This window comes from Shewanella algidipiscicola, from assembly GCF_003605125.1.
Lineage (GTDB): Bacteria > Pseudomonadota > Gammaproteobacteria > Enterobacterales > Shewanellaceae > Shewanella > Shewanella algidipiscicola.
Genome location: NZ_QPQT01000007.1, coordinates 57,672 through 115,342 on the forward strand (window position 1 = coordinate 57,672; position 57,671 = coordinate 115,342).

53 protein-coding genes (1 of these 53 only partly in view) are annotated in these 57,671 nt (G+C 48.7%); 26 read left to right on the forward strand and 27 right to left on the reverse strand.

All coding sequences use genetic code 11. From position 1 onward, the window contains the following. Together DVO77_RS08935 and DVO77_RS08940 are read right to left on the reverse strand one after the other, a co-directional pair. Nucleotides 1–567, reverse strand: partial view of a hypothetical protein gene (locus tag DVO77_RS08935; RefSeq protein ID WP_119978087.1) — the 5' portion only. Its footprint begins 519 nt before the window's first position; the window shows 567 of its 1,086 coding nt (coding positions 1–567); it begins with the start codon at nucleotides 565–567; its stop codon lies beyond the left edge, outside the window. A 130-nt stretch (nucleotides 568–697) separates the two neighbouring features. Further along, nucleotides 698–1,141, reverse strand: a complete 444-nt coding sequence (locus tag DVO77_RS08940; protein ID WP_119978088.1) for a hypothetical protein — start codon at nucleotides 1,139–1,141, stop codon at nucleotides 698–700. A 444-nt stretch (nucleotides 1,142–1,585) separates the two neighbouring features. On the opposite strand from DVO77_RS08940, the gene DVO77_RS08945 reads away from it, so the two are divergent. Further along, nucleotides 1,586–2,140 (forward strand): hypothetical protein, encoded by a 555-nt coding sequence (locus DVO77_RS08945; protein WP_119978089.1) that lies wholly within the window; start codon nucleotides 1,586–1,588, stop codon nucleotides 2,138–2,140. A 108-nt stretch (nucleotides 2,141–2,248) separates the two neighbouring features. Here the strand turns inward: DVO77_RS08945 and hemB are convergent, their stop codons facing one another. From hemB to DVO77_RS09005, 12 genes are all read right to left on the reverse strand, one after another. Next, the gene (gene hemB / locus DVO77_RS08950) at nucleotides 2,249–3,265 is read right to left on the reverse strand and encodes a porphobilinogen synthase (protein ID WP_110457047.1); all 1,017 of its coding nucleotides are present in this window, start codon (nucleotides 3,263–3,265) and stop codon (nucleotides 2,249–2,251) included. A gap of 94 nt (nucleotides 3,266–3,359) precedes the next feature. Further along, the gene (locus DVO77_RS08955) at nucleotides 3,360–5,231 is read right to left on the reverse strand and encodes a sensor domain-containing diguanylate cyclase (protein WP_211328793.1); all 1,872 of its coding nucleotides are present in this window, start codon (nucleotides 5,229–5,231) and stop codon (nucleotides 3,360–3,362) included. Next, nucleotides 5,218–6,027, reverse strand: coding sequence for a TatD family hydrolase (locus tag DVO77_RS08960; protein WP_119978090.1), 810 nt, complete (start codon nucleotides 6,025–6,027; stop codon nucleotides 5,218–5,220). Before DVO77_RS08960 ends, DVO77_RS08955 begins: the two co-directional genes overlap by 14 nt. Next, nucleotides 6,027–6,557, reverse strand: a complete 531-nt coding sequence (locus DVO77_RS08965) for a type VI secretion system-associated protein TagO (protein ID WP_119978091.1) — start codon at nucleotides 6,555–6,557, stop codon at nucleotides 6,027–6,029. The genes DVO77_RS08960 and DVO77_RS08965 overlap by 1 nt, the downstream gene beginning before the upstream one ends. Before the next feature lie 112 nt (nucleotides 6,558–6,669). After that, the gene (gene tatC / locus DVO77_RS08970) at nucleotides 6,670–7,419 is read right to left on the reverse strand and encodes a twin-arginine translocase subunit TatC (RefSeq protein WP_119978092.1); all 750 of its coding nucleotides are present in this window, start codon (nucleotides 7,417–7,419) and stop codon (nucleotides 6,670–6,672) included. Nucleotides 7,420–7,422: 3 nt separating this feature from the next. Next, a complete protein-coding gene (tatB, locus tag DVO77_RS08975; protein ID WP_110457051.1) occupies nucleotides 7,423–7,821 on the reverse strand; it encodes a Sec-independent protein translocase protein TatB in 399 nt (132 codons plus the stop codon). Between the two features lie 6 nt (nucleotides 7,822–7,827). Beyond that, a complete protein-coding gene (tatA, locus tag DVO77_RS08980) occupies nucleotides 7,828–8,076 on the reverse strand; it encodes a Sec-independent protein translocase subunit TatA (protein ID WP_110457052.1) in 249 nt (82 codons plus the stop codon). A gap of 72 nt (nucleotides 8,077–8,148) precedes the next feature. Further along, a complete protein-coding gene (gene ubiB / locus DVO77_RS08985) occupies nucleotides 8,149–9,798 on the reverse strand; it encodes a ubiquinone biosynthesis regulatory protein kinase UbiB (protein WP_119978093.1) in 1,650 nt (549 codons plus the stop codon). Further along, nucleotides 9,795–10,418: a ubiquinone biosynthesis accessory factor UbiJ gene (locus tag DVO77_RS08990; RefSeq protein WP_119978094.1), complete on the reverse strand. Its 624-nt coding sequence runs from the start codon at nucleotides 10,416–10,418 to the stop codon at nucleotides 9,795–9,797. The genes ubiB and DVO77_RS08990 overlap by 4 nt, the downstream gene beginning before the upstream one ends. 35 nt (nucleotides 10,419–10,453) lie before the next feature. Further along, complete coding sequence (gene ubiE / locus DVO77_RS08995; RefSeq protein WP_119978095.1) at nucleotides 10,454–11,209, reverse strand: bifunctional demethylmenaquinone methyltransferase/2-methoxy-6-polyprenyl-1,4-benzoquinol methylase UbiE; 756 nt, start codon at nucleotides 11,207–11,209, stop codon at nucleotides 10,454–10,456. 203 nt (nucleotides 11,210–11,412) lie between these two features. Further along, entirely contained in the window at nucleotides 11,413–12,456 is a 1,044-nt protein-coding gene (locus tag DVO77_RS09000; protein WP_119978228.1) for a formimidoylglutamase, read from the reverse strand. A gap of 119 nt (nucleotides 12,457–12,575) precedes the next feature. Beyond that, a complete protein-coding gene (locus DVO77_RS09005) occupies nucleotides 12,576–13,193 on the reverse strand; it encodes a response regulator transcription factor (RefSeq protein ID WP_119978096.1) in 618 nt (205 codons plus the stop codon). A gap of 169 nt (nucleotides 13,194–13,362) precedes the next feature. Between DVO77_RS09005 and DVO77_RS09010 the strand changes: the two genes are divergently transcribed. The 4 genes from DVO77_RS09010 (at nucleotide 13,363) to nrfD (ending at nucleotide 19,317) form a co-directional block, all read left to right on the forward strand. Continuing rightward, nucleotides 13,363–15,174 (forward strand): sensor histidine kinase, encoded by a 1,812-nt coding sequence (locus tag DVO77_RS09010; RefSeq protein ID WP_249038139.1) that lies wholly within the window; start codon nucleotides 13,363–13,365, stop codon nucleotides 15,172–15,174. A 337-nt stretch (nucleotides 15,175–15,511) separates the two neighbouring features. Continuing rightward, nucleotides 15,512–17,788 carry a thiosulfate reductase PhsA gene (gene phsA, locus DVO77_RS09015; protein ID WP_162924170.1) on the forward strand — a complete coding sequence of 759 codons (2,277 nt, stop codon included), beginning with the start codon at nucleotides 15,512–15,514 and terminating at the stop codon, nucleotides 17,786–17,788. Nucleotides 17,789–17,800: 12 nt separating this feature from the next. Beyond that, nucleotides 17,801–18,373: a 4Fe-4S dicluster domain-containing protein gene (locus DVO77_RS09020; protein WP_110457057.1), complete on the forward strand. Its 573-nt coding sequence runs from the start codon at nucleotides 17,801–17,803 to the stop codon at nucleotides 18,371–18,373. Further along, complete coding sequence (gene nrfD, locus DVO77_RS09025; protein WP_119978097.1) at nucleotides 18,370–19,317, forward strand: NrfD/PsrC family molybdoenzyme membrane anchor subunit; 948 nt, start codon at nucleotides 18,370–18,372, stop codon at nucleotides 19,315–19,317. Before DVO77_RS09020 ends, nrfD begins: the two co-directional genes overlap by 4 nt. Nucleotides 19,318–19,597: 280 nt before the next feature. Here the strand turns inward: nrfD and rraA are convergent, their stop codons facing one another. Further along, complete coding sequence (gene rraA / locus DVO77_RS09030; RefSeq protein WP_110457059.1) at nucleotides 19,598–20,083, reverse strand: ribonuclease E activity regulator RraA; 486 nt, start codon at nucleotides 20,081–20,083, stop codon at nucleotides 19,598–19,600. Nucleotides 20,084–20,418: 335 nt separating this feature from the next. Between rraA and DVO77_RS09035 the strand changes: the two genes are divergently transcribed. Further along, nucleotides 20,419–20,673: a YgjV family protein gene (locus DVO77_RS09035; RefSeq protein ID WP_119978098.1), complete on the forward strand. Its 255-nt coding sequence runs from the start codon at nucleotides 20,419–20,421 to the stop codon at nucleotides 20,671–20,673. A 386-nt stretch (nucleotides 20,674–21,059) separates the two neighbouring features. After that, complete coding sequence (locus DVO77_RS09040; protein WP_119978099.1) at nucleotides 21,060–24,242, forward strand: HD domain-containing phosphohydrolase; 3,183 nt, start codon at nucleotides 21,060–21,062, stop codon at nucleotides 24,240–24,242. 75 nt (nucleotides 24,243–24,317) lie between these two features. On the opposite strand, the gene accC is transcribed toward DVO77_RS09040, so the two are convergent. From accC to nikR, 5 genes are all read right to left on the reverse strand, one after another. Beyond that, the gene (gene accC, locus DVO77_RS09045; RefSeq protein ID WP_119978100.1) at nucleotides 24,318–25,688 is read right to left on the reverse strand and encodes an acetyl-CoA carboxylase biotin carboxylase subunit; all 1,371 of its coding nucleotides are present in this window, start codon (nucleotides 25,686–25,688) and stop codon (nucleotides 24,318–24,320) included. An 8-nt stretch (nucleotides 25,689–25,696) separates the two neighbouring features. After that, complete coding sequence (gene accB, locus DVO77_RS09050) at nucleotides 25,697–26,140, reverse strand: acetyl-CoA carboxylase biotin carboxyl carrier protein (RefSeq protein WP_119978101.1); 444 nt, start codon at nucleotides 26,138–26,140, stop codon at nucleotides 25,697–25,699. Between the two features lie 18 nt (nucleotides 26,141–26,158). Further along, nucleotides 26,159–26,605: a type II 3-dehydroquinate dehydratase gene (aroQ, locus tag DVO77_RS09055; RefSeq protein ID WP_110457064.1), complete on the reverse strand. Its 447-nt coding sequence runs from the start codon at nucleotides 26,603–26,605 to the stop codon at nucleotides 26,159–26,161. 344 nt (nucleotides 26,606–26,949) lie between these two features. Continuing rightward, nucleotides 26,950–28,866, reverse strand: a complete 1,917-nt coding sequence (locus DVO77_RS09060; protein ID WP_119978102.1) for a TonB-dependent receptor plug domain-containing protein — start codon at nucleotides 28,864–28,866, stop codon at nucleotides 26,950–26,952. 380 nt (nucleotides 28,867–29,246) lie between these two features. Further along, complete coding sequence (nikR, locus tag DVO77_RS09065) at nucleotides 29,247–29,657, reverse strand: nickel-responsive transcriptional regulator NikR (protein WP_119978103.1); 411 nt, start codon at nucleotides 29,655–29,657, stop codon at nucleotides 29,247–29,249. A 182-nt stretch (nucleotides 29,658–29,839) separates the two neighbouring features. Between nikR and DVO77_RS09070 the strand changes: the two genes are divergently transcribed. From DVO77_RS09070 to DVO77_RS09090, 5 genes are read left to right on the forward strand one after another with little or no spacing between them, the layout of a single operon-like run. After that, nucleotides 29,840–31,390, forward strand: a complete 1,551-nt coding sequence (locus tag DVO77_RS09070; protein ID WP_119978231.1) for an ABC transporter substrate-binding protein — start codon at nucleotides 29,840–29,842, stop codon at nucleotides 31,388–31,390. Beyond that, nucleotides 31,378–32,367 (forward strand): ABC transporter permease, encoded by a 990-nt coding sequence (locus DVO77_RS09075; protein ID WP_249038140.1) that lies wholly within the window; start codon nucleotides 31,378–31,380, stop codon nucleotides 32,365–32,367. Before DVO77_RS09070 ends, DVO77_RS09075 begins: the two co-directional genes overlap by 13 nt. Continuing rightward, on the forward strand, nucleotides 32,360–33,190 hold the full coding sequence (locus DVO77_RS09080; RefSeq protein WP_110457067.1) for an ABC transporter permease: 831 nt from the start codon (nucleotides 32,360–32,362) through the stop codon (nucleotides 33,188–33,190). Before DVO77_RS09075 ends, DVO77_RS09080 begins: the two co-directional genes overlap by 8 nt. Then, nucleotides 33,184–33,894, forward strand: coding sequence for an ATP-binding cassette domain-containing protein (locus DVO77_RS09085; RefSeq protein ID WP_119978104.1), 711 nt, complete (start codon nucleotides 33,184–33,186; stop codon nucleotides 33,892–33,894). The genes DVO77_RS09080 and DVO77_RS09085 overlap by 7 nt, the downstream gene beginning before the upstream one ends. Beyond that, nucleotides 33,878–34,462: an ATP-binding cassette domain-containing protein gene (locus DVO77_RS09090; RefSeq protein ID WP_249038141.1), complete on the forward strand. Its 585-nt coding sequence runs from the start codon at nucleotides 33,878–33,880 to the stop codon at nucleotides 34,460–34,462. The genes DVO77_RS09085 and DVO77_RS09090 overlap by 17 nt, the downstream gene beginning before the upstream one ends. A gap of 26 nt (nucleotides 34,463–34,488) precedes the next feature. On the opposite strand, the gene arfB is transcribed toward DVO77_RS09090, so the two are convergent. Then, on the reverse strand, nucleotides 34,489–34,905 hold the full coding sequence (gene arfB, locus DVO77_RS09095; protein ID WP_110457070.1) for an alternative ribosome rescue aminoacyl-tRNA hydrolase ArfB: 417 nt from the start codon (nucleotides 34,903–34,905) through the stop codon (nucleotides 34,489–34,491). Nucleotides 34,906–35,008: 103 nt separating this feature from the next. On the opposite strand from arfB, the gene DVO77_RS09100 reads away from it, so the two are divergent. The 7 genes from DVO77_RS09100 (at nucleotide 35,009) to DVO77_RS09130 (ending at nucleotide 43,347) form a co-directional block, all read left to right on the forward strand. Next, nucleotides 35,009–35,386: a SpoIIAA family protein gene (locus DVO77_RS09100; RefSeq protein WP_110457071.1), complete on the forward strand. Its 378-nt coding sequence runs from the start codon at nucleotides 35,009–35,011 to the stop codon at nucleotides 35,384–35,386. A gap of 86 nt (nucleotides 35,387–35,472) precedes the next feature. After that, nucleotides 35,473–35,649, forward strand: coding sequence for a DUF3012 domain-containing protein (locus tag DVO77_RS09105; RefSeq protein ID WP_119978233.1), 177 nt, complete (start codon nucleotides 35,473–35,475; stop codon nucleotides 35,647–35,649). Nucleotides 35,650–35,839: 190 nt separating this feature from the next. Continuing rightward, nucleotides 35,840–36,235 carry a hypothetical protein gene (locus tag DVO77_RS09110; RefSeq protein WP_373317387.1) on the forward strand — a complete coding sequence of 132 codons (396 nt, stop codon included), beginning with the start codon at nucleotides 35,840–35,842 and terminating at the stop codon, nucleotides 36,233–36,235. Nucleotides 36,236–36,453: 218 nt separating this feature from the next. Further along, a complete protein-coding gene (locus tag DVO77_RS09115; RefSeq protein ID WP_119978106.1) occupies nucleotides 36,454–37,758 on the forward strand; it encodes a TolC family protein in 1,305 nt (434 codons plus the stop codon). Nucleotides 37,759–37,775: 17 nt separating this feature from the next. After that, complete coding sequence (locus DVO77_RS09120) at nucleotides 37,776–39,035, forward strand: efflux RND transporter periplasmic adaptor subunit (RefSeq protein ID WP_119978107.1); 1,260 nt, start codon at nucleotides 37,776–37,778, stop codon at nucleotides 39,033–39,035. Between the two features lie 12 nt (nucleotides 39,036–39,047). Beyond that, on the forward strand, nucleotides 39,048–42,272 hold the full coding sequence (locus DVO77_RS09125) for an efflux RND transporter permease subunit (RefSeq protein ID WP_119978108.1): 3,225 nt from the start codon (nucleotides 39,048–39,050) through the stop codon (nucleotides 42,270–42,272). A gap of 157 nt (nucleotides 42,273–42,429) precedes the next feature. Then, entirely contained in the window at nucleotides 42,430–43,347 is a 918-nt protein-coding gene (locus tag DVO77_RS09130; protein WP_249038142.1) for an aspartyl protease family protein, read from the forward strand. Between the two features lie 90 nt (nucleotides 43,348–43,437). Here the strand turns inward: DVO77_RS09130 and DVO77_RS09135 are convergent, their stop codons facing one another. Next, the gene (locus DVO77_RS09135; RefSeq protein WP_119978109.1) at nucleotides 43,438–43,899 is read right to left on the reverse strand and encodes a NanQ anomerase/TabA/YiaL family protein; all 462 of its coding nucleotides are present in this window, start codon (nucleotides 43,897–43,899) and stop codon (nucleotides 43,438–43,440) included. Between the two features lie 51 nt (nucleotides 43,900–43,950). Beyond that, nucleotides 43,951–45,102 carry a DUF3080 family protein gene (locus DVO77_RS09140; protein WP_119978110.1) on the reverse strand — a complete coding sequence of 384 codons (1,152 nt, stop codon included), beginning with the start codon at nucleotides 45,100–45,102 and terminating at the stop codon, nucleotides 43,951–43,953. Between the two features lie 242 nt (nucleotides 45,103–45,344). Between DVO77_RS09140 and DVO77_RS09145 the strand changes: the two genes are divergently transcribed. From DVO77_RS09145 to DVO77_RS09155, 3 genes are all read left to right on the forward strand, one after another. Beyond that, the gene (locus DVO77_RS09145) at nucleotides 45,345–46,400 is read left to right on the forward strand and encodes a patatin-like phospholipase family protein (protein WP_119978235.1); all 1,056 of its coding nucleotides are present in this window, start codon (nucleotides 45,345–45,347) and stop codon (nucleotides 46,398–46,400) included. Between the two features lie 220 nt (nucleotides 46,401–46,620). After that, nucleotides 46,621–47,205, forward strand: a complete 585-nt coding sequence (locus tag DVO77_RS09150; RefSeq protein ID WP_119978111.1) for an LON peptidase substrate-binding domain-containing protein — start codon at nucleotides 46,621–46,623, stop codon at nucleotides 47,203–47,205. A 78-nt stretch (nucleotides 47,206–47,283) separates the two neighbouring features. Then, a complete protein-coding gene (locus DVO77_RS09155) occupies nucleotides 47,284–48,213 on the forward strand; it encodes a pseudouridine synthase (RefSeq protein WP_119978112.1) in 930 nt (309 codons plus the stop codon). Nucleotides 48,214–48,255: 42 nt separating this feature from the next. Here DVO77_RS09155 and DVO77_RS09160 read toward each other — a convergent pair whose 3' ends face one another. Beyond that, the gene (locus tag DVO77_RS09160; protein ID WP_162924172.1) at nucleotides 48,256–50,136 is read right to left on the reverse strand and encodes an alkaline phosphatase D family protein; all 1,881 of its coding nucleotides are present in this window, start codon (nucleotides 50,134–50,136) and stop codon (nucleotides 48,256–48,258) included. Nucleotides 50,137–50,264: 128 nt separating this feature from the next. Further along, nucleotides 50,265–50,912: an MliC family protein gene (locus DVO77_RS09165; protein WP_119978113.1), complete on the reverse strand. Its 648-nt coding sequence runs from the start codon at nucleotides 50,910–50,912 to the stop codon at nucleotides 50,265–50,267. 449 nt (nucleotides 50,913–51,361) lie between these two features. Between DVO77_RS09165 and yegS the strand changes: the two genes are divergently transcribed. The 3 genes from yegS (at nucleotide 51,362) to DVO77_RS09185 (ending at nucleotide 54,239) form a co-directional block, all read left to right on the forward strand. Beyond that, nucleotides 51,362–52,270: a lipid kinase YegS gene (gene yegS, locus DVO77_RS09175; protein ID WP_119978114.1), complete on the forward strand. Its 909-nt coding sequence runs from the start codon at nucleotides 51,362–51,364 to the stop codon at nucleotides 52,268–52,270. 197 nt (nucleotides 52,271–52,467) lie between these two features. Beyond that, nucleotides 52,468–53,712 (forward strand): sensor histidine kinase, encoded by a 1,245-nt coding sequence (locus tag DVO77_RS09180; protein ID WP_373317386.1) that lies wholly within the window; start codon nucleotides 52,468–52,470, stop codon nucleotides 53,710–53,712. Beyond that, complete coding sequence (locus tag DVO77_RS09185) at nucleotides 53,709–54,239, forward strand: response regulator transcription factor (RefSeq protein ID WP_119978115.1); 531 nt, start codon at nucleotides 53,709–53,711, stop codon at nucleotides 54,237–54,239. Before DVO77_RS09180 ends, DVO77_RS09185 begins: the two co-directional genes overlap by 4 nt. A 238-nt stretch (nucleotides 54,240–54,477) precedes the next feature. Here DVO77_RS09185 and DVO77_RS09190 read toward each other — a convergent pair whose 3' ends face one another. Then, complete coding sequence (locus DVO77_RS09190; RefSeq protein ID WP_249038143.1) at nucleotides 54,478–56,532, reverse strand: TonB-dependent receptor; 2,055 nt, start codon at nucleotides 56,530–56,532, stop codon at nucleotides 54,478–54,480. 608 nt (nucleotides 56,533–57,140) lie between these two features. On the opposite strand from DVO77_RS09190, the gene DVO77_RS19015 reads away from it, so the two are divergent. Beyond that, a complete protein-coding gene (locus DVO77_RS19015; RefSeq protein ID WP_162599178.1) occupies nucleotides 57,141–57,284 on the forward strand; it encodes a hypothetical protein in 144 nt (47 codons plus the stop codon). 156 nt (nucleotides 57,285–57,440) lie between these two features. Here DVO77_RS19015 and DVO77_RS09195 read toward each other — a convergent pair whose 3' ends face one another. Beyond that, nucleotides 57,441–57,650, reverse strand: coding sequence for a TOBE domain-containing protein (locus DVO77_RS09195; protein WP_110457083.1), 210 nt, complete (start codon nucleotides 57,648–57,650; stop codon nucleotides 57,441–57,443). Between the last annotated feature and the right edge of the window lie 21 nt (nucleotides 57,651–57,671).

Sequence of the window (57,671 nt, forward strand, 5' to 3'; positions counted from 1 at the left end):
ATGATGACGAGAGAAATAAGCTATGGCGTAATACCAGCTGGCAGGCTCGGTCGCTAGCATGTATCCCAAGGTGAGTTTCTTATCATCTTGGACTTGCGGCTTATCTACAGGCTTGTTCGTTGTAAGCGATGCTTGAGGCTGATTTGTGCCATATTGGCTTATCACAGTGAGTCTCGGATCGCCTTTGGCCGATCTCGCTTGCCACAGTCCCCTCGCAATACTCACGATTAGATACAGTTCAATCGCGAGTAACACGGCAATAATAGGAAAGCGCAACCAGGCGATAAACTCAAAGTAACTCGCGATCTCAGCCGGGAAACCAAGCCGAGCCATCAGGCTGCTAAGACTAAAAATGATAAGTAGTTTCCATAACTTTTGACCACCCACTTTGATAATGGCAAACCAATAGCCAAGTGGTAAAACAAGGAAGTAGATAACAGAAAATACACTTAGCCGAATCAGTGCACTAGGTTCATCTAAACTCGCGGGAAGATATGTAAAACCAAGGCTGTAAGCCACAACGACGGATAACAGAAACAACAAACGATATTTAACACTTCGCCTCATAAAGGCTCCCTGTGTAATGTTACCTATTTGTAAGCAACATATGGAGTTAAGACGCTAGTCTCAAGCTAAAAATTGTAACTAAAGTCATTTAAGACGAAGATTTTTATATGAAATTAACTCTGTAACAGGGTTAAGTTGACGAAGATTTCTTGTCATTCTCTGCTTTTTGCTTTATTAAGTCGGCAATTTGGGCAGATAACACAGCTATCTCAGTTCGGATCTGATCGCGTCGCTTTTCGGCCGCGTCACTTTTATCGTTAGCTAAGGCCTTAAGCTCTTGCTGAAGCTCTTGTATCTTCTCTTTGCGCTGTTCAATCAGCTCATCAAGGGAAGGTTTATGGGGTTTCTCGCTGGCAGCCGCTTGCTGAGTTTCTTGCATCTCATTCACTTTGGCGTGCAGTGAACCACCAAGTTCACTCGCCAATGCTTCGCGACCTTCACTAGAGATAGAAATCTGACTGCTTTCCTGACTGGACACCGTTACAGCTGAGGCAGCCGTCTCTTTCGCAACTACAGTTAATCGGCTCAAACTTGTTGGGCCAAGGCTTTGCTGATTTATCCCTTGAATGTTCATACTGCGCCTTCTTTAACGAGCAACTTGTGCTGAGTGATATTAATATCCATTGCTTCTATTCATCGGCAAATTACAAAAATGGTTTAGTTAATTGGCGACAATCTTTTCAGCAATCAGCAAAATTGCGGCTCAGACCAGATAATTAACCCCTAACGCGACAAGATGAATAAGTCATTATGGGGATACCTGTAATGACTTTATGGGTGCGGTATATGGTGGGGACAAGAGGCATTTATCTGTGTAATGAGCCAATTGAGAAATTCGCGGCAGGATAATGGCATAATAGCTCATGAATGATAGTGCAAAAAAACTGCGCCGAGAGCGGCAGTAGCGTGGGGGTAGTCTAAGCTTATGTGAAGAGTTATTGGTGAAATCATCAGCTACACATGAGTAAAAATTGTTGTTGGATGTGATAGTGACGATGAGGTTATGCAGGAGATTTTCATGCTTAACACAGACGTTGCATTTGAGGTAGGACAGTGGCAAAACTATGAGCTAGCGCTATTGCTGACCGCGGGGGCGATAGTATTATTTTGGCTCGGGGTATCCTTGTTTAAACGTCGTGGGATTGGGTCCTGGGTTGTGGTGCTATCTCTTAGCAGTGGGTTGATCACATTGTGTTTTTTCAGTAGAACAGACGCAATGGTGTTACAGCAGATTTTATTGCAAGGACAGAAAATTGAAGTGGTCAATGGGGAGTTAAACTATGGTGAATATCATTTTCCCTATATGGCGAAACATGAAATAGATTACCGTGAAATCCACCTCGATAAACGTACTATTAAACTCTATCACTCAGGCCACTTACCCAGTGCTCGCTGTTACCGAGGCTTTTATAGCCATAATCTTATTAACGCGAATAGTAGTGTGCGTCTCTATATCCATTGGGTTGATAGACCATATCAGTACCGTCAGCAAGACTATATCCTCAGGGCGCCCTGTATCTTAAAGATTGAGCAATTACATGATAAGGCCCGAGTGGCCGTTGCTAGCAATTAACGCTGCAGGCTCGCTACCCTCTGTAATAGGTAATCCGACTACGAGCCGGCAAAAAAAAGCCAGTTGATATAAGCAACTGGCTTTTTGACGTTATCGACACTGAGCTTATCAGCTATTATCGCCTTCTTTTAGCCACTGAGCGGCACGTTTGGCAAAGTAAGTTAAAATGCCATCGGCGCCCGCGCGTTTAAAGCACAGTAGTGATTCCATTACGATGGCTTTTTCGGCTAACCAACCATTTTCAATGGCAGCCATATGCATGGCATATTCACCACTCACTTGGTAAGCGAAGGTCGGCACTGCGAGTTCACGCTTAACGCGGGTGACGATATCTAAATAAGGCATACCAGGTTTTACCATCACCATATCGGCGCCTTCTTGAATATCGAGGGCGACCTCATGAAGCGCTTCATCGCTGTTAGCGGGGTCCATCTGGTAGCTGTGCTTGTTGCCACCCTTTAGGTTACCAGCCGAGCCGACGGCGTCACGGAATGGGCCGTAGTAGCTCGATGAGTACTTAGCCGAGTAGGCCATGATTTGCGTATTAATGTGACCAGCTTCTTCAAGCGCTTTGCGGATAGCGCCAATGCGGCCATCCATCATATCAGATGGGGCAACGATATCGGCACCGGCTTCGGCATGTGACAGCGCCTGCTTAACTAAGATCTCGGTAGTGATATCGTTAAGAATATAACCCTCTTCATCTATGATGCCGTCTTGTCCGTGGGTGGTAAATGGATCGAGGGCAACGTCGGTCATCACACCTAATTGAGGAAACGCTTCTTTAAGCGCACGCACGGCGCGTTGGGCTAACGCATCGGCGTTATAGGCCTCTTCCGCCATTAAGGTTTTTTTCTCGGCGGGCGTTACGGGAAACAGTGCCACAAGCGGAATACCTAGCTCGACTAGCTCTTCAGCTTCTTTCAAAAGTAAATCAATTGAATAGCGCTCAACACCAGGCATTGATTCTACCTTTTCAGTGCGGTTATTCCCCTCGAGCACGAACATTGGGTAGATTAAGTCGTTAACCGAAAGTTGATTTTCGGCCATTAAACGGCGACTAAAATCATGTTTACGCATGCGGCGCATTCTGCGCTGAGGGAAAGCACTGGTAATGATGTTCACATTCGACTCCTAATTTAGGGTTACGGACTGCAATGAATTGTAGGATTTGAGTTGGCGATTGTGCCAAGTCGTCACGGATAAAGCTAAGTCTTTTCTACTGTTCGATATCTACCGTATAAATACAGACACGATTACGGCCACTATTTTTAGCATGGTAGAGCGCCTTATCTGCACGTTCGACCAAGGTGTTGACCTGTTGGTCGTCGACAATTACCTCGGCATACACCCCAACACTAATCGTAAGCGGAATGGCATTGGCCCCCCAACTTAGCGGTAGCTGAAATACGGTTACTCTTATTAATTCAGCGACTTTTTCGGCGCCATCAATAGAGGTATTGGGCAGTATCATAGCAAATTCTTCACCGCCAAAACGTGATACTAGATCACTTGGGCGCCTTAACTTTTGTTTTAACGCTTGGGCTATCTGTTTCAGTGCTTGGTCGCCCGCGAGATGTCCATAAGTATCGTTAATGGCTTTAAAACGGTCGATATCGATCATCAAGACGCTGAGCGGCGTTTGCTGACGGCGACTGAGACGGCCTTCAGCTTGTAAACGTTTTTCAAATGCGGCGCGATTTTTCACTCCGGTGAGGCTGTCGACAGTATTTTGTTCGGTTAGCTTTTGATTGGCCTCATTAAGCTCACGAAGGGCTATTTCGAGTTCTAAAGTGCGCTCTTGCACCATCTGCTCGAGTTTTTCATTGCTGTTGGCTTCGGCTTGAAGGGCTTCTTCTTTTGCCTGGCGAATACGTCTGGATTGCTCTAATGCTTGATGTTGTATTTTTAGCTTAGTTTTACGCTCATCATTGTAGCGCAGTGCTAACACTGCTGTCATAAAGAGGATTTCAAAGTTCAGCCCGATGAGCATCGGCGTTTGTGGCAGCATAGGTAGATATACTATTCCTAAGTACATCATGGCGGTAATGAATGAGCCTATCAACATACCCGACCACGCAAAGGTGTAGAGCTTGGCTAGCTTATGCCCTTGCAAGCTGAGCATAACCGCTATCACCATTAGCAACAGGCTGACGATAAGCACCGCGAGGATATCGACGGTTAAGGCGAGTGGGTAACGGATAAATGGTATCAGTAACGTCAGTATCAATGTGCTAGTAGCACTGTAGCGACACAGTTTTAACATCAACAGGTTATTATCTCTAAGCTGCAGTACTCTTTCGGAGAACAGCAACATAAAAGTAATGCCGATAGGGATAAGTAACGGGATGATAGCTTCTTGCACTGTAGGCCAGTCGGGCCATAAGTAACGTGCAGGCAGACCATGCAGCGTTGCGACCAGTAGAGTCACAGTCAACACATAACCCGCATAAAGGCTGTAACTGGGCGAGCGCGATATGATGCCTATAAACAGGCTTAATAGGCCGATGGCAAGCAAGGCACCAAGCTGTAATCCTTGGTATAAGGATTGGCTTTCAGTGGTTCTGATCATCCCATTAGAGGATTTAAGGGTTAGGGGGACACTCGCGCTGCCCTGTGTTTCGATACGCAGATAAAAGGTGTGTACCTGATCTGGCGCTAAATTAAACGAATGCACAAACTGGTTATGCACCATAGGGCGTAAAGAAAAGGGGTACGCATCCCCCATCTCTAGATGGACTGTCTGCTCTGCGTTAGGCTGATGATATAGGTAGATTTTATCTAAATGCGGATTACCTATGGTTAAGTAACGCTTAATTTTCTCACCCGTCGCATTGTATAAGCTGAACTTTATCCAAAAAGGCTTAACCGCTAATGCTTGATTAAAAATGGGATCTATCTTTTTCCAGCGACTTGGATTGAGCGATTGAATATCGTCTAGCCGTTGGAGCTTGTCATCTTGCACATAATAGAGCCATGGCGATAGGTCGATGATATCGTCATCGCCGACAGGCAACAAAGTGTGAGCTACGCTACTGGTTGAGAGGCAGCATAATATGAGAATGATGAGCAGAGGGTTAAAATGCTTCATAATTCGCCTGCAAATCAAAAAAAGCACAAGTGTTGGCGTAGACTTGGGCGGCGAACTCATTAGCTGGCTGGCCTCTTAGTTGGGCAACATATTGGCTAATATAGGGCAGATATTGCGGCAGGTTTTTACTCGACTTAGGCTTGGGGCGCATGCTACGCGGCAGCAAATAAGGACTATCGGTTTCGAGCATGATTCGTTCCGCTGGAATATCGCCAACCAAGGAGGCCAATTCCGTCCCGCGCCGCTCGTCACACACCCAGCCTGTGATGCCAAGGTGCAGGTCGAGTTCAATATAGCGTTCTAGGCTGTGCCTATCACCCGTAAAGCAATGCAATAAGGCACCTTTAAGCTGAGGGCGATACTCTTTGAGGATCTCGACAAAATCATGGTGGGCATCGCGCTCATGCATTAATACAGGCATATTGAGGTCAACCGCCAGCGCCAGTTGCTTAGCAAAGGCGCTGCGCTGCATGGGTCGCGGCGAGAAATCGCGATTATAGTCTAAGCCACACTCGCCGATGGCTACTACGGCCGGATGTTGGGCTAGCTGGCGTAAGCGAGTAGAGCTGTTCGCATCCCACTCACTGGCGTGATGTGGATGCACCCCAGCAGTGGTCAAAAGCGCCTCAGGGTAGCGCTGCGCGCAATCAATGGCTTGCTGACTTTCCTCTAGGCTACTGCCAATGACAATGAGTGGCGAGACCCCTTGTGCCGCCGCAGCGTGTATCACGTTATCGATATCATTTTCTAATGCACTGCCAACTAAGTTAACAGCGATATCTATATGGCTTGGCATTAGTTAATTCGTTTAACCCTAATCGTGGTGTTGCTGCCCTCTTTACCGAGCAGAAAAGAGCCTAGCGCCGCTCGTTCAATTTGTACTTTATCGCCGCTAGATACTCGAAAGCGACGGCTGTCGATCTGTTTCCATTGCTGGCCATTTTCGAAGCTGAACTTTAACGTGCCATAGGGATCTTTATCGACCTGTTTGACCGTTAGCCACATGGCATCAATTTGTTCTTGTTTGACTACTTTACCAAAGTTTTCTTGAGCCGACTCTGTCAGTGTAGTTTGAGCGGTTTCTGTTTGCGATGCAGCAACCTCTGCGGTATGGGTAGGCACTTCATTTACATCAGTAGAGACTTGTTTCGCGGCGCGATTCATCGCTTGTGCCGCAAGGGTGTCATAACAGATTAGCCGTTCAAGTTTATCGGTTTTGGCTGCACATTGGGCAAGTTGTTCTTCAATATCGGCAACGGCGTGAAGAGAAAGCAATAGGCTTGAAAGTGTTATCCAGCGTAAACCATGGGTAAAACGAGAGGTCATGAAAAAGCTCCTTTTTATTATGAACGCTAAGCAAACGAGACTCTCAAAAACGAACAGCTACCCGAATTGGATAGCTGTTCATGTAAGCCATTAACCAAGCGCTGTGGCTAGATTATTCCGCTTGTGTTTGCTCATCATCTTCTTCTGTGTCCTTTTTACTGTAGAAACGGGCCGCAAGCAATCCCCCTTCGAACAATATTAACATCGGAATCGCTAACATGGTTTGCGAGATAATGTCGGGTGGGGTCAATAACATGCCGATAATAAAGGCACCCACCACAATATAGGGACGTTTGGCTTTGAGCTCTTCAGGTGTGGTCACTCCCGCCCAGCAAAGCAGGATCACCGCAATAGGGATTTCGAAGGCTAAACCAAAGGCAAAAAACAGCTTAAGCACGAAACTCAGATAACTACTGATATCGGTAGCTACTTGCACCCCCTCAGGGGCAACACTGGTAAAGAAACCAAATACCACAGGGAATACAATGTAATAGGTAAAGGCTATCCCTAAATAAAACAGTAATGTACTGCTGGTGAGCAGTGGCACCATTAGGCGTTTTTCGTGCTTGTACAAACCTGGAGCAATAAATGACCAGATTTGAAATAGCACATAGGGGATGGCGATAAAGAACGCCAGCACTAAGGTTAATTTAAACGGAGCGAAGAAGGGCGCGGCCACATCTGTTGCGATCATGCTACTGGTGTCTGGTAGCACATCCATCAGAGGCGTTGCCATATAATGATAGATATCGTTCGCCCAGTAGACTAGGCAAATAAACACCAAAAGCACACTACCAATCGCTTTAAGTAACTTGTTACGTAACTCAAGCAGATGGCTAATTAACGGTTGCTGTTGCGACATGGACTACCCGTCAGATTTATCTGTTGAAGTGCTGCCTTTGGCTGTACCTGTCGTCTTAGGGGTTGAGTCACTGCTGGCACTGTCTGTGCTACTCGGTTTCTCTTCTACCTGATAAGGACGATTAACAGATTGGGCTGCTTCTTTTAATTGATCGATTGAATCCTGTAATTCAGGCGAAAGATTCTTTAGCCCTTGGCTTTCAGCCTTCTTCAGGTCTGAATGCAGTTGCTCTATTTTAAGCTCTTGCTCGAGCTCATCTTTTACTGAATTGGCCATGCGCTTCATGGCGCGGATCCAGCCACTAATTGAGCGTACTGCAACCGGAAGCCTTTCAGGGCCAAGAACCACTAGCCCCAAAATACCGATCAACAGTAACTCCATAAAGCCGATACCGTCGAACATAAGGATTTACGCCTGTTCTTTGTCCTTGGGCTCAGTCTTTTTTTCATCAGCCTGAGCGGTTTTTTCTGCAGAGGTGTTTTCTGCAGCAGTTTTTTCTTCTAGTGCTTTCTTTTCATCTTCAGAAGACATGGCGTTTTTGAAGCCTTTTACTGCACCACCTAGATCGCCGCCAAGTGAGCGTAATTTCTTCGTGCCAAACAGTAAAACTACGATTAAAGCAATGATAAGGAGTTGCCAAATACTAATGCCACCCATGTAACGTTCCTCTTTAATTTAACTCTTTAGTAAGACTGGTTCTATTATGAACCTTTGGTTATTTAGTGCTAGCTAAAATTTGCGATTCTTTGGTCTAGATCGCCATCCGAATAACCATAATATGGCCCCGATCCCGATAGACCCGTAAGAGGCCCATAGTGTAGCGTTTTGTGCGAACAAAATAGTGCCACAGATCACTAAAACTGCCGATGTCACTAAAAGGTAGTTACTTTTGTGGGCTTTTTGCTGTTGTTTTAAGTAGCGTTCTAGGAGTAAATTTTGGCTGTTTACGAAATTTTTACCCATTTTAAGATTATCGTAAATTAGCTCTGGCAGTTCCGGCAATTTATCGGCCCAGTAGGGGAACTCTTTTTTAATTTTTTTGGCCATGCCGATGGGGCCAATTTGCTCGGCCATCCAGCCTTCGAGAAACGGCTTGGCCGTTTTCCATAAGTCCAGCTGCGGATAGAGCTGGCGCCCAAGTCCTTCAATATAAAGTAAGGTTTTTTCAAGCAGCACCAATTGTGGCTGCACCACCATATCGAAGCGGCGTGCGGTTCTAAATAGTTCTAGCAGCACATGGCCAAAGGAGATTTCGTCCAGTGGTTTATTAAACATCGGCTCACACACCACTTTAATGGCTTGCTCGAAGGCGACGATATCGGTATCGGCAGAAACCCAGCCTGATTCGATATAGAGCTGGGCAATACGGGTATAATCACGGTTGAAGAAGGCGAGGAAGTTCTCGGCTAGGTAACGCTTATCTTGTTCGGTTAAGGTGCCCATAATGCCGCAATCTAGGCCGATATAGAAAGGATCTTCCGGGTGTTCAGTGCTAATAAAGATGTTGCCCGGGTGCATGTCTGCGTGGAAAAAGTTATCGCGAAACACTTGGGTGAAAAATAGCTCAACGCCGCGTTCGGCCAGTAACTTAAGGTTGGTGCCTTGGGCTTCTAACGCGGCCTTGTCTGATACTGGAATACCATAGATGCGTTCCATGACGATTAAGCGTGTAAAGCAAAACTCTTCATACATAAATGGCACATACAGTGAGCCAGAGTCGAGAAAGTTATTGCGTAGCTTAATGGCGTTAAGCGCTTCCAATTTTAGGTTTAATTCGCCTTCAATCGTGGTGCGATAATCCTCTACCACTTCGGCCGGACGTAAGCGATTACCTTGGCCTAACAGAGTTTCTAAAAACTGAGCGCTCTGGCTCATTAATTGAAGATCGGCATGCACTTGCGCTTCAACATTGGGCCTGAGTACCTTGAGTACCACTTCGGCACCGCTCGATTTTAATTTGGCGGTATGCACCTGAGAAATCGACGCCGATGCCAAAGGCACATCGTCAAAATCGTCAAAGTAGGTTTCAATGGGGGCGCCCAGTTCGGCCTCAATTTGAGCTTTTGCCACTGAAGAGTCGAAAGGCGGCACGCGATCTTGCAGCATGGCCAGTTCTTCGGCCCATTCATCACTGAGCAGATCACGGCGAGTCGACAGCATCTGGCCAAATTTAATGTAAACCGGCCCCAGCTCTTGCATAGCCAGTTTGAGGCGTTCACCACCCACTTTGTCTTTATGTTTGTTGCGTAACCAGAAAAAGCTGCAGCGCAGCAGTCTAAAATACCAAGGCTTTAGCTTTGATGGGATAAGCTCATCTAGGCCGTAATTGAGTGCAATTTTAATGACTTGGTATGCGCGCCGAATGCTTTTGACTGTCATTTTGTCTTGTGAGTCCTGGTTATGAGTCGTTCGATCCTTTGGTTTAAGACATCAGTATCGTTTTTAAGCTCATCGATTCTATCACTAAAATGAATAAATTCGATTTTGTGTGGACTGAGGCGATACTCTTCGACAACGAGCTGGCCGACATGGTCGCGGCTCTTATTAAATATGTCCGCGAGCCCTTGTCTGAGTTGTTTGGCGCCTTGTTGCAACATATGGGTTGGCGCATCGCCAATCCATTTTGACAGAGGCTCAGCAAAATCAAACTCTACCTGTTGCATGAAGTGGCTAAAACTTTGCAGTAGATTGAGATCGCCTTCGAGTTTGAGTTTATCTTGTTTAATCAACTCGGTGAGATTAGCGCCTTCGGTGAGGCGATACAGAGTGGTGATGTCAACTTCAACCTGAGTGGTAATCTCATCATCATATTGACTAAAGACTTGGATCTCTTTGGCAAATAACAGGTAAATGGGCCAGCTAAGTTGGGTCAATTGTATGCACAGCACCTTGCCATGCAGCGTATGCTGTTTGGCATACGCTTGCGGGGACTGTTTGACAGCTTGCTGTAATGCGGTTTCAATTGCCGCGCTAAGCAGCAATACAATGTCACGTTTCATGCGTTACCTAGTCGGCTGAAGCAAAAGGGGAAAGATTAAAACTTATAGCCTTTGTGCAGCGCCACAATACCGTCGGTCATGTTGGTGTATTCAACCTGTTCGAAACCGGCATCGATCATCATGCTCTTCAGGGTCTCTTGATCAGGGTGCATACGGATTGACTCGGCTAAGTACTCATAGCTTCCCGCATCTTTAGTGATCAAGTCACCCATCTTAGGTAAGATTTTAAAGCTATACAGATCATACAGCTTACGCATCACTTCATGTTTAGGTTTAGAAAACTCAAGTACCAACAGCTTTCCACCTGGCTTTAATACCCGCAGCATAGAGCGGATAGCCGCATCTTTATCGGTCACATTACGTAGGCCAAAAGCGATGGTGATAATATCAAAATAATTATCTGGAAACGGTAATGCTTCGGCATTGGCTTGCACGTAGTTTACGTTACCCACAACGCCACGGTTTCGCAGCTTATCACGGCCAACCTTGAGCATGGACTCGTTAATATCGGCAAGGATCACCTGGCCTTTATTACCCACGATGTGGGAGAACTTGGCAGTAAGATCGCCCGTGCCGCCGGCAAGGTCCAATACTTTCATACCTGGACGCGCACCCGCACTCTCTATGGTTAAGCGCTTCCAAAGACGATGAATACCAAAGGACATGACATCATTCATAATGTCGTACTTGGCTGCGACTGAGTGAAAAACGTCGGCCACAAGGTCCGCTTTTTTCTCTGCTTCTACCGTCTTATAACCGAAATGGGTATTGTTGGGTGAGCCCTCTGACATTTATTGTATTCCTGTGCTTCGCTACTGTTATGGCGAGTGTAAGTGAATGATGCTCATTGCAGAATCATTCATCTGTGACTCTGTGATCGATGTTAATAATCCATGTGCCGATTTTATAAAAATGCGCGTTGGCGCAGAGTTTAAAAAATTGAACGCCGCATTACATCATAATATTAGCCATAAGCCAAATTCCCCAGAGCCAATTACCCTATGGGTTGCCTCGCTATTCGTCCCTGCATGTAGGCATAGATCAGTTCGCTAATACTTTGACCTGTTTCCCTGCGTCCAGCATCGCTGCCAGCGTTATGACAACTCGGGGCGGCTTCGGCCAAATGCAAATAACAGGCGTTGGTGCGCAGCCCTATTTGATTAACGTAATAGAGAGCGTCCAGTAGCGGGATCCCTGCTGCCGTTGAAGCGCTGCTGGGCATATTAATGATGGCATCCATATCCAGCTCAACCGCCACGGGTGAACCGCTGTCGTTAAGTTGGGTGACTATCTCATCGATGGCCTGTTTGAGGCTCAGTTCTTGGCGCACCCAGATGGCCTGCAGGGTATGCCACTTGCCGCCAAAGGCGCTGAGTTGGTCTAAAGTTTGTTGGCTATTTTTGAGCTCATGCATGCCCAGTACATGGTAGTAACCCAGTGCGCCACTGGCTGCGGCGTAACTGAATCCATTACCGCTGTGGCGGCCTTCTCTAGGGCGAAAGTCGGCATGCGGGTCGAGGTTGACGGCGGCGATCGGGCGCTTCATCACTTGCTTGCTCGCCATCAAGAGTCCGTAGGCGTTGTTATGGCCGCCACCAATCACGATAGGTTCTAAGCCGGCGGCAATGATGCTGCTGACGATATGGATCACTCGCTCATCGAGGTGCTCAACATGCGCTCTTAATGTTTGGGTGGTTGCGCTTGCGGGCAGTTGCAAATCGTGAGTATTAACTTGCCCAAGCACCATACACTGCTTAGCGTCGAAAAATTGATTTGATTGCAGATTACACCATTGGCTCATGGTTGCTTCGAACGCATCAACCGCGCCGCCACGACCAAGGTTGGCTCGCGGGCCGATATCTTCGCCTATCCCTAAGATGACAAATCGCACACCTTGTTGTTTGGCATCGGCTAATGCGGTGTTTAATGGCGTGTCGCCATCGTAACAATACAGGGCTTGTCCTAGCTTGGTTTCGCCTTCACGAACATGGGTGAAGGTGCTGCACAGTTGGCGGGTAAAGGGGAGCAGTGTTGGCATGGTCATGGCCCTATATTATTGTTGATGCCTCAATTGTACTATTGTGGCCCACAAACCTAGCGGCTGGCAATTGTGCGTAAATGCAGGAGACCGCGCCAGAGTCGCTTGACGCGTTGGGCTTAACCGTTGTTGCTCGGGCTATTGAGAAGTGGCGCCAGTTTGAGCAGCTCGGCAACATTATTGGCTCCCAATTTGCTCATCATTTTTGCTCGGTGCACCTCAATGGTGCGCAGGGCGACGCACAGCTGGTTGGCCATCTGTTTATTGGTGTGGCCGGCGATGACTAATTTGAAAATTTGGGTTTCTCGCTCAGACAAGGTGTCGATAAGCTGTTGGTGGCGAAGCTTCCAATGTTGGCGTTCACTGTAGTGCAAGCCTTTAGCGATAGACTCGGATAACGCCGCGCCTTGGACGGGCTTTTGGAAAAAGTCGAACGCCCCATTTTTAAACGCATCGACCGCCATCGGCACATCGCCATGGCCGGTGAGAAAAATCACTGCCAGCGGGCTTCTGACTTGGTGTAATAAGCGCTGCACCTGTGGCCCGCTCATCGAGGGCATTTTGGCATCTAAAATCACGCAGCCGGGCTGGGTCAGATCGACACTGGACAGAAAGTCATCGCCAGCGTTAAAGCTGGTTATCTCATAGCCATACCCCACCATTAAAAAACTGATCGCATCGATGATCGCTTCATCATCGTCGACAAGATACACGGGACTAGACGAGGGTGTTGGCACGGCGGTTCCTTTATTGAGTTTTGATAACTATTTGGCAGCGATGACTATGATTGATATCGCAGATGCGGCCATTTAGCCAACTATTTTAGGTAAAGCATGAGGCGCATCACGTGGCGATCTGCTATCGATACCGTAAGCTGTGCTAAGCGTATCGATTGAGGAGCATTGTGTGTATAAATACCTACTGCATGCATTGGCTGTGTGTTGCTTATTGAGTAGTTTATTCTGTTGTTCTGCCCATGTTTTTGCCCAGCCGCAACAGCTATATGTCGGCGTGTTGGCTAACTGGGGGCATCAACAAGCCATGGAGCGCTGGACGCCCATGATGACCTATTTAAATCAACAGGTACCCGGCACGCAATTTCATGTATTTCCGGGTAATTTTGAAGCCTTAAATCTTGCTATGGAGCTAGGGCAGATCCAGTTTATTATCACTAACCCGGGGCAATATCTGTATCTGTCGAACCAGTATCCGCTGTCTTGGTTAGCCACCATGCGCTCTCGGCGGCATAACGGCAGCACTACGGCTATCGGCTCGGCCATTGTGGTGAAAGCCGAAAGTGATTATCGCACCTTGTATGATTTAAAAGATAAAATCATCGCTGCCAGCGATCCCCATGCATTAGGCGGTTATCAGGCGACCGCAGGATTAATGCATAAATTAGGCATGGATGCTGACCACTATTTTGGCCAAGTTAAGTTTGTTGGCTTTCCGCTCGATCCCTTGTTGTATCAAGTGAGGGACGGCCATGTCGATGCCGCGATCACCCCCTTGTGTACGCTTGAGGATATGGTGGCGCGCGGCTTGTTAAATCCTGCCGATTTTAGAGTGCTTAACCCGAGTCGTCCCGAAGGGTATGACTGCCAGTGCAGCACTAAGCTCTATCCTAATTGGTCGTTTGCGACCAATGAAAGTGTCGATATTAATCTTAGCCAACAAATTAGTCAGGCATTAATGGCATTACCAGCCGAGCATCCGGCCGCAGTGAGCGGCCAACTAATGGGCTGGACGTCGCCCATTAGTCAGCTAGCCGTTATCCAACTGTATGGTGACTTACATGTGATCTCGCAGGAAAAAAGCCGTTTAAACGCCCTGCAAACTTGGCTCAATGAAAATCGCCATTGGGGCATCTTGGCTGTGGTCATTTTTTTAGTGGCGACGGTATATCACTTGTGGATCGAGTACCGTTTTCACCAAAAAAGTGAGTCATTGGTCAGCACAGAGCGACAATTAAAGCAGCAAGCTATTGCGTTAGAGCGGCTGCAAAGCGCCTCTATGATTGGCGAAATTGGCGCGGGGCTGGCTCATGAGATCAACCAGCCTATTGCGGCCATCACCAGTTATAGCGAGGGCGGCATCATGCGCATGCAAGGCGGGCAATTGACTGAGGCGGAAGCCACCATAGACTTGCTGCAAAAAATTCATAAGCAGTCGACCCGTGCGGGGGAAGTGGTGCACAGGATCCGGGGTCTACTCAAGCGCAAAGAGGCGGTGATGGATGATGTGAACATTCTCACTCTGGTGGATGAGAGCCTGTCTCTGCTGCGTTTAGAGTTGATGCGCCGCGATATCGAGGTGGTCAAAGAGATCAGCGGTGAGCCGTTTTTTATTAGTGCCGATCGCGTCGGTCTGCTGCAAGTATTGATTAACCTGATTAAAAACAGTATCGATGCCATTGCCGAGCGTCCCGATGATACAGGGCGAGGGCAGATCATAATTACGCTGCAGTTTCATGAACACCAAGTAGATGTACTGGTGATCGATAATGGCCCTGGATTGACGCAACAGGCCGCCACCGTGATGGCAACGTTTTTTACCACCAAAACCGAAGGGTTAGGCTTAGGATTAGCCATCTGTAATGAGGTGATAAAAGAGCATAACGGCGGTTTCACACTAGAAAATCGTGACGATGGCCATAGCGGATGCGTGGCTAAAATCGCGCTAAAGCGTAGAGGGTGCCAACAAGCGGTGCAGATTTAACGGTTAGTGACTCATCTGCTTTCGATAAAACAGGATCGAAGTAATGGATTGTTTTTCATTGCTTTATTTACATGCGTCGCACGAATACTATTCGATATGTGGTTTACCACACTATACAAAATTAGCGCTGTGTGTTGGTGAAATTATCGACTATGAAGTCGATCACAAACTGACCTGTCAGTGGTTCGATATGTGGTATACCACAATGTGCAACCACTCCTCCCTTGGTAACAATGGTGAAAACCGAATGACATCTGATGGTGTTCTCCCACGCAATTAATCGGGATGAGATACCAGCTTAGGTCTGTCGGTATCATTGTTAATTGGGAGAGAAATCATGAAACTTGATCGGCGTACCTTTATTAAAGGGGCTGGTGCTGGGACCGCAGGTTGCGTATTTGCGACTTTGCCGGGCTCATTAGCAGCGCTAGGGCAAACGGGGTTAAGCGGCAGTGCAGAATCGGTCGCCAGTATCTGTGAGATGTGCTCGACAAGATGCCCCATTTCGGCGCGAGTCGTGAATGGTAAAAACGTCTCCATATTGGGCAACAAGAAAGCCAAGTCTTTTGGTGGCGCAGTCTGTGCGCGTGGCGGCGCAGGCCATAGTCAGCTGTACGACAAACAACGTATCGTTAAACCGCTCAAGCGGGTGGGTGAGCGCGGTGAAGGCAAGTGGGCCGAAATCGAATGGGATGAAGCTTATGCCATCATTGCCGAAAACCTCAATAAGATAAAAGCCCAGCACGGCGCCGAATCGGTGGCATTTTCCTCTAAGTCTGGCTCACTTTCGGGTCACCTTTTTCATCTGGCTAAGGCTTTCGGTAGCCCAAACACCTTTACCCACGCCTCTACGTGTCCGGCCGGTTATGTGGTGGCTGCCAAGGCGATTTTTGGGGGCAAAGTCAAACGTGATTTAAGTAACTCTAAATACATCATTAACTTTGGTCATAACCTGTATGAAGGCATCAATATGTCTGAGACGCGGGGCATGATGAATGCACAAATGGAGAAGGGCGCCAAGCTGGTGGTGTTTGAGCCTCGCTTCTCGATTGTGGCCGATAAAGCCGACGAATGGTACGCCATCAAGCCGGGCACCGACGTTGCGGTAGCGTTGGCGATTTGCCACACCCTTATTGAAGACGATCTGTATGATAAGGCTTTTGTCGCCCAGTACGTTGCTGGTTTCGACGCGTTTGCGCAAGAGGTTAAAGCCTACACGCCTGAATGGGCCGAATCGGTCAGTGATGTGCCCGCTGAAGATATTCGTCGTATTACGCATGAATATGCCGCCGCAGCGCCTCATGCCGTAGTGGACTTTGGCCACCGCTCTTCATTTACCACCGAAGAGTTTGAGATGCGCCGCGCCCTTTATGCCGCCAACGTGTTAATTGGTAATATCGAGCGTAAAGGGGGGCTTTATTTTGGTAAGAAAGCCTCTAAGTACAATAAGTTTGCTGGTGAAAAAGTAGCGCCCACCTTGGCGAAACCTGGGGTAGAGGGGATGCCTTCTATCGATGCCAAGCGTATCGATATGGTCGATGATCAATATGCCTTATTGTGGTCATCGGGGGGGATCTACCAAACGATCTTAGATGCCACATTAGAGGCCAAGCCTTATCAGCTGCATGGCTGGGTGATGAGCCGTACCAATCCGATGCAGACCATGACTGACAGAGCACGCATTGTTGAGACCATGCAAAAGCTCGATTTTATCGTCGCCTGCGATATCTACATCAGTGAAAGCGCCGCTTATGCCGATATTTTCCTGCCTGAATCGACCTACCTTGAGCGTGATGAGGAGATTGTCGATAAGTCGGGTAAAAACCCCGCTTACTACGTGCGTCAACGTGTGGTCGACACCATAGGCGACACTAAACCCAGCTGGATGATTTGGAAGGAGTTAGCCAATCAGCTCGGGCAAGGGCTGTACTTCCCTTGGGATAACATGGAAACCTTGCAGCTGTTTCAAGTCGATAAAGATGCGGCGCTGCTCAACACCATTAAACGTGATGGTTGGGTCAGCTATGGTAAGCCCTTGATGCTGCGTGAACGGGAGATGGTCAAGACCTTTACCGATACCTACCCCAATGCTAAAGCGGTCGATGATGATGGCACTTATGCCAGCCAGCTAAGCTTTAAAACCCCGTCTGGCAAGATTGAGCTGAGCTCAGATAAAGTGGAGCAAATGGCGCCAGGGCGGGGGGTTATCCGTTATCGCGAAGTGACCATGAAGAAGGCCGACGAGCTGTTTTTCATCCAAGGAAAAGTTGCGGTGCACACCAATGCGGGCACGCAAAATGTCCCTATGCTGGCTAATCTAATGTCGGATAATGCGGTATGGATCCATCCCATCACGGCGGGCTTATTGAACATTGCCAACGGTGACGCGATTCGCATCTATAACGCGACTGGCAGCGAAGAGGGGCATGCCTTGGTCACGCCGGGTATTCGTCCCGATACCGTGTTTGCCTATATGGGCTGTGGTTCTAAAAACAAAGAGCTAGCCCGCGCCACGGGTAAAGGCGTGCATTGTGGCAACCTACTTCCTCATATTACCTCTCCGGTTACGGGTATGAATTTACATACCACCGGGGTCAAAATTGCCAAGCTGTAATCGGAGTTCATTATGACTAAACGTTATGTTCTTGTGCACGATGAAAATAAGTGCATTGGCTGCCAAGCCTGTAATGTGGCCTGCCGCAGTGAAAATAATGTGCCTGAGTCGGTGACCCGGCTTCAGGTACGCATCGAGGGGCCTTACGGTAACTTTCCTCATCTGCATTTTAAATACAATCGCGTCTCTTGTGAGCAGTGTGAAAACGCGCCATGCGTCAAGGTGTGTCCTACGGGCGCGGCTTACGTTAACGCCGATGGCATTGTCTCAATAAATGAAAACAAGTGTGTCGGCTGCCTCTATTGTGTTGCCGCTTGCCCCTACAAGGTGCGCTTTATTAATCCGGAAACTCGGGTGCCAGACAAGTGTGATTTTTGTAAGGAGACGCGCCTTGCTCGTGGTGAAGACCCTGCCTGTGTCAGTGTTTGCCCAACCCAAGCCTTAGTGTTTGGCGATGCCAATGATCTGAATTCAGAGGTTCGCAAGGTGTTAGATACTAAGCCGCATTATCAGCAAAAGGTGAATCTTGGCACAGAGCCAAGGGTCTATCGCATTCCTAGCCGTAAAGGGGGGATTAAAGCATGAACAATATTTGGGGCTCCATGGAGCAATATGATCCAGTCGTCTGGAACTGGATAATCGCAGTCTACCTGTTTATGGCAGGCTTATCGGCAGGTTCTATGTTAGTGGCGATAGGGCTTAAATGGTACAAGCAGAGCCGAGGGCTACCCACTGATGGCTTGCCTGTGATTAAGGCCGCGGCGGTGATAGGGCCAGTGGCTATCTGTTTGGGCATGGCGTTATTGGTGCTGGATTTGACTAAACCGTTTGAGTTTTATCATATCTTACTCAATTACAACTTAACGTCTGTGATGGCATGGGGGGTTATCGCCCTGTTGATTTACATTCCTTTGGTGTTTGTGTTTGCGGCGCTAGTGTTTGAAAAGCAGGTGCTGCACTACGCTCCTTGGTTAGCGGGCATCTTGTCGGTCTGCCGTCAGGTTGAAGGCAGTTTGAATAAGCTGATTTTTGCGCTGGCACTCGGCGTTGGGGTCTACACCGGATTTTTGCTGTCGGCGATGATCAGCTATCCGATCCTCAATACTGCAGTGTTACCGGCGCTGTTCTTAGCTTCGGCGCTCTCGGTCGGTTCGGCTGGTAATATTTTGGTAGCAACGCTGTTTTTCAGTAAGAAAGAGTCTGACTGTATCGAGCAGGTGCACCGTATCGAGTACCCTGTCGCGTTTAATGAGGCGCTCTGTTTAGTGCTGCTGTTTGTCGGGCTTAACTTTTCCGGTCCTGCCGCGCAGGCGGCGACGGCGGCTATCACTACCGGGACTTGGGCAAGCGTCTTTTGGATTGGCGTGGTGGGCTTAGGGCTAGGTGTGCCTGTGCTCGCCAGCTCGCTGGCACCGAAGGCGTGGCGACACAGTAAAGGTTTTTTAATTACCGTGTCTTGTAGCACGATTCTTGGGGTGTTGGCCTTGCGGCACTTCGTGGTCTATGCGGGACAAAGCTATATTAGTTAATGGGCCATGTTACTTGGGTTAACTTATCGCGTTAGCCCAAATTGTGGCTGCGACTAAGTATTTAATCGTTAAATTAAAAAAGGATGATGACCCTGTAGGGCATCATCCTTTTTTCTGCTTAGCATCTGTGCTGTTAAGTTAGCGTACGTGACTTTTACTTATGTGACTTTTTGCTTACGTAACTTATGCTACCTACGTGGCGGGCGCCGATATTCAATACGCAGCCTTGTTATGGCTGTAATGGGAGTTTGTCTGGCAAGCTCAAACGGTTGTCAGAGGCTTAATCGATATCTAATGGCTCTGGCGACAAAATAATCCCTGTGTTGTCTGCATACAGGTGATCGGCAGGTAAGAAGGTTACGCCACCAAAGTTAACTGGTACTTCGAGCTCGCCTACACCATGGCCATCGGCGCCAACTGGGATAGAGGCAATGGCCTGAATGCCAATATCGAGATCTTCCAGCGCATCAACATCACGTACCGAACCGTAAATGACAATGCCTTCCCAGTTATTAGCGACCGCAATTTCTGCGATTGAGGCATCGAGTAGGGCGCGGCGTAATGAACCACCACCATCAACCAGCAACACCTTGCCTTCGCCATCTTGCTGCAGAACTTCTGCGATTAAGCCATTGTCCTCGAAGCATTTGATGGTGCTAATTGAACCGCCAAAAGAGCTACAACCACCGTAATTACTGAACATGGGTTCGACGACATCGACCATATCAATGTAAGTGTCACAAAGTTCTGAGGTGTTGTATTCCATAAGTCATACTCCTGTAGAAAGGCATTTTGCTTGGATAAATCAGCAACATATTAGTACCAGCCAGTATATAAGGGATTCTTAAAAAGAAAAGCGTTATCAATCACGCAATTGTCGATAAAACCAGCTTTCATGCCAGTTGGTGTAATGTTTCTATCATTGGTGGTAAAACATACTGAAAACATGACCCACCTCATTAAATAACGTATTTTTATTACACATTGTGTATGGTTTTGCTAATATAGCTGCAGTAATTGATAACGTTAATTTAACTTGCTTTAGGGGCATGGATCCCCCAGTTCGCTTACGGATGGTATAGGGTCTTAAGAAGGTGCCTTATGGAAGTTTCAAACACAATTGAATTAATTGGCTATTCTGCGTCATTAATGGTGGCAATATCATTAATGATGAAGGACATCGTTTGGCTAAGAACGCTTAACTTTGCTGGCTGTACACTGTTCGTGATCTACGGCACTTACATCTCTGCATGGCCTGTTGCAGGTATGAACGCTTTTGTCGCTTGTATCAATATCTACCATTTAATCAAAATTGCTCGTAGTAAATCGCAGCTAAATGTCGCGAAAAACGCCTGAGCCCGGCACGTACCAACCTGAGCTCAACTCCTCGGGTTGGTTCTCGTTTGATTGACTAATCCGCCTCCTATCTCTGGTGTGGCCTGAGCCGATACTTAATTCATTCTAGTCGCGCCTTTCTTGTTGCAAGCTTCATGTGTTCGCCCCCTTTATCAGGTATTTTTTAATCGCACTATTACTGAAGGATTATCAGGCGTCTTACTGATAACCGCAGTCTCAAACTCACTTTGCTTGTTTTGGGGGGAGCAGTGCTTTCCCTAGATGGGCCGAATATCATCTTGAAGCTGCTGTACAGATATCAAATTGACTTGTTATTGCTTTGTTATATTATCCTTAGGTGCAATCGTTGTTTCATCTTCCCCAAGAACAAGAAAAAGGATTCGCTCATGGCAGAGCAAGGCACTAAACCTTATCGGTTTACTATACGTGTCACCGTAGTGAGTATTTTTGTCTTTGCTACCCTATGTACTGCCTTGATTGCAATAGGATTACAATATTATTTTAGCGAACGTCTGGCGACAGAGTCGGCGCTTAAACTCTATAATAGCAGTGCCCGTAGTACCAGTGAACACTTGGCGTATTTGGATAGGAGTATCATAAATACAACCAAACTATTGGCGAGTTTCTCGTCGCTAGAAACGGATGAGGGATTGTCAGCCGAGGCGCTGAGTATCTTTTCCAAACTGATGCAAACCTCCCCTTTTATTTGTGCTATCTACATTGGGCTCGACGACGGTGATCTGTATGAGCTCATTAATCTCAATACAAATGCTGCCGTGCGCGAACAGCTTAGTGCTGGCCACTTAGACCGCTGGGCCTTAATCAAGATCCACACTCATGCCAGTGGTGAGCGACGACGTGAAATTGCTTATTTTGATGCCGAGTTTAATCTTAGGGTCAGCCATTTTGATGTCAGTGACTATGATGCGACTAATCGCCCTTGGTATATTAATGCAACTGATAAGGAGGTCTATAAGACTGAGCCCTATCTATTTCAGACACTACAAGCACCAGGACTCACTTATTCTATTAAGTTACCAGGTAATGGTACCGTATTGGGAGTCGACATTGCCCTATCTAGCCTAGAGGAACACTTAGTGCTACAAGGCCAGACTCACGGGCTGGATGGCGAGCAAGAGGTGTTTGTGTATAAAGCCACAGGTGAGCTTATCGCCTCTAATCAAGCTGCTGAAAACGAATTTAAACTCCCAGCAGGGCCACAATTAACACTTACGGATGAACAAAAAGCGTTTATTACGCGCTCGCCAGTATTAAGAGCGTCGAATGAAACCGATTGGCCGCCGATAGACTTTGCTATTGCCGGAGAACCGCAAGGATACAGCATAGATATGCTTAATCTGGTAGCTGCAATGACGGGGCTGCAGATTGAATATAGTAATGGTATTAGCTGGGCTGAGTTATTTGAGCAGTTTAAACGCGGTGAACTTGATCTATTGCATTCGGTGTTAAACAACGAACAAAATGAAAACTTAGGTTTATTTAGCCAACCCTTTTTACCCTTACCTTTTGCTATTGTCACTCGCCCCAATCATCAAGTGTTTAGCCGTATAGAACAGCTCGAAGGGCATAAGCTGGCGATTCCCCGTGGTTGGTCAGTTATTCCCATTATTCAGCGTTATTTTCCACAAATTGAGGTGGTTGAATACGACTCAACTCTAGCGGTTTTGCAAGCCGTAGCCCAAGGCGAGGTGTTTGCTGCATTAGATAACAGTGTGGTGCTGCACTATACCGCTAAGCTTTTCTTTATTGATGGTGTGCAGTTTCATGAGGATATTGATTTTGCCCCCGCGAATGTCAATCCCGGCTTGAGTATTGTCGTACATCCCAGTGATGAAGTATTACTGGAAATCATCAACTTAGCCTTGGCAAACATCACATCTGAGCAAGTTAGTGCATTAGAGCAAAAGTGGTTCGGTGATGGCATGGAGGCGTCATCGAACCTGCAACAGGGGGCCGTTCCTTATAAGTTGTTAATAGATATAGCTAATAATCCGAGTGAACAGCAACAGCTCAAGCTTTATAGCATCAATGGTGAAGAGCGATATGTCTATGTGGCTCCCATGCATAACAGTCGCACCGAAACGGAATATTTTGCCATCGTGGTACCTAAGCTGGTCTTGCTATCGACTAGTCAAGAAAGGGTGAAAAAGTCGATTATGATCACCGGCATATGCATGTTGCTAGTGCTGCCATTATCTTGGTTATTTGCCTCACCGATCATTAATCCGATTAAACAGTTAGCACTTGAAAACCTTAAGGTAAAAAATCGCCAATACAGTGAAGTCGCTAAGGTGAATTGTTATATCGTCGAGATTGATGAGTTGGCCGATTCAATGGTAGATATGTCTGATTCGATTAGGCAGCACGAGCAGAATCAAAAGCAATTAATGGAATCATTTATCAAGCTTATCGCTCAGGCTATCGATGATAAATCCCCCTATACCGCCGGGCACTGTAACCGTGTACCCGAGCTTGGTTTGATGCTGGCGGATCAGGCCGTGGCGTCGCAACAGCCCCCCTTTGATACGTTTGAATTTAATAATGAAGAAGAGCATACCGAGTTTAGAATGGCAGCCTGGTTGCATGACTGCGGCAAGATCACCACACCAGAGCATATTGTCGATAAAGGCAGTAAGTTGGAGGTGATCTACAACCGAATTCACGAGGTGCGTATGCGCTTTGAAGTGCTGTGGCGTGACGCCCAAATAAGCTACCATCAACAGTTGGCGCAACAACCAGAGAACAGAGAACAACTGCAAGCCGAGTTAGCGCAAAAGTGGCAAACCCTTAACCAAGACTTTGAGTTTATTGCCAATGCTAACGTGGGTGGCGAGTTTATGGAGCAAGCCCATATCGATAGATTGCAGCAATTGGCTAAAATCACTTGGGTGCGCCATTTCGACGACAGGCTGGGGCTGTCGCCCATTGAAGAGCTCAATTATCCCAAGTCGCCAGAAGTGCTACCTGTGACAGAGTCGCTATTAAGTGATAAACCTCAGCATATTATTCGTCGCGATTTTCCGGTGCATTTCGATAAAAAGTTTGGCATTAAGATGACGGTGCCAGAGCATCTGTATAACCAAGGTGAGCTGTACAACTTAGCCATTTCTCGAGGCACCTTAACCGCTGAAGATCGCTTTAAGATTAATGAACATATTACTAGCACCATTAAGATGCTAGAAAGTTTACCTTTTCCTCCCGAACTGGCGCGGGTGCCGCGTTATGCTTCGACTCACCACGAAACACTTAAAGGCACTGGGTATCCGCGTAAGTTGACGGCTGAGCAGCTATCGACCCCAGAGCGTATTTTGGTGTTAGCCGATATTTTTGAAGCCTTAACCGCGGCCGATAGACCCTATAAAAAGGCCAAGCCCATTAGTGTGGCCATCGATATTTTGCATAAAATGGTCTTGGATGACCATGTCGACAGAGATCTGTTTGAGTTGTTTTTAACCAGTGGGGTTTATCTTGACTACGCAAATAAATTTCTCGACCCGAGTCAAATCGATACGGTGGATATTGAGCAGTACCTTAATCGAACGGCGTGATTATGGTTGGATGGAGAATTATGGTTGGGATAATCGGAGCAGAACAGCTGCTCACCGTGCACCTATGAGGCTAGATTATTTGTCCGTTAAATTGGGCAGCAGTGAGTGCTCTAAATAATCGATGGGCTGCGCGCCTTGGACAAAACCATCGTCGGCCAGTATCCGCTTGAGTAAGGGTATATTAGTGTTAATCCCTTGGATAACCAGTTCATTTAAGGCAACACGCATACGGGTAATGGCGCAGTTGCGTGAGCTACCCCAAGTGATGAGCTTACCTATCATAGCATCGTAATAGGGCGGCACCTGGTAACCTTGATAAAGATGCGAGTCCCAGCGAACCCCAAGGCCGCCAGGAAGGGTCAGTGCTGTGATGGTGCCGGGTGATGGGGTAAAGTTAACAGGATCTTCAGCGTTAATACGACACTCAATAGCATGCCCATGGCATTGTATTTGTGCTTGGCGCATGCCAAGAGGCTGATCTGCGGCGATACGCAGCTGCTCGGCGACCAAGTCGAGATGGGTCACCATCTCTGTTACCGTATGCTCTACCTGCAAGCGGGTATTCATCTCCATAAAGAAAAATTCACCCTCTTGGTAAAGAAACTCTATGGTGCCAACGCCCTCATAGCCTATGGCTTGGCAAGCCTTGATACAGCGTTGACCGATAGTATCGCGCTGCTCATCGGTTAACCCTAATGCCGGCGCTTCCTCTATCACCTTTTGCTGGGCACGTTGCATCGAGCAGTCGCGCTCGCCTAAAGACAGCGCATTGCCCTGCTTATCGCATATGACTTGCACCTCGATATGGCGCGGCTGGCTTAAGTATTTCTCTAGATAGACGCCGGCATTGCCAAACGTGGCTTCGGCCTCTCCTTGAGTTAAGACTATGGTGCTTAGCAGCTCGCTGGCATCGTTAACGATGCGCATCCCTTTTCCGCCACCACCGGCGGTAGCTTTGACCATAACCGGATAGCCGATAGCGTCGGCCAGAGCCAAATTGGCGGACGCATCATCGCCCAACAGGCCATCAGAGCCGGGAATAGTCGGTAATCCTGCCGCTTTCATGGCGGCAATGGCGCTGACCTTATCCCCCATTAGGCGGATAGTGTCACTGCGTGGGCCGATAAACACAAAGCCACTGGCGGTCACTTGCTCGGCAAAGGTGGCGCTTTCGGATAAGAAGCCATAACCAGGGTGGATGGCATCGGCATGGGTGAGTGCGGCAGCGGCCAGTATTGCTTGACTGTTTAGATAACTTTGGCTCGATGGGGCGGCGCCAATACACAGGCTTTCATCGGCAAGGGTGACATGCAAGGCGCCTTTGTCGGCGCGTGAGTGAACACTCACTGTGGCGATACCAAAGTGCTGGCAGGCGCGGATGATCCTTACGGCGATTTCGCCGCGATTGGCGATAAGCACTTTGTTAAACGGGCGCGATGCTGCCATGGCAGAGCTTACTCGATAACCATTAAGGGTTGATCAAACTCAACGGCGTCACCGCTGTTGCATAAAATCGCCTTCACTACGCCAGCATGTTGGGCTTGTATTTGGTTCATCATTTTCATTGCCTCAATAATGCAGACGGCATCACCTTGCTCGACCCTTTGCCCCACTTTGACTAAAGGCTTGGCGTCTGGCGAAGGCGATAAATAGAAGGTGCCCACCATAGGGGACACCAGCAGATCTTCCTCGGCATAGTCGAGTGGCTTAGTCGACTCTGGGTTGGTTGTATCTTCTTTGTCGTCGGTGGTTTGGCCAAATGCTTTGGCCGCTACGGTATTGGTGTAGCTCAGATCGCGGCAGATACGAATCGACTCTTCGGCATTTTTAATTTCCAGCTCCGAGATATCAGAGGCTTGCACTAGGGCGATCAGTTTTTTAATTTTACGAATATCCATAGGCTTGTCTCTTGAGTATTAGTGAGCTGCTTTGATACGGCTGATGGCCGAGCGCAGTGCAAATTGATAACCCATTTCACCCAAGCCACAGATCACCCCAACGGCTTTGTCTGAAAAGTAGGAGTGATGTCGAAACGGTTCGCGGGCATGCACATTCGACAGGTGCACCTCGATAAAGGGGATAGCCACTCCCAGTAGTGCGTCTCTAAGTGCGACACTGGTGTGGGTAAAGGCCGCCGGATTGATAATAATGAACTGGGCATCGCTGGCATGAATGGCATCGATCAGTTCATGTTCGGCATTGGATTGAATATGTTGCAGTTGCACCGCTTCTGCTTGGGCCATTTGGGTCAACTGTTCGACAATCTGGCTTAAAGTGTGATGACCATAATGGCCGGGTTCTCGACGACCTAATAGGTTTAGATTAGGGCCATTGACTAACAATATTTTCGCCTGATTACTCATGCAACATACCTTTAGGAGTGAGCCGCAGCGCGGCGCGCAGATGCTCATTTTTAATAGATAACTGCAAGTTAGCATAATTTAGCGCTATTTTGTCGCCGCAATTTAAATTTCATCATCAGCCTGCGTAGAGGCCGATGTTTGCATCAAGCATTATCGCCTATGCTGCGACAAAGAGTGGCGGTTACTGCTATTGGTGTGGAGGGGGAACCCTTATCGACCCCTTATTTAGTCGAGGCGAACAACGAGGCTGGCAATGATTCGTGATTAACAGATAAGACAGAGAAACGATGGGTTTCTCTGTCTTAGGTATTTGGTGCGTCGGCTAAATATAGCGCCGTGCTATGTTAAAAAAAGTATTTATATTGCAGCTGCAATGTGCGCGGTGCGCCCATGGTTTCAATGGGGTATTCTGCTCGGTGGCCGTGTTTAAAAATACTCTGCGGCACTTCGCTATCAAATAGGTTGTCAATGGTGAGCTGCAATTGCTGGTTTTGTTTGGCTGATAACCAGGTTTGCAGGCCAATATTGGTAAGCATATAGTCACCGGCAGTGAGGCCATAATCTAAGAACTCTCCGACATATTGGCCGCTCACCCAGAGTGTCACATCATCGTTCATCTCGTAGTTTAGCTTGGCAAAACCTGTGTATTTGGGGACTCGCTCAATTTGCTGGCCATTATCTTTGCGCTCGGCATGGGCATAGCCAGCGCTGAGTTCCATTAACCATTTCGCTGAAAAGGCTTTGACCAAGTGAATATCTATCCCATAGCTTTCGACACGGCCATTAAGGTTGCTGTAGGTAAACTGGGTGTCACTGAGCGCGCGTTGCTCTATGAGGTTATCAATATTACGCCAAAAACTATCGACGGTTAATGAGATATCACCTTGATAATTAAACCCAATATTAATACTTTCACTGGTTTCTGCTACTAAGTCAGGATTACCCAAGGTACCCAGCTGTTGATAGAGTTCTGAAGCGGTTGGCTGGCGATAACCATTGCCAAGATTGGCCTTCAGTTGTAATTGTGACGTTATATCGTGAGTTAACGCGATACTGCCAACCCAGATAGATTCGTCATTGACCAGTTTATTGACTCGTGCTCCCAGTGATAGCTGGGTATCGGGCAGGCTGCTTAGCTTAGGTTGGTATTGACTAAATAGTGCATAAGTACGGTCAGTTGGCGTGGTGAAGTGCATGACCTCGTCAGCGCCTTCAAATTGTTCATACTGGCCTCCCAAAATCCACTGACTCCCAGCTTGAGTGTGATAGTTAGCGGAGACGAGCGCGCCATAATCTTTAAAGCCCCAATATTGATCCCAGTAGGGCACATCGACCTTGCCGTCAGCCTCTTTGGTGATTTCACTATAGTGAGAGTCCCAGTGTTGGTAGCTTAACTTGGTTTGTAATAGCAATTGGTCTGACACTTGGAGTTGCCAATCGGCATAGGCGAGCGTCTGTTTGCGATCATTTTCACTCAAAATAGCGTTGTAAGCTAAAGGACGTTCGAGTAAGCCGTCATTATATTGCGCAAAAATAGTCAGTTGCTGGGCATCGCTGATGGACCATTTAATTTTTGCATTGAGGTTATTCATACGATAACCCCGCTCTTTGTCTAAGGCTGCCGTTGGTGAGTATTCCTCATCGGGCCAAAGTGCGTAGCCTTCTGATTGGCTTGAACTGGCGGCTAAGCTAATTTGGAGATCATTGATTTCGCTGCTGACGAACGCTGATAGATCATAACTGGGCAGCGTATCAGCCACTAAGCTAACTTCACCGCGATCATCATGTTGATAGCTTTTGGTGATGATGTTGATGATCCCCGCAATGGCTTCCGAGCCGTGGATCACGCTTTGGGCACCTTTAATCACTTCGATGCGCTCAATTATCATGGGGTTAATACTGTCGGTATAGGTTGAGCCATAAAGCCGATTATTGAGTCGATTACCGTCAAGTAACCAGAGGATGTCTTGCGGGCGACTGCCTTGCAATGCATAGTCGGTATCGGTATGGCGACCCGCTCGGCCGTTAGCGAATAAACCCGGTACAAACTGGCTGAGGACCTTGTTGATATCGACCGCCCCAGCGGCTTGGATCATCTCACTACTGATAATGGTGACATCGCTACCCAGGGTAACATTTTGGTAGGTGCCGTCATCTTGATATTGCACACCGTGAACGGTGATTTTTTCGATATCATCAGCGAAAGCGGCGTTGTTTACAGCTAATAACGTTAAAGCTAATCCCCATGTTTTCAAATACATTACTCATTCCTTTTGGGTACGCGGTTATGTTTTTGTGACCTAAGTTAACGGTGTGTATTATATGTTTGAGCGGGGATAATTTTGCGAGCTAGATCAATTATATCGGCGATAGTATGAAAAATATTATAAAAGTATTACTCGTTCGATATGAATATCGCTGGCAATATAATGTACTTAATTAAATGGCTGAATCATTTATTAATGAGTGAAAAGGGATTGATATTAAGCTTGAATATGCTTGATGAATTATTATCGCCAGCCGCTGGCTAAGCTTGGTCGATGGGCATTAAAGGTGGGTTATATTAGTCATACTTAGCCATTTAAGAATGGCTAAGGTATTAATGGGGGAATGTAATACTTTAGGCTTAATATAAGGCGAGTTAAACGATACCCGTGCGGCTTAAGCGTGCCACCTTGACGCCTTTAAGCACTGCGATTCGATTCACTATGCTGTTGAGTTCACTGGCTTGCCCTTTGATAATAATGGTTTCTAGGCAGTTATGGTGGTCAATATGAACATGAGTACTACATAAAACATGAATTAAATTATTGTGCTGTATCTCAAGCAGTTTTTCAGTTAATCCTCTTTGGTGATGATCAAATACCAGCGTGAGCACGCCCACGACATCTTCTTTGCTACTATTCCACTGTTTATCAACCAGCCTATCGCGAAATAGATCTCTTATATATTCAGAACGAGAAAGATATCCGCGCTCTAATTGATCTTCTTCAATCTCTTCAAATTGAGATTTAGGCATGGAAACGGTAAAGCGGATCGTGTCGTTAGGCATAAGTTAAATTCTATAAAGCTTAATTACTGTGAGTATCCTACAGATATAAAAAGGATGCAAAAATATAAAATTGATCTAAGTCAACGATAGTATTAAAGATCTGTTTTTAGGATGATTTTTAGGCAAACACCCGCTAGTATGACGAATATTTCAATAGTGTTACGCGCTTGGGCTGAATGTTTATGAGACGGTTAATCTTGCTGCTGTTGTGTGGTTGCTTCGCTTGCCTCTCAGTGGCTGCGACGGATAGGGAAGAGGCTGCCACTGGCAGGGTATTGACACTCGCCTTAGGGGCCGAGCCCGACGCGGGGTTCGATCCTATCTTAGGCTGGGGTAAATATAACCGACCGCTGTTTCAGTCGACACTGTTGCGGCGCAATAAACAACTTGAGCTGGTGGGCGACTTGGCAACTTCGTGGACCTTATCAGCCGATCGCTTAACCTGGCAAGTCTCGCTACGAAAAGGGGTTAACTTTAGCGATGGCACAAGGCTTACGGCTGAAGATATTAAGTTTACCTTCGATATTGCCAAGCAAATTGCCTCAATACACGATCTCACTAATCTAGAGAAGGTTGAGGTGGTATCAGATGGAGAGCTCAGGTTTCACCTGCAGCAGGCCGACATCACTTTTATCGATAACTTTGTCAGTTTAGCGATTGTGCCTAAAGCAAGTTATGGTCCGCGATATGGCTTAGCACCTGTTGGCTCGGGGCCGCTCAAGTTTGTTCGCTGGGATCGCAATCAACAGCTCATCATGGTCCCCAATCCATATTATTACGGACAAAAGCTGCAATTTAAAAAAGTGGTGGTCATTTTTAGTGATGAAGATAGCCGCTACTCTCGGCTGCGCGTCGGTCAGTTAGACCTTAGCGCGATAGCACCGCGCTATGCGCAGTTACTCCCGCCGACATATCGGCTATGGCGTATCGACAGTGTCGATAACCGCGGCATTGCTTGGCCTATGCTGCCTAAGCAGGGCAATAACATAGGTAATGATGTTAGCTCAGATCTGGCGATCCGCACCGCTATCGACTTAGTCATTGATCGTCAGGTGTTAGTTGAGCAACTGCTAGAGGGCCATGCGACACCGGCTTATTCGATTGCCGATGGATTGCCTTGGGGGCCAGTCGCTCAAGCCCATGAACCTCAAGTCGATCCCGAGGTCGCTATTGCACTGCTTGAGAAAAATGGATGGCAATTACAAGGTGGTATACGCCAGCGCGATGGCGTTAAGGCGTCGATGACGCTTTATTATTTGGCAGGTGACACAGTGCGCCAACAATTAGCCTTGGCGGTAGCGCAAATGGTCAAACCGCTAGGCATCCAAATCACTCCCGTCGGTAAAAGTTGGGAGGCCATCTATAAACAGATGCATCAACAGCCGGTGTTATTTGGTTTTGGAAGCCACTCGGCAACCGAAGTGAGGGGCGTGCATCACAGTCAATATCGAGGCCAAGGCTATTTTAATTCAGGCTATTACAGTAATCCTGAAGTGGATAACGCATTAGATGAGGCCCAGCATGCACTTTCGTGGCAAGCCTCATTGCCGTATTGGCAAAGCGCGCAGCAATTCATTGCCCAAGATAAACCTTGGACTTGGCTGGTTAACCTTAAACATCTTTATGCGGCCAATGTCTGTCTTGATCTGGATTCGCCCGGAATTGAGGCCCATGGTCACGGCTGGCCATTAGCCAATAATATCGAGCATTGGCGCTGGCAATGCCCCAACTGATGCCCACCCATAGCTATGCCATCTTAAGTGCTGGTTTTCGGCTGGTATTACTGCTGATTTTGGTGGTATTACTGGCCTATCTTCTGCTGAGCTGGACACCGATAGATCCGCTGAACGCCTATTTAGGTGGCAATGTCTTTGGCATTTCTGAGCCACAAAAGGCCTTGCTCGCCCAGCAGTTATCACTGGATCAAAGTGTGGGCCAGCGTCTACTGCATTGGTTATCTGGATTAGCGCGAGGCGATCTCGGCTTTTCTACCCTTTATCAGCAGCCCGTATCAAGCGTTATCGCCACCCATTTACCTCTATCGCTACTGCTCATTGGTCTTAGCTGGGTAGGATCGTTGGTGCTCGGTTATCTGCTGGGGTTACTGGCGGGTATTTATCAAGACAGTTGGCTCGATAAGGCGGTGCAGCGGTTTTCATGGTTGATGGTATGCATGCCCTCTTTTTGGTTAGCCATGCTGTTTATCAGCCTATTTTCAATTGCCTTACAGCTCACCCCCGTGTGCTGCGCTGCGCCAATTGGTATGACTTTTTCTGAACAATCTGTGCTCAGTATGTTGCATCATCTGCTATTGCCTGTCGCTACCCTGACGGTGGTGAGCATGGCGCCAATAGTGTTGCACACCCGAGAGAAGGTGATTGACGTGCTGCAGTCTGATTATGTGCAGTATTCTCTGGCGCATGGGGATAGCCTGTTGAAGGTGGTGCGCTTTCATGTGATCCGTAACAGTCTATTACCGGCAATTGTGTTGCAATTTGCGACCTTTGCAGAGCTGTTTGGTGGCTCGCTGATTGCCGAAACTGTGTTTAGTTTTCCCGGATTAGGCGCCAGTATGGTGAAGGCAGGTTTAGCCAGTGACACCGACTTACTCATGGGCTGCACCTTAATTTCGGCATTGATGGTCTTTAGCGGTAACCTTATTGCCACTGTGTTATCACGCTACTTTATTCAGGAGGCTGGGGATGCGTGATCTACTGCGTCAGCCCAGTTTTATGGCCGCGCTTGCCTTACTATGCGGGTTGGTTGGGCTGGCCTTACTCTGGCCTTGGCAGGGGGCAGAGCTCGATTTACTCAATAAATATCAAGCGCCTTCACTACATCATCTGTTTGGCACCGACTGGCTCGGCAGAGATCTGTTTAGTCGCAGTCAACAGGCGCTGGCACAGAGCCTGTATGTGGGCGGGCTTGCGGTATTGCTGAGCAGTGTGTTGTCCTTGATGATGGCGATGCTTGCCATGCTACATCGCGCCGCCGCGTGGATGGTCGATCTGCTGGTGGATCTGTTTATGTCACTCCCCCACCTCTTGCTGTTAATTCTCTTATCGTTAGCCTTTGGCGGTGCAGAGTTCGGCTTAGTGGTGGCGGTTGCATTAAGTCACTGGCCTAAACTCACGCGATTACTGCGCTTTGAAATGAAACAGGTGCAGTCAGCCCCCTATTATCAGTTAGCGAAACAGTTTGGTACTTCACCTTGGCAAAGGTTACGGCGTCACATGTTGCCGCATATCTTGCCTCAGTGGTGGATAGGCGGCTTGCTGCTGTTTCCTCATGCGCTTACCCATATGGCGGCGTTAACCTTTTTAGGTTTTGGTCTTAATCCTGACTCGCCATCCATGGGCGCCTTGTTAGCTCAGGCATCGCAATATGCGTTAACCGGACATTGGTGGTTTGCCCTGTGCCCTGGTTTACTCTTACTCAGTTGCTTGCTGCTCTTGTCTTATGTTGCGCAGCGTCTGCTGCTCGGTTTACGTCAGGGGCCGCAAACTCACCTTGAAGGAGTGGTTAAATGTTAACTGTCGAAGGGCTTAGTATTCAATCCGATGCTGTCTCTCTATTGTCGCCGTTAAGCTTTTCGCTCAAGCAAGGTGAGGTGCTTGGTGTGATAGGCGCGAGCGGTAGCGGTAAAAGTCTATTGGCACAGGCGTTGATGGGGCAGGTTCCGCCCGGCTTTAAATTAGGTGGCAAGGTTATCAGTCAGCAAGGCGCTCGGCGCGCATTGGCGGCGCAGTCGGCCTCTGTGTTAGATCCGCTGCGATTAATCGGGTCACAATTGCGTTATGCCGCGCAGCGATTAGGCAAACGTGCCTCGACGCGTCGACACTATTTTAAGCTTGGCGGCAATATTACTGAGCGTTATCGGCACCAGCTCTCTGGTGGTATGGCAAAGCGCGCCTTGATGGCGCAGGCTTGCTGGCAATCGAGCGAGATTATGATTGCCGATGAGCCCTGCTGCGGACTCGACGTCGAAGCGGCACTGGCGATATACCAACATTTAGCGATGCTTGCTCGCGATGAACAATTGGGTGTCATGGTGATTAGCCATAATTTGAGGCAATTATTGCCTATTGCCGACAGAGTGTTAGTGCTGCGCGATGGGCGCGCCGTGGAAATGACCACCCCAGCGCATATTCGTGCAGGGGCGTGTGATGAGTATACGCACCGCTTTTGGACGGCACTGCCAGAACATTGGGAGTCAGAACGTGTTGCGGTTGCATAAGGGCTATGTGCGCCGAGGCGAGCAGTTAATCACATTTCCAGACATCGAGCTTAAGCGCGGCGAAATAGTGGGGGTATCAGGCCCCAGCGGTGTGGGCAAATCCACTTTAGCGGGCATGCTTGCGGGGATAATACCTATGCAAGCTGAGCTGCACTCATTGCCAAGGCGCGCGCGGGGTAAACCTAATCCGGTGCAGTGGCTTATTCAGCAGGGGGAGTTTGCATTTAATCCCAGATTAACCCTTAAAACCGCGTTAGATGAGAGCTGGCAATGTGACGATTACCTGCCGCTGCTCAAGGATTATGGTCTGGATGCCTCTTGGTTAACAAGACGGCCAAATCAGTTATCCGGCGGTCAGTTACAACGCTTTAATTTGATCCGGGCATTAGTGCCCACTACGCAGTTTCTTATCTGTGATGAGGTAACGGCGCATCTCGATACCATCACCCAAGCCGAGTTTTGGCAGCACTTATTAGCCACGGCAAATAAGCGCAACTTAGGCGTGTTGGTGATCTCCCACGATCCCTACCTGCTCGAAGCGATTTGTGATCACATAGTGACTTGGTAAAGCGCCGTCAACGGCAGGCGTTATGCTTAATCGCGAGGCTTTCCTTGACGTAGTGCCTTGGTGGCGCCGCGCTGTTTTTTGGCCTCGATACGCCGTTTCTGGCTGCCTTTGGTGGGTTTGGTGGCGATACGCTTTTTAGCGGTATGGCCAACGCTAGCGACTAAGCTGATAAATTGTTCCAGTGCGGTTTGACGATTAGCATCTTGGCTGCGGCTAGCTTGACACTTAATAATGATTTTGCCGCTTTTGGTAATACGATGATCAGCTTTAGCCAGTAAGCGTTGCTGATAAAGTTCGGGGAGCGAGGATTGGCGAATATCGAAAATAAGCTGGGCAGCGGTAGAAACTTTATTGAGGTGCTGTCCTCCAGCGCCACTGGAGCGGATAAATTGCCATTCAAGTTCATGGTCTTGTAGTTCAATTCGATTGCTGATTTTTATCATGCAGGCTCTTTAATGGTGATTATTTGATATAGACAGGTATCATTGCACTGACCAAATAAGGCAAAATGGTCAACTTATTCTTGCACCGTCGCGGAGTCCCAATATGTTATGTCAAATCGCTGATATCACCAATGGGGTGATCAGTTTATTTGCTAGCGGTCGGTTATCGACAAAAGATTATTGCCAGTTAATCGCCCCCATTATCGAAAAATACCAAGCCGAGTCAGGTAAAGTCTGTCTGTATATCGAAGCCGACGTACTGCTCGAAGGCTGGGAGAGCCAGTCATTATCAGGTGTTGGCGAGGTTCAATTACCTAGGTTCGATGCGCTAGTCTTAGTGGGCGGCCCTGATTGGTTTGGTAATGCGGTGCGCCTAATGGGGCCGTTTATGCAAGGCGAGGTCGCGTGGTATCCGCTCGAGCAAAAGCCATTGGCCATTGAATGGATAACCGCCAAATTAAGTTGCCCATTAACTCAATAAGTCATTTAGGCTACACTGGCTGTTGGAAATAAGCCCAAGCGCAACACAGCGTTATAGTGAATATTGAAGGAAATCCTATGTTAGCCATGAAATCTCCAGTCCTTAAGTGCGCCACATTAGCGCTGTTTACGTTGACACTCTTGTCAGGCTGCGCGCCAGAAGTGGGTAGCGAAAAATGGTGTAAGCAGATGGAGGATAAGCCTAAAGGTGATTGGACCGCTAATGAAGCCGCCGATTACGCCAAGCATTGCGTCTTTAAATAATCGCTCAGTCTCGGGTTATCGACAACAAGTGTGACGCCGACAATACTTTAGTTAGGTGAGGTATTGTCAGCGTTGAACAAATCATTACAATGCCTGTCTAATAGCTATTCATTTGATTTTTTTAGCTTTAATTTTAAGGGTGTCTGTGAGTCGTTTCTTCCAGCTCGTTATCCAAAAGATCGCATTGATGATGATCGCTATCGTGGCGCTGCAGTTTGCAGTGGCTAACTTTGGCGTGCATCAATTGCACTTAGGGGATCGCCAGGAGGAGAGTAAAAACCACCCCCATTTGCAGTTTACTGCCCAGGTAGTCAGCCTATCTCAATGTGTCGATTGCCAATGTGCGTTCGATTCACCTGAGCTAGACAAGCATCAACCCACGGCCCACCATCAACATCAGATCAGCAAAACCGAGACCCAAACTTTCGACCTCTGCCTAGATTGCCAGTGCCACGGTGGTCATGCGACCCTATTATCGCAAGTGATTACTGTGCCATCGCTGCCAGTGTCTGATGCGCCAAAGAACTTAGCTCACCATTACTTCCCGCCCGAGCAACAAGCCGCTTATCGCCCCCCTATAGTGTAATTCTGTTAGCCCCTATTCTTCTGTAGCTCATGGCCGTCTTAGCAATAAGGCTGCGGCTTATGCTATGGCGTTTTATCGGATCATATTCAGCTCATTAACGCTGTGACGCTTTATGTGCTGGAGATTGACACCCTGTTTAGCTGCCCCGCTTTGACCTTGCGTGGATGGGCGCCATATGGCGCGGTGGCTGGATCGAATGTTCAATACTAGGAATTGCGATGCAAAAAAGTATTATCGCGGCGCTACTTCTGGCCAGCTGTAGTGGCTCAGTTGTGCATGCCCTGCCCAGTGGGGCGCAAAGTTTTGCGCCCGCGTTGGCGCAAATCAATAACAGTACTCCCCCTTTTCAGGCTTGGTTACCAGAGTTGTTGCAGCAGTTTAATCAACTGCCACAGATCAAGGCACAGCAAGCCAAGCTCAAGCAGGCTGAGTTAATGATGTTGGCGGCCGACAACGCCGTCTATAACCCCGCGTTAGATGTCAGCTATGAAGATGGCGTAGATCAGACCTATGGCATAGGGATAAGCCAAACCTTAGATTGGGGCGATAAACGCGGCGCCGCAACGCGCACCGCCATGTTGCAAGCTGAAATATTGCGCTCTGACGTTGCACTAAGTCGCAGTCAGGCGTTGGCTGAATTGCTCTTGGCTATTGTCGAGCAAAGACGGCAGGGCAAGATCTTGCATTTCCAAATGCAGCAGCTCGATGCGGCTCAGCGGCAACTCACTATTGCCAAGCAGCAGTTGCAGGCAGGGCTGTTGTCACAAGCTGAACATCAACTTATCCAACTTGAACTGGCAAGCCGCGCCGCAGAGCATGCCATGGTTGAGCAAGAGGCGATCGCGGCTGACGCTAAGGTGTTGATGCTCATGGGGACCGCCTCGGTTGCCTTTAATGACTTTATTACTGCGCTCAGTGTCGATGACTCGCGTTATGTGATCCGCTCAGAGGTCACGCCCGAGCTGCCGGCACTCAAGGGGGCATATCAACAAGTGCTGCTCGCCAAATGGGCCACAGAGCAAGTGAAGGCCGATACTGCCGCCGATCCCACCATCAGTTTTGGCGCCGAACGCGAAGGTGACGACAATAAGTTTACCTTGGGCCTGTCGGTGCCATTACACCTGCGCAATAACTACCGCGACACCCATGCTGTTGCCAGCAGTGAAGTGGCGGTGGCTGAGCAAAATTACCTGGCCCAGGTGCGTGTCATCAGCCAACAGCAACAGCTATTTCAACTCAGCTTTCCGCGATTACAACAACGTTATGAGCAGTGGCGCCAATTGGTGCTGAGTTCCAGTGCCGGTATTGCCGATGCGTTAGGTCAGCAATGGCAGGCTGGTGACATTAGCACCAGTGATTACCTGCAGAGCCAGCGCCAATTGGCCAGTAGTTATCTGGCTGGCTTGTCATTGGAGTCGGCCTTGTATCAAGCTTGGCTCGATTGGATGGGGGCTAGCGGCCAGTTAGAGCACTATTTAACAGCGCAATTGAGTCTGCCCGCGCACGCTAAAGCATCGAAGTGAATTTAGGACGACATAACATGAATAAGCAAATTAATAGGATCCAAGGCGTGACGTTAAGCGCAAGGCTAATTAAGGCCGCACAGTTACTATCAATCACCACACTATTAGGCTTGTCAGCCAGCGCGTTTGCCAGTGACAGCCATGATCACGGCGCAGCCAGCGACCTCGAGCGTCCACATGACGCCAGCGAAGTGGGGCACGACCACCAAAGCGAGCTGCCAGAGCATCGCGAGGCCGATAACGCCCATGGTCATGATGAGGACGAAGCCGAGCATAGCGATGGCATTGTACTTAGCGCCGCCCAGCGTGAGCTTGCCGGTATTAAGGTGGTATCGCTCTCTAAACAAAGTTTTAGTTTAGAGGCGGTGGCAACGGCCACCTTAGTCGTGGACCGCAATCGCACTATCACCTTGGCGCCACAACTTGAGGTGCGGGTGCTTAAGCGGCATGTGGTGCCTGGCCAAGAAGTGCAGCAAGGGCAGCCCATTTTGACCCTAGGCGGCGCCGCCGTGGCCAAGGCGCAGGCGGAGTATATCAATGCCGCCGCCGAGTGGAGCCGAGTACAACGCATGAGCCAAAGCGCCGTCAGTGCCAGCCGTCGCTTACAGGCGCAGGTGGACGCCGAGCTTAAGCGGGCGACCCTCGAGGCGTTGAAAATGACGGATGGGCAAATTAAGGCGCTTGCGTCTCGTCCAGACACCATTGGCCGCTACCAACTGTTAGCGCCAATAGCGGGGCGCGTACAGCAAGATGTGGCCATGTTAGGTCAAGTTTTTGCTGGCGGCACCGCCTTGATGCAGCTTACCGATGAGTCACACCTCTGGGTCGAGGCTCAAGTGACGCCGACTCAGGCTGAAAAAGTGCAGGTGGGCAGTAGTGTGCTGGTGAAAGTTGGGCCCCATAGCATAGAGGCGCAGATCATCGGCCGCTCCCATGAGCTCAATAGCGTCACGCGCACCGAGCAGATTTTGGTGGCATTCGATAATCCTGGCCATGTATTGCATGCCGGGCAATTTGCCGAAATTTATCTGGCTGACAATAGCGTTAGCGGCGTGGTGCTGCCCGATGCAGCCCTGACCCGAGGCGGGGATGGTGACTGGCAAGTGTTTGTCGCCACGGATGAGGGGTTCGAGGCGCGAGAAGTTGAGGTGGTTGAGCGTCAACGGGGCATGAACTTAGTGCGTGGCTTAAGTCCTGATACTCAGGTGGTGATTTCGGGGGCCTTTTTCTTAGCGTCCGAACAGGCCAAGTCGGGCTTCGATATCCATAATCATTAAGGGATCCTCGCTATGCTACAAAAATTAATCGATACGGCGATAGCCAATCGTCTGCTGGTGCTGTTGGCGCTGCTAGGAATCATTGTCGCTAGTGTGGTGGTACTGCCTAAGCTCAATCTCGACGCCTTTCCCGATGTGACCAATGTGCAGGTGACGGTCAATACCGCAGCCGAAGGCTTAGCCGCCGAAGAGGTGGAAAAACTAATAAGTTACCCCGTCGAGTCGGCGATGTACGCCTTGCCTGCGGTTACCGAGGTGCGCTCGTTGTCGCGTACGGGCTTGTCCATTGTGACCGTGGTGTTTGATGAAGGCACGGATATCTATTTTGCTCGCCAGCAAGTGTTTGAGCAGTTGCAAGCGGCCAGAGAGATGATCCCTAGCGGAGTCGGAGTGCCCGAAATTGGCCCCAACACCTCGGGATTAGGGCAAATTTATCAATACATTTTGCGCGCCGAACCCGGTTCTGGCATCGATGCCTATGAGCTGAGAAGCCTGAATGATTACTTAGTGAAACTGCTGATGATGCCCGTGGCTGGAGTGACCGATGTGCTCTCCTTTGGCGGTGAAGTACGGCAATATCAAGTGCAGATAGAGCCCAACAAACTGCGCAGTTACGGCCTTGATATGGCTCAGGTAACCGCTGCGCTTGAGAGCAACAACCGCAATGCCGGTGGCTGGTTTATGGACCAAGGCCAAGAGCAACTGGTGGTGCGCGGTTACGGCATGTTGCCCGCGGGCGATGCGGGTCTCAAAGCCATTGCGCAAATCCCCCTGACCGAAGTCGCGGGAACCCCAGTTCGGATAAGTGATATTGCCAAGGTGGATTACGGCAGTGAAATACGGGTGGGGGCGGTCACCATGACGCGCCGTGATGACGCTGGGCAAGCGCAACACTTAGGCGAAGTGGTGGCTGGCGTGGTGTTAAAACGGATGGGAGCCAATACCAAGGCGACCATAGATGATATTGCTGCGCGACGCGCGCTAATCGAGCAGGCTTTGCCCGATGGCGTGTCGTTTGAGGTGTTTTACGATCAGGCAGATTTAGTGGCGCAAGCGGTCAACACAGTGCGCGATGCCCTGCTAATGGCCTTCGTGTTTATTGTGGTGATTTTAGCGCTGTTTCTGGTCAATCTGCGCGCTACCTTGCTGGTGCTGTTGTCTATTCCTGTGTCGATTGGTCTGGCGCTAATGGTGATGGCTTACTTTGGCATGTCGGCCAATTTAATGTCACTAGGCGGCTTGGCTGTGGCGATAGGTATGCTGGTCGATGGCTCAGTGGTGATGGTGGAGAACATCTTTAAACATCTTACTCAGCCAGATAGAGGTCATTTAGCCAAAGCACAGGCTAGAGCTGGAGGTGAGCGTGATCCGTACCATGCCGATCAAGACGATCTTAGTGAAGGTGAGGGGAGCGAAGGCGCGGGTAGCGGTATTGGCATCAGGGTCATGTTGGCGGCAAAAGAGGTGTGCCGACCGATCTTTTTTGCGACCGCCATTATTATTGTGGTCTTTGCACCGCTGTTTGCCTTAGAAGGGGTTGAGGGCAAGCTGTTTCAGCCGATGGCGGTCAGCATCATCTTAGCGATGATATCGGCCTTGGTGGTGGCCTTGATTGTGGTGCCTGCACTGGCGGTATTCTTGTTTAAACGGGGTGTCACCCCCAGACAAAGCGCGTTGCTTAAACCGATTGAATCCCTCTATCGCAAGTTGCTCACCGTCACCATGGCGCGCCCTAAAGTAGTGGGATTAACCGCGATACTGATGCTTGCCTTTAGCATGGCGCTACTGCCTAGGCTAGGCACAGAGTTTGTGCCCGAATTAGAGGAGGGCACCATTAATCTGCGCGTTACCTTGGCACCCACTGCCAGCTTAAGCACTTCACTTGATGTCGCGCCTAAGCTCGAAAAAATCTTAATGCAATTTCCTGAGGTGGAATATGCGCTAAGCCGTATTGGCGCGGCGGAGCTGGGCGGTGATCCTGAGCCTGTCAATAATATCGAGATCTATATTGGTCTCAAGCCGCTGGAGCAGTGGCAATCGGCGAGCGATCGCTTTGCCCTGCAGCGGCTAATGGAGCAAAAGCTGAGCGTCTATCCGGGTCTGCTGTTTACCTTCTCGCAGCCTATTGCCACTCGCGTAGATGAGTTGTTGTCTGGGGTGAAGGCGCAACTTGCTATCAAGCTGTTCGGCCCAGATTTAGCGGTATTGTCGCAAAAAGGGCAGCAACTGAGTGATTTGGTGATGCAGATCCCCGGCGCGGTCGATGTGTCGCTGGAGCAAGTCTCTGGTGAGGCCCAGTTGGTGGTGCGTCCTAAGCGTGACGTGTTAGCCCGTTACGGCATCAGTGTCGATGAGGTGATGAGCCTTGTGAGCCAAGGAGTGGGCGGCGTGAGTGCTGGGCAGGTGATCGATGGCAACGCCAGATATGATATCAATGTGCGTTTGGCCGCCGAGTACCGCAGTGCGCCCGATGTGCTGCGGGATCTGCTGCTTAATGGGGCGAATGGTGCGACCGTGCGACTTGGCGAGGTGGCCGATGTGTTGATTGAGATGGCGCCGCCCAATATCCGCCGCGATGATGTGCAGCGCCGCGTCGTGGTACAAGCTAACGTATCGGGACGCGATATGGGCTCGGTTGTTAATGATATTTATGCCATAGTGCCCCAAGCCGAGTTGCCACCAGGCTACACCGTCGTGGTGGGTGGGCAGTATGAAAACCAGCAGCGCGCGCAGCAAAAACTGATGCTGGTGGTGCCTATCTCTATTGGGTTGATCGCCTTGCTGCTCTATTTCTCATTTGGCTCTATTAAGCAGGTGGGGCTAATTATGGCTAACGTGCCACTGGCCTTGATCGGCGGTATCGTGGCGCTTTACTTAAGCGGCACTTACCTGTCGGTGCCAAGCTCGATTGGGTTTATCACCCTATTTGGGGTGGCCGTGCTTAATGGTGTGGTATTGGTGGATGCCATTAATCAGCGCCGCGCAGCGGGTGAGCCGCTGTATACCTGTGTGTATGAAGGTACCGTCGGGCGGCTGCGTCCGGTATTGATGACGGCACTGACCTCGGCGTTAGGCCTCATTCCTATTCTGCTCTCTAGTGGCGTAGGTAGTGAGATTCAACAGCCACTGGCCGTAGTGATCATTGGCGGCCTATTTAGCTCGACCGCACTGACACTGCTGGTGCTGCCGACCCTGTATCGCTGGTTGTATCGAGACGACAAGGCGTCACAAGGTTAGAGCGGTGTGAGTAAACCTTATGGTTTCCATTGGGCCAAGGATGGCCCGATTGATATAGGCGTTTAATGGGTCACCCTGAGTAAGGTTTTGCGTTGACAGTCATAGTGTTATTGAATAGATTAACTTATTAATCAGTACGCTAAATTAAGGATGATTGATGTACGCTTCGCTTCGACAGCTCGCTGGTATGCTCTGTTTGATTGCCTCTTTTAATACCTTTGCCGTCACCCAATGGGTTGATTTTGAACTTATCAATGGCCACATCAATTTGCCAGTGAGCATTAATGGCATAGCAGGCCGTGCCATTTTGGATAGTGGCGCTCAAGTCAATGCGATTAACACAAGCTTTATTAATCGCCATGGTTTTGAGTTCGATAAAGGCGGCAAGATTAATATTCAAGGGGTGTTCAGCACTGAGAAACGCCAGCTCTATAATAATGTCCCTGTGACTTTGTTTGGGGCAACCATCGAGTTTGATCAGTTAGCGAGTCTGCGTATTGGCCATCATGAGGTGCAGTTGTTACTCGGTGCGGGTCTATTAGATAAGTTTATATTTCAGATTGATTACCCCAATAGCCGGATGAGATTATTCGAAAGAGGCAGTGTGGATTTAGCTAAACTCGAAAATATACCGATGCAGATAGACAGAGGAACGGGGCAACCAATTGTTCGAGTTGAGCTTAATGGTGATGGCGATGAAAACCCTTGGCTTGTCCTCGATACCGGTAATGCAGGCGGACTATTTTTAAAGCGCATGTTAGTAACGGACAATAACTGGCTTGAGCTTTACGGTTCTCAGTCGGGGGTCACAGGTGGTGCCAATAGCATTGCTCTGGTCGATAGCTTTCGGTTGCCTAAGATGAAGTTTGGGCCATACACAGTTGAAAATGTCTTAGTGACAGTACCAGGAGAGGGGCAAACAGAATCGGTTTCGGGTCGCAGTAACAGTGGAGGGTCTCGTATCAAGGGTAAAAACATCAAGGGGCTGGTGGGCTATGATGTACTGAAACACTTTGTGTTAACCATAGACTATAAGTCGGGCCATATGCATATAGGCTTACCCGAAGACTCATAATCAGCTTTCTGGGATTTCGATAATAAGGGCATAGGATCGCATCATCTGTGCCCTTTTTTGTGGCTTTATTTTATGCCTGTCGCGGCGAGATTAAATACCGACTTTTATCACCACTTTCCTTACCGCTTTAGGTGTAGCCGATGTTCCCGGCATATGCATGTCTTGTGGGAAAAACAGCGCAAACATGCCGGCTTTTAAGGGGATAAAGGCGGCATCTGCTTTATTGGATTCATAATCAAACTCGGCGTAATCATGTTTGTCGAAGTAGGGTTTTGCTGGAGTCTGATCCGCCAGAGGCAGATAACCAAACTCCTCTTCACCACTGACCACATATTGCACGTCGATGTAACGGCGATGCACCTCAAAAGATTCTTGTTCTCTGGGTTTGGTTTCATAGTCATTAACGATGACAAACAGATCTTTGCCCTCGAGCTCATAGGTGCCCACCTCGGCTTGAGTAAAGTCGGTCTCGACTAAGTGTTGCAGCGCTTTGGCCAATCTTGGGCTCAGTGAGGTATACAGGGCAATGTTATTTAAGCTATCTACTATCATGACGGTTACGCAAACAAGTTAATTGAAGCGTTAGTTTAGCAAGCTTGGCTGTTAGTGGGATAGCGTTTGTTGTGGCTCGGGGGGTGGGATATCGCACGAGGCCCTAAAATCTTGCCACCACTGCACATGTCGGCGCATCTGCTGTTTGAGTTGCGCGGGCAGGGCATGGCGCTGTTCGGAGAAATGATGCTCGATATAGCCTTGATAAACACTGCCATCAAACAGGCGCTGCATCGGCTGACTTAAGCGGTAATGCAGTTGGTTTAATTGAGATAGATAAGCCTGAGTTTGCCCAAGATAATATTTGTGAAACAAGTTTTGCAATATCTCTTGTTGCCGATTGGCGTGGCCAAGGCGGCAGGCGGCGAGCGTTTGATGGTTAAATAGGTAGTCATTGATTGCTGTTAGTTGAGATACGCTCAATGCAAGTGAGCGCAGATATTGGTTGAGCAGTGGTTGGCGATGAAAAATCGCTAGTGTTTGCTCTAAATTGTCTATTTCAATCTGGTGCCACGAGTGAGCGACGATCTGCTCTTTGATGTTGTTGAGCTGGCTCAGTGCACTTTCAAACTCCACTCGTCCGCTGTGCATCTCATTTAGGGGCAGTGAGTCGTAACCGATAAACAGTCGTTTCTTAATGCTGGTATCGCGCGTTAACATCTGCCTAAACATTGTGAGTGCCTGTTGCTGTTTTTGTTCAAGCCCTAATGTCAGTGTGTGGATGAGATCAGCATCGTCTAATGTTTCAATGCACTTGGGGGCAAGTTGGATAAAACGAATATGGTAGATCAGTCGCTGACTCGGCGGTGCCACTTTACCTAAAGCGCTATTGCGCTCGGCAATCAGTTGGCCAAGCGCGCAGTGATTAAGCTTAAGTGTTTGTAAAATAGAGAGGGTTTTGGTGTCTGCTTCATAAACTGTGGCCTTGGGTAAGACCATGGGAGTCAATGGTGCGCCTAGATAGGGCTGATTGAGTACGGTCTCGAGCCGCTTGCTGTAATCTTGCCATATGGCATCGGCATCTTGCCTAGGCTGGCAGCCCACAGTGAACAGACTAAGTAACGCCAGTAAGACTGTGACTCTGGCGACGCGCTGGGTTAAAAAGAACATCTGTTTAGGCCAGCTGTGAATGAGGTTGTGGGCTCGTGCTTGGGTGTCACTTGAGTCGCTTCCTTTTTTGTTGCTGCGCTGATGGTTTATCATGCCATGGTAATACGTTGCCTTAGCTCAAAGGGTTCACTCGTAACAATAACCTATTTTTATCAGGTGGTTAGCGCTCGGCTTGGCCTAGGGCTGTTACTATACACCTATATTCTATCTCTTATTTACAGGCCATTTTAGATAAATGCTGGCTGCCCACTGTCGCGATATTTTATTATCATAGCCAACTTCATAGACTCCTTAGGATAAGGAGTACGTTGATGGCATTCAAAAAGGAAAATAACGTGTCTCAATTACGGTTTTTAGCCGGCTCCAGTGCCTATCGCACTATTGCCGAACATGGGCTTGATCCCGCGCTGTTTACTCGTGTGCTAGCGGCGTCTGGCGGCCCCAAATGGATTGGGATTGCTGGGCTAGACAAAACCCTGTTTACGCAATTTTTCAAGGCCAGACAGACACCGCTATACACCTTAGGTGCATCGTCGGGGGCGTGGCGTCTCGCCTGCTTGGCGCAGCACGATCCGCTCGCGGCCTATGCTCGGCTCGAACAACATTATATTGAGCAGCGTTATGATGTTAAGCCGACGCCTGTTGAGGTATCCCGCCAGATACAAACCATTATCAAGGCAATTTTAGGCGATAATGCTGGGCAAGATATTGTCGATAACCCAATGATTAAAAGCCATTTTATTGCTTGTAAGGCGCGACATTTAAATCGCCTGCCCAGTCGGTTGGCTCTTGGGACTGGGCTTGCCACGACGGCGTTAACCAATCTGCTTAGTCGTAAGAGCCTGGGGTTGCATTTTCAGCGTATGGTTTTTGGTAATGCGGCGGCGAAATCGCCCTTTTTACACTTAACCGATCTGCCCACTAAGCACCTCGCATTGACCGCAACTAACTTGGCGCAAGTGTTACTGGCTACAGGTTCGATTCCCTTAGTGTTGGCTCCGGTGACGCACATAGCGGGCGCACCACAAGGGCATTATTATGATGGCGGTATTACCGATTATCATTTTGATTTGGCGATAGAAGATAGTGAGGGACTAACCTTGTACCCCCATTTTTATAGCCAGATATTACCAGGCTGGTTTGATAAATCTTTGCCTTGGCGTCGTGCTCGGCAAAACTATCATAATGCGCTGATCTTGGTGCCGAGCGAGGCCTACATTCGTCAACTACCCTATGGTAAATTGCCCGACAGAAATGACTTTAATCGCCTATCTAGCAATGAGCGAATTCGGTATTGGCAGCAGGTTTTAGCGGCCAGTGACGTGTTGGCCGATGACTTTAATAAGGTTTTGAAAAGTGGTGATATTATGCGGTTTATTGAGCCATTTTAATGATTAATGTTAAGGGGCGTGAAACCAAATCTGTTCAAGTCAGGTCTAATCATTAACGGAAGAAATAGTGAGATTGGCATGGTCTAGCCAATGCAATAATGACGTATAAAGCAGTAATGACAGCAACTGCTACACTTTATTATTATTGCTCCTAGTCAGCCGTTTGCAGCCTTCATTATGCTCGGTTTTGCAAACATCGACCAAGGGGGAGGAGGCTGCTATGTTAACGCAAGAAATGGCACTAATCATTCGTGATGAATTGTTATTACCCGCTGGCAGAGTCGAGATCCGAGTGGCAGGGCCATCTGGATTAAGCCTGATAGCTGAGGTACTTAAAGGGCATTATGCTTTAGCCTTTGGCATGGCAAAAACCGACAGCATCCCTCCTTGTTACACCATCGCGACCCAATGTGAGATTATCGACTTCAACCTACTCGATGACGGTTGTTTGGGGGTTGTACTCGAAGGTCAACAAAGAGTAAAAATCTTATCGGCCAGCCAGCGTAAAGACGGCAACTGGATAGCCCTCACCTTAGGCTGCCACAACTGGCAACAAGAACCCATTAAAGGTGAATTTGAGTTGATCAGCGCCGCATTAGAGCAGTTTTATCGCGTGAATCCAGCCTTGTTTGAGCTTTACTCCGATCTGCATCTTGAAGACGCCAGCTGGGTGAGCCAGCGCTGGTTAGAGGTACTGCCGCTGTATAACCGCGACAAGCAAGTGTTAGTTAATCAGCCTGACTGCCACAAAACCATGGACTTTGTGCTTGAGCTGATTAAATCACATGCCAACCATAACATTTAATCACTACTTGGCTTAGATAGCGCCCCTTGGCGCTATCTTTGTTATTATGGCGCCCATTTTGATTTATTGGCCAGCATCATGGTTCGCGCATCCCAAGCCTCATATATCGTACTTCCTGACCATCCTTCGGCGCCCGCCACCGTGGTGGAATTTTTAATGACGCGTTTTTCACAAGTTTCCGCTCAAGAATGGCAATCACGGGTGCGTCAAGGGAAGGTGCATTGGCTAGATGGACAGCCTATCGAGCTCGATAGCGCCTATCGGCCCAAGCAACGTGTGTATTATTATCGCGAGGTGGCCCAAGAGCCCCGCATTCCCTTTAGTGAGTCGATACTGTATCAAGATGAGCGTATTATCATCGCCCATAAACCGCACTTTTTAGCGCTGCATCCCAGTGGGCAGTTTATTAATGAATGTTTAGTCAATCGGCTGCGAATCGCTACCCAAGTGCCGCAGTTAGTCCCAGCGCACAGGCTCGATAGGGCTACGGCGGGCATAGTGCTGTTGATTAAACAGCCTGAGTATCGCGACGCCTACCATGGCCTATTTCGTGATGGCGCGATCACTAAAACCTACCAAGCCTTGGCATCCTTAACCCCAGCATTGGCGCGCCAATATAGCGATGGTCAGTTAGCGAGCCCCTTGCGCTGGACGGTAAAAAACCGTCTGGTGAAAAGTGAGCCATCATTTATGATGCAGGTGACTGATGGAGAGGCCAATAGCCATTCGGAGGTGGCCTTGGTTGAGGTGCAAAAGGGGATGGGGCGATTTGAACTGTCGCCCATTACGGGCAAAACCCATCAGCTTAGAGTGCATATGCACAGCTTAGGCATGCCCATTTGTAATGACAGATGTTATCCCTCTTTATTGCCAAAGGCGGCGGATAACTTTGCTCAGCCGTTAAAGCTGCTGGCTCAGCGGCTGCAGTTTAGCGATCCTATTAGTGGTCGGCATATCGATATTCAATTGGCCGATTTACCCTTTAGTGAAGCCATTATCAAAGGATGATAACAAGGTCACAGGGCTGTTAGCTGTGGCGCGGCAATCCGTTTATCTTGTCTGCCTTGGTGGTTTAAATTCGGTTTCGCTCATGTCGGCATGCAGCACGCTAATACGCTCTGGTGCGCCATTATCAGCAAATGTCACTAAGCCAATGCCGCTTTTATTCACCAGCCGTTGGCTGTTAACGCCGTTAGGGCGCCTACCGCGAATTGACATGCGTTTGCGTTTTGTCAGCCAGTTTAAAGGTGAAAAGTGGCCATACAACCACCCATTGAATTTATCAAACAGGGGCAATAGCTTCTCCGGAAACTGATTTTTAATGCCGCTGCAGGTGATTTGATAGATATTAGGGCTCATAGAACGAAAGCGAATGCCAATATCGTAGGCAAAAGAGTAGTGCACATCGCCCGATAGGATCACAAACTGCTCGGGGGTTTTGCGGTGCAAAAAGATGCTCAGCAAGGTGTTGGCAGTGCCTGGGTGGGCCATCCAGTTTTCGGCATCGACCAGCAGCGACGCGCCTATCCAGGTGGCGGTGCGTTGTACGGCTTCAATTAATTTAACCCCGAAGATAGGTGCGGCCGATACAATAATCACCTTGTCTTGCCCCACCAGTTGCTGCTGCATCTCCATCAGGGCTTCCCAGTCCATTAAGCCTGAAGGCTTGGCTAGGTTAGACTCGCTGCGCCAGCGTTGGGTGCGGGTATCGAGTACCATGAGTTTAGGGCTGGTATTGAGGTGGTAATGCCACTGGTCAAAGTGCAGTAGTGTATCGATGAGCTCATCGTGTTGACTCTCTGTGGGTGAGGCTAAAAATGCACTCAGTTGAGGCACTATGTCGGCTTTAAATTTATCCGGTTGATTGCCTATCCCTTGAAACAGGGTGTAGCCAATTAAGCCGTTGCCTATGATCCGCTTAGAGAAAGGGTGACCATAGGCCGCTTGCTCCCACTTTGCGGTGAGATTCCAATCGTCGGTGATGTCATGGTCATCGAAGATCATATAAGTGGGCAGGTGTGCCAACAGGCGCCTGACCTGAGTTAAGCCCGCTTTAAACTCGAGTAGATGAAGCCATTCTCGTTGCCATCTAGCGCTATTGGCTGGCGACAAGCCGTTAACTTGCTTAGGAATATCCATTAAGGCCCATAATTCGGGTGACCAAGACAGCAGATAGATAGCGATCACCTCGGCCAAGCTGGTGAGGTGATTTTCGGCGATCGACGAGGTAAAAATGGGGTGATTAATATACCAACGGCTGATGGCGGTTGCCGCAGGATATTCGGTGCGTGGCAATATGTTTTTGTGGCGTTGGTACATAGACGCCGGCTGGTAGCTTATGTGCTTGCTGTCGGTCAGCAAAGCTTGCTGGAACTGCTCATCGCGCAGCCCCAGCAGTTCGATGGTCTTGCCGATGGCATATAACATGGGGCCTGCGACATCATCGAGGTAGACTTGATCGCCACTGAGCATTAACAGTGCAGGTCGCGAGGTCGCACTGTTGTCTGTGGCCATCAGGGTATCGGCAGCCACTAAGCTGTCACCGCTATAGTGATGCGGGTTGCGACAAGAGCCGTGTAATAGCTTATGTATAACAGGTTTTACCACAAATTGCGGTGCCTGTTGCTGCGGATAATGTAGCTGCTTAACTCCACTAAATAGGTCGCCATCGGTGGGAGTGGAAACACCATATTCAATCAGCTGTTCGCTGGGATTGAGCTCAGGTTTGCAGAGATGGATAATATATTGATAGGCGTGTTCGCCCAACTTAAATTGAGTGACCTCGTCGGTTGCAAGCGGATATTCCACCTCTGCCAATGTCAGCGTCAGTGCGGATAAGGGCTTGCTGGCGACAAACAGTAAACAGATATTATCGCTATCGCAGTGGCGCAGCATCGGACCGGCCAAGAGTAAGGGGAGCGTGACTGCCATGTTAAGCTTGCCTCAATCGATTGTGACCTTTAGATGTGCGCATTTCACCTCTTAATCGGCTGGTGTTATTAGGTTTATGTTCTCATCAGGCGGCATTATTTTACCAGTGTGCAGTGCATCAGGCGGCATTATTTTACCAGTGTGCAGTGCATCGGTGTGGCGTTATAGCCCCATGTGATACTTGCTTGACCGTGATGTTCCCATAATTGCTCATTCCTACCTTGGTAGCGAGCCCCGCTGCCGCTAGGCTGAATGGTCATCAAGGAGGAGCTATCGCCCAATTCGGCAATTAGACTTGGTGGTTGGGTGTCAAAATAGGTAACCACCACCTCTTTGGCAGGGGTATCATCACAGCGATAAAACACCGGCCCTGTAGACTCAACTAAGCGATATCTTGCTTGTAGTTCTACCATGCGAGTCTGGTAGTTGTCGATAACACATTGTTTTTTATCTGTACTCTTCCAGCAATCATCACGACCTTTGATAAAACCGCGTTGCTCGGCCTTGAGTATCGGAGGCTGTTGATCGTGTGCTTTAACTAATGCCTGAGCGTAAATGCTGGCTAATTGTCTATCCAACGCAGCGAGTGTTTCATCTTGGCAGATCAGGCTTTCGATGCTGCTTAATGTCGGGGTGGTGCAATCATAGCTGGGTGTGGTATTGCCGCTTAGGCTGGGCTCACTTGGTTCAACTGGAGCGGTGGCACAACCGCCAACTGCGACTAATAATAGGGCGTAGCTCAGCGGCTTAGTATTGAACACTTGTGTTAGTGGCATTAGTGGCTCCTCATTTCAGGGCGGGTCTAATATCAGATTGAGGCTTGAGAATATCGCGTCAGTGGCGACCCAGCAAATGTTTAACATTAACCTTGTTTTATGAGCATGTTAGCTAGGGCCTGTTGATCTTTGCTGGTTGAATGTTGTTCGAGACAAAAACGTGTTAATCGAGGCGAGTGGATTGCAGCCTAGTCATCTAAGCAAAATTCACTTAACAAAGAGTAAAACGTTTTTAGCCGAACCCTTCGGGCAGCGTTTGTTGGGTCTTTTTACTGCGTTCTCAGCTTTTTATGTAGAATAACGACACCACAAAGCTTCTGCCTTGTATCAATACCCAGCAACTCGCTGCAAAAGCAACTTTGAAAGATCAACAGGCCCTAAGTGTTTTATCTTTTTGTTAAATTGGGCATCATACTACCAGTGCTGATAGGTAAGCTGTGGAGGCCAAAGTGAAGATCCGTATCTTGTTAAATGGAAAAAAAGCTCAGTTAGCGCCATTGCGAGTGGCGATCGACACATTACGCGAGCAGCATGATATTGAGGTGCGCGTGACTTATGAGGCTGGCGATATGGCGCGCTTAGTCGATGAGGCCATTGGCGATAATTGCCAACGACTGGTCGCCGCTGGTGGCGATGGCACAATCAATGAGGTGGCCGATGCGCTGCTAACTCACCCTAAAGCTTCACGTCCAGCACTGGCGATTTTGCCCCTAGGCACAGCCAATGACTTTGCCGCCGCGTGTACCATTCCTGATGAGCCAGAGGCTGCGCTGGAGCTGGCACTCAGTGCCGATGCTTTTTGGATCGATGCGATTAAAGCTAACGACACCCATTTGATCAATATCGCCAGTGGTGGTTTTGGTGCGCAAGTGACCTCGACGACGCCGGCGGCGTTAAAAAACTTTCTTGGTGGCGGAGCCTATACCTTATCTGGGCTGATCCAAGCGTTGAGCTTTAAACCCTATGAGGGCGAATTTATTATTGATGGTCAGAGCGCTTCACAGCAGTTGTTATTGGGCGCCGTGTGTAATGGCCGTCAGGCGGGCGGTGGGCAAGTGTTAGCGCCCAATGCCTATATTAACGATGGTTTACTCGATTTAGTCGCCTTGCATGATTTCCCTCTAGAGGCTTTATCACAGGTGATTGATGAATTTCGCCAGCCCAAAGACGATAATCAATATGCGATATATGCTCAAAACACGGCGGCACGTTGGCGCGCAAAGTCACCAATGCCAATTAACCTCGATGGTGAGCCTATCACCACTAGCGATATCACCTTCGAAGTGGTACCTAATGCCATCAAGATGGTGCTCAGTGCCGACTGCCCTATGCTTAAACCCGGTAGTGAGCCCGCTTAAGTGAACTTTAGGGTGTGAATGCCAAGCTCCACTTGATGTGGCTCGATTATCTGAGGTGTTTTTTTGCCTTGAAGGTGGCAGTTAAGCTCACACCTTTGAGGATTAACTGTGCGATAAGTGGCTTAAACGCGTTAAAATAGCCCTTATAGATTGACGCAATGTCGCCGTGCGGCGGCCACCTCAGCTAAGGAACTCAAGTGCCCTCTCTAGCCAGCTCACGATACCGAGCCGCCGATCAACTGGCGTTGCTGCGGATGATGGGTCTCGTACTCAAACTGTGTTTAACCTTTGCTTTGGCCGATACCTTTGGGTTATCGCTGCACAGCCCGGCGCTTAATTTGGCGTTGATCATCGAGGGGCTCTACCTCGGTTTTACTTTCTACCTAAGAAAACAGTTATTTAATAGTGATGCGGGGCTGTTCATTGCCTTGCTTATCGACACCTTGCTGTGGATCACTTGGCTCTATTTTTCTGGTGGCGCGACCAATGCGTTTATCTCACTCTTGCTGTTGCCCATCGCGATAGCCGCGGTCTTGTTACCCAAATGGGCACCTTGGGCGCTGGCCTTGTTATCGACCTTAGCGTACAGCGCCATGTTATTCACTCTGCCTCAAGGAGAGATGCAGCACCACGGCATGGACATGAGTTCACACTACTTAGGCATGTGGTTTAATTTTGTTATCTCTTCGCTGGTACTCACCACCAGTGTGGCATTTTTGGCTCAACGTTTGCGGCGTCAAGACGCCGAGCTGGCCTATATGCGAGAAGCACAGCTGCGCCAAGAGCGATTACTGGCGCTAGGCACAGCCTCGGCGCAAATGGCGCATCAACTCGCCACACCTCTAGCGAGTCTGCGACTGTTGGTCGACGAATTACATGACGAATCCACAGGTAGCCAGATGACGCTCGATGAGATGCAAACGGCCCTTAATGTGTGTGATGTCACCCTAGCCGAGTTGCGCTTGGCGACCGATTCGATACGTGAAGGTGAATTTAACTATATTTCAATCAATAAGTTAATAGAAACCTTGCAACAGCAAGTCCGCTTGCTGCTACCCAGCATAGAGCTGGTCATCTCGACGATAGATTGCGGCGATGAGCAACTGCGCGCCGATGCCAGTTTGCTGCCGGCGCTGCTGGCATTAATAGAAAATGGTGCGCGAGCGAGCGAAGAAGTGGGCGGTCCAGCGCGCGTAGAGCTGTCATTGCAATGTCAGTTTGATGAATTAGTGGTGGCGGTGCGTGATTTTGGCCCCGGGATCCCCAGTTCGTTGCTGACCCAATTGGGGCATAAGATCATCGATAAACCCAAAGGCATGGGGGTGGCTTTGCTGCTCAGCCATGCCAGTTTTGAGCGTCTCGGTGGCCGCTTAATTTTTGGCAGTCATCTCGATGGTGGGGCGATTGCACAGGTATATCTTCCGCTACCGGAGGCGCAATGAAACGTTTATTAATTATCGAAGATGATCGCAGTTTGGCGGCTATTTTAGCGCGGCGCATGAGTAAGCATGAGTTTGAATGCCGTCAGTCTCATGATGCGACAGAAGCCCTATTGTGTGCCCGCGAGTTTAAACCTAGCCATATCTTGCTCGATATGAAATTGGCCGAAGGCAATGGCTTGGCTTTAATCTCGCCATTAAGGCGATCTTTGCCCGATGTGGTGATGGTATTGTTAACGGGGTACGCCAGTATCGCTACCGCGGTGGAAGCCATTCGCTTAGGCGCCGATAACTATTTAGCCAAGCCAACGGATACCCAAACCTTATTGAATGTGCTCAATAATAGCGCGTCAGCGCTCACCGAGGAGGGCGTCGATGAGGCGCCTTTGAGCACGAAACGGCTGGAGTGGGAACATATTCAGCAGGTGCTCACGGCCAACAAGGGCAATGTGTCGGCCACGGCGCGGCAGCTGGGCATGCATAGACGCACCTTGCAACGTAAATTACTTAAAAAGCCCGTGAGCAGTTGAGTCTATATCGGCCTGACTACTTCTTAGTGCCGCAGTATTAACCCACTGTAAAAATGGAAAAGCTTGGATTTCGCTGCGCTTGGCGTCAAAGGCTGTGATTACGTGGCGATGTAAGCTAAAAAATCCCCGGCATCTTACGATGTCGGGGAAGGGAAGTGCAGTGGAATGGTCCCTAAAATGATAATAACGATGTTAAAAAGTGCAGCTTTGAGCAATCACTTATCGCTCGCATTGCCTCTTAAAAGCGATATTCACCTATCAGCCAGGCGTTGATACCTGTGCCGGGCATACGTTCACCTAGCGCTAATTGACTGTTGGCTACTCGGTTATAGCCACCAAGGTGTTCTTGGTACTCGGTGTCAAACAGGTTATTTACGCCCGCCTTAACCAGCCAGATGTCGGCATCATAAGCCAGCGATAAGTTGACTAAACCATAACCTGAGGTTTGCATCTCCTGCTGGGTGCTAGACACCTTATGTTGCGCGCTGACTCCTAGCGCTTCAATGCGAGCTAACCATGCTCCTCGTTGGTAGTTTAGGCCAACCGTGATGTTTGGCGGGGCGATGCGATACAGGCTATCGTCGATATCACGGCGCTCTCCCCTAACATAGCTGGCTAACATATCGAGCTGAAGCTGGTCATTGAGCCGGTAGCGGGCGCTAATGTCCATACCGTAGAGCTGGGCATCGACGTTGGCAAATTGCAATGGGTGGCTGTCGCCCATCATTTGTGCGGCCATGATCACCGCTTTATCGGTGGCATTAATCCCTTGAATATAATCATCAATGCGTTGCCAAAACAGCCTTGGACTCAGTTGCAGACGGTTGTCTTGATAGTCGGCGCCAAGCTCCAATTGATAGGCGGTTTCTAAGGATAAATCCATCTGACCGACATAGGTGCGCCCATCGGCGAGTCCCCCCGTTGATTGCATCGGCACCCATAAATAACGCTGCTGATAGCTGGCACTGTCTTGCTTGCGCGCCGCCGCAACAATCCAGCTCAGCGACTCATCCACTTGATAGCGGCCATTAACGACGAGGTCGACACCCGTTTGCGATTGAGAGCGGTCGGCTGCATTGTATCTGTCCATCAACACCTTGATGGCAGGCATACTCGCCGCCATTGAGTGATTAACCGCATCGGCATCGGTTTGGTAGTGCTTGACTCGTAATCCCAGTTGCCAGTTCCATTGATCGATATCTTGTTGCCACTGGGCAAAGGCGCTGATGGTGTTATCGGTAACGCCATTGAAGTTATCGACCTTGAACATCGGTTTGGTGGGATCGGTGATCACCGAGTCATGCTGGCTCCATTGCGTATCGAGGCCGAATAGCCAAGCAGCTTTGGCTATCGATACTGAACCGTCGATACTTTTGCTGTCGGCATTGTTATAGCGGGCACTGGCGGTGTCATTTTTCACCCGCTCGCTAAAGTTGTCCATGCCATGACGCGCATCGCTGTAAGCGAGATGCCAGTTGATGTCCCAATTATTGAGCAGGTGTTGCCCCTCAAGTTTGACCCTGTCGGTGCGGATAAAATCGATATCCATAGGTAAGGCTGGGGTCCCGGCATTGGTGGTTTCTAGATGTTGATAGCCGATGGCTATCGACTCATCGTCAAAGCCCTTATCGCTAAGGTTAAAGCGATATTGGCCGCCTACAATCGCCTTATCGTAGGTGGTTGGGGCGATGTCGATACCCGCGCCAGTTTGTTGATTGGCATTGGCTTGCATAGCATCGCCATACAGTAGCAGTGCCTGTTGCTCTGTGCCGAAGTTGGTTTTCGCTCCAAGGTGCGCTTGCTCTCCATTATGTTGATATCGGGCGGCCACTTTACCGCTAAATTCATCGAAGCGTGCCTGTGATTCAACCACTTTAACGCTGCCCCCAAGGGTGTTGGTGCCAGCCGACACCGGGGCTATACCACGACTCATCTCCAGACGTTCACTATTGACTAGGCTCGCATAGCTCAAAGGGGTATCCATGGCATTAGGGCCGGCTCCTGCTAATGTGACGCCGTTAACCTGGGTATTGACTCTGTCGCCAAATAGGCCGCGATATTGGGCTATTCCTGTCAATGGCCCGTTGCCATTGACGGCTGCGCCAGGCAACTGGCTCAACAAGCTACTAATGTCGGCGACGGGCACGTTAGCCTCACGGGAAATGGTGCTGTCATCTGTTAGGTGACTGCCACTGACTTCAATAATTTCAAACGCCGCTTGGTTGGCCACCACCGGCGTGGCCAACAGACTGCTAATGGCGAGTGCTAAATAAGAGTGTCGTAAGGTGATCATATGCTGTTGATATTCACTGGTAATTTATTTTTGTGGCGTTATTGTCTCAGCGAGTCTTAAGACTGACAAAGGTAAATCGCCAGAGTGCGACAAGGTGTCGCAGTTAGCGCTCAGTACCAGAGGAAAACGTCACCTCAAGCATAAGCTTTTAGGGGGAAATTATGTGCAGCATAAAACTTGTGTAAATTGTGTTTAAGCTGCGAGTTGCTTGAGACTTGCCATAGAAGTATGTGCAGGTCATGAGCTAAGCGATTCAAACGTATGTTTGTTTTATTAAGCGCATGCCGTTGCGGTTATTTAGCAGAAAGTGATATTAAATTTAACTTTTTCGCGACAGATTTATGGCTGTGGTTTATCAGTTTTATGTCAGACTGATGGGTTTATGCTATTTAAAATCAATGTCTTGCTGTTTGTGGTGAATGGTGGGTTATTATTTTCGGTCTATTGATATGACCAATAAACAGGCTTGACAGTCAAACGGATCACGCCTTTAATCGGCTTTGTGTGTTTAATAAATAAAACACTTTATTGGTTTTATTGTGCTGCCAAATGCTTAATTAGCGTTAGGCATCTTTCTAATTGAGTTATGACAATATTTGGTATGCATCATGGAAAATGAACGTAATAACAGATTTTACCCGCTAGAAGCGCAAACTGAGGACGTGATTGCGCAGCACTGTTTACCTGCGATGCCAGAAGGGCATGAGGGCGACAACGAAGAGGAGGTGTGTTTCGTATTGGGTTACAATTAGCGAGCACTCGGCGTTGAGTTGTAGGTAAAATAAAAACAGCGGCAATACCTAGGTATGCCGCTGTGATTAATATTGCTCATTATCTGTTTGCGAGTCGCTGTGCTGTAAATGTCTATTCAGCAATTATGCATTCGCCAACCAATAATCAGCTAAATATTAGTCAACGGCAACCATGACGTTGCTCGCCTTGATCACCGCATAAGCTTCGCCGCCAACGGTTAGGCCCAATTGCTCGCAAGATCGTTTAGTAACCACTGATGTGATCTCAACACCTGGAGCTAATTCGATAACCACTTCGTTGTTAACTGAGCCTTCATCTATCGATTTAATTTTGCCGGTAAGTGTGTTGCGTGCACTGATCTTCATTAATTATTATTCCTGTAAGTC

Excerpts from the sequence above, each read along its gene's own strand:
- DVO77_RS08940 (WP_119978088.1), bottom strand. The coding sequence starts at position 1,141 with ATGAACATTCAAGGGATAAATCAGCAAAGCCTTGGCCCAACAAGTTTG.
- DVO77_RS08945 (WP_119978089.1), top strand. The coding sequence starts at position 1,586 with ATGCTTAACACAGACGTTGCATTTGAGGTAGGACAGTGGCAAAACTAT.
- DVO77_RS08955 (WP_211328793.1), bottom strand. The coding sequence starts at position 5,231 with ATGAAGCATTTTAACCCTCTGCTCATCATTCTCATATTATGCTGCCTC.
- DVO77_RS08960 (WP_119978090.1), bottom strand. The coding sequence starts at position 6,027 with ATGCCAAGCCATATAGATATCGCTGTTAACTTAGTTGGCAGTGCATTA.
- DVO77_RS08965 (WP_119978091.1), bottom strand. The coding sequence starts at position 6,557 with ATGACCTCTCGTTTTACCCATGGTTTACGCTGGATAACACTTTCAAGC.
- tatC (WP_119978092.1), bottom strand. The coding sequence starts at position 7,419 with ATGTCGCAACAGCAACCGTTAATTAGCCATCTGCTTGAGTTACGTAAC.
- tatB (WP_110457051.1), bottom strand. The coding sequence starts at position 7,821 with ATGTTCGACGGTATCGGCTTTATGGAGTTACTGTTGATCGGTATTTTG.
- tatA (WP_110457052.1), bottom strand. The coding sequence starts at position 8,076 with ATGGGTGGCATTAGTATTTGGCAACTCCTTATCATTGCTTTAATCGTA.
- ubiB (WP_119978093.1), bottom strand. The coding sequence starts at position 9,798 with ATGACAGTCAAAAGCATTCGGCGCGCATACCAAGTCATTAAAATTGCA.
- DVO77_RS08990 (WP_119978094.1), bottom strand. The coding sequence starts at position 10,418 with ATGAAACGTGACATTGTATTGCTGCTTAGCGCGGCAATTGAAACCGCA.
- ubiE (WP_119978095.1), bottom strand. The coding sequence starts at position 11,209 with ATGTCAGAGGGCTCACCCAACAATACCCATTTCGGTTATAAGACGGTA.
- DVO77_RS09000 (WP_119978228.1), bottom strand. The coding sequence starts at position 12,456 with ATGCCAACACTGCTCCCCTTTACCCGCCAACTGTGCAGCACCTTCACC.
- phsA (WP_162924170.1), top strand. The coding sequence starts at position 15,512 with ATGAAACTTGATCGGCGTACCTTTATTAAAGGGGCTGGTGCTGGGACC.
- DVO77_RS09020 (WP_110457057.1), top strand. The coding sequence starts at position 17,801 with ATGACTAAACGTTATGTTCTTGTGCACGATGAAAATAAGTGCATTGGC.
- nrfD (WP_119978097.1), top strand. The coding sequence starts at position 18,370 with ATGAACAATATTTGGGGCTCCATGGAGCAATATGATCCAGTCGTCTGG.
- rraA (WP_110457059.1), bottom strand. The coding sequence starts at position 20,083 with ATGGAATACAACACCTCAGAACTTTGTGACACTTACATTGATATGGTC.
- DVO77_RS09035 (WP_119978098.1), top strand. The coding sequence starts at position 20,419 with ATGGAAGTTTCAAACACAATTGAATTAATTGGCTATTCTGCGTCATTA.
- DVO77_RS09040 (WP_119978099.1), top strand. The coding sequence starts at position 21,060 with ATGGCAGAGCAAGGCACTAAACCTTATCGGTTTACTATACGTGTCACC.
- accC (WP_119978100.1), bottom strand. The coding sequence starts at position 25,688 with ATGGCAGCATCGCGCCCGTTTAACAAAGTGCTTATCGCCAATCGCGGC.
- accB (WP_119978101.1), bottom strand. The coding sequence starts at position 26,140 with ATGGATATTCGTAAAATTAAAAAACTGATCGCCCTAGTGCAAGCCTCT.
- aroQ (WP_110457064.1), bottom strand. The coding sequence starts at position 26,605 with ATGAGTAATCAGGCGAAAATATTGTTAGTCAATGGCCCTAATCTAAAC.
- DVO77_RS09060 (WP_119978102.1), bottom strand. The coding sequence starts at position 28,866 with ATGTATTTGAAAACATGGGGATTAGCTTTAACGTTATTAGCTGTAAAC.
- nikR (WP_119978103.1), bottom strand. The coding sequence starts at position 29,657 with ATGCCTAACGACACGATCCGCTTTACCGTTTCCATGCCTAAATCTCAA.
- DVO77_RS09070 (WP_119978231.1), top strand. The coding sequence starts at position 29,840 with ATGAGACGGTTAATCTTGCTGCTGTTGTGTGGTTGCTTCGCTTGCCTC.
- DVO77_RS09075 (WP_249038140.1), top strand. The coding sequence starts at position 31,378 with ATGCCCCAACTGATGCCCACCCATAGCTATGCCATCTTAAGTGCTGGT.
- DVO77_RS09080 (WP_110457067.1), top strand. The coding sequence starts at position 32,360 with ATGCGTGATCTACTGCGTCAGCCCAGTTTTATGGCCGCGCTTGCCTTA.
- DVO77_RS09085 (WP_119978104.1), top strand. The coding sequence starts at position 33,184 with ATGTTAACTGTCGAAGGGCTTAGTATTCAATCCGATGCTGTCTCTCTA.
- arfB (WP_110457070.1), bottom strand. The coding sequence starts at position 34,905 with ATGATAAAAATCAGCAATCGAATTGAACTACAAGACCATGAACTTGAA.
- DVO77_RS09100 (WP_110457071.1), top strand. The coding sequence starts at position 35,009 with ATGTTATGTCAAATCGCTGATATCACCAATGGGGTGATCAGTTTATTT.
- DVO77_RS09105 (WP_119978233.1), top strand. The coding sequence starts at position 35,473 with ATGAAATCTCCAGTCCTTAAGTGCGCCACATTAGCGCTGTTTACGTTG.
- DVO77_RS09110 (WP_373317387.1), top strand. The coding sequence starts at position 35,840 with ATGATCGCTATCGTGGCGCTGCAGTTTGCAGTGGCTAACTTTGGCGTG.
- DVO77_RS09115 (WP_119978106.1), top strand. The coding sequence starts at position 36,454 with ATGCAAAAAAGTATTATCGCGGCGCTACTTCTGGCCAGCTGTAGTGGC.
- DVO77_RS09120 (WP_119978107.1), top strand. The coding sequence starts at position 37,776 with ATGAATAAGCAAATTAATAGGATCCAAGGCGTGACGTTAAGCGCAAGG.
- DVO77_RS09125 (WP_119978108.1), top strand. The coding sequence starts at position 39,048 with ATGCTACAAAAATTAATCGATACGGCGATAGCCAATCGTCTGCTGGTG.
- DVO77_RS09130 (WP_249038142.1), top strand. The coding sequence starts at position 42,430 with ATGTACGCTTCGCTTCGACAGCTCGCTGGTATGCTCTGTTTGATTGCC.
- DVO77_RS09135 (WP_119978109.1), bottom strand. The coding sequence starts at position 43,899 with ATGATAGTAGATAGCTTAAATAACATTGCCCTGTATACCTCACTGAGC.
- DVO77_RS09140 (WP_119978110.1), bottom strand. The coding sequence starts at position 45,102 with ATGATAAACCATCAGCGCAGCAACAAAAAAGGAAGCGACTCAAGTGAC.
- DVO77_RS09150 (WP_119978111.1), top strand. The coding sequence starts at position 46,621 with ATGTTAACGCAAGAAATGGCACTAATCATTCGTGATGAATTGTTATTA.
- DVO77_RS09155 (WP_119978112.1), top strand. The coding sequence starts at position 47,284 with ATGGTTCGCGCATCCCAAGCCTCATATATCGTACTTCCTGACCATCCT.
- DVO77_RS09160 (WP_162924172.1), bottom strand. The coding sequence starts at position 50,136 with ATGGCAGTCACGCTCCCCTTACTCTTGGCCGGTCCGATGCTGCGCCAC.
- DVO77_RS09165 (WP_119978113.1), bottom strand. The coding sequence starts at position 50,912 with ATGCCACTAACACAAGTGTTCAATACTAAGCCGCTGAGCTACGCCCTA.
- DVO77_RS09185 (WP_119978115.1), top strand. The coding sequence starts at position 53,709 with ATGAAACGTTTATTAATTATCGAAGATGATCGCAGTTTGGCGGCTATT.
- DVO77_RS09190 (WP_249038143.1), bottom strand. The coding sequence starts at position 56,532 with ATGATCACCTTACGACACTCTTATTTAGCACTCGCCATTAGCAGTCTG.
- DVO77_RS19015 (WP_162599178.1), top strand. The coding sequence starts at position 57,141 with ATGGAAAATGAACGTAATAACAGATTTTACCCGCTAGAAGCGCAAACT.
- DVO77_RS09195 (WP_110457083.1), bottom strand. The coding sequence starts at position 57,650 with ATGAAGATCAGTGCACGCAACACACTTACCGGCAAAATTAAATCGATA.